Origin of the sequence: Herpetosiphon sp., from assembly GCF_003512625.1 — a bacterium.
GTDB classification, from domain to species: Bacteria; Chloroflexota; Chloroflexia; order Chloroflexales; family Herpetosiphonaceae; genus Herpetosiphon; species Herpetosiphon aurantiacus.
Map to the genome: position 1 here is coordinate 125,696 of NZ_DOPT01000081.1, position 40,522 is coordinate 166,217.

Here is a 40,522-nt window from a genome sequence, read left to right on the forward strand (position 1 = left end):
ATCAGTGTGGGCCCAGCCCCAGAAACGACCACGCACACTGCGCACAATCCCAACTTCGCGCAAGCGTTCGCCACGTGCGCCCTCGACTCCATCTGAGGCATGCATGTTCATTTCTTTGAGTTTGCCAGGGCGTAGGCGCTCGGTACCAGCAGCACGAGCCAACGATACAGGAGTAACAATCGGTGCCCCAACTTTAACTTTGCCCGATTGATAGAATGGGCGCATCGTGTTCGATTCATAGATGTGCTGGGTTACGGTATCGGTGATAGGGTAGGAAGCGCCACGGAACATAAAGGTTTCGTAGTGGTTGCTGCCATCTTCATGGTAGTTCAACAGTTCTTTCTCAATCACTAGATCGCTCATAAAGCTTGAGCTATTGGTACAAGCTAATACCCGACCAAGGATTGATGAAAACCATTGAGGTGAGAGCCGGGCCTGTACCCAACCCATGCCAGGAACATTCACATCGGCAAAGCCTGCAATTTGCAATGGCAAGGTTTGGTCGAAGGTGCGATCATTTTCATATTGAACTTCGTTGTAGACCATCGGATATTCTTGACCTGTTAATTCTTCGAGAAACAAGGTCGCCCAGTCACGGACTTCGCTATGGGGATCACTCAAGGCAGCAGTTAACGCTGGTACGGCTGCATCTTCGCCGACCTTAACCATCAACCAGAGCAAATTCCAGCGGACTGATGGGTCACTTTCAATGTTAAGGTGATTGCTCAAAACAGCTAAAGCAGCCTTTTGATTACGATGAGCATATTCCCAGAGTGCGCGTTCGCGCTCCAAGGCACTAGGATGATCAGCAGCAGCCTTCAGCAATTCAGCATCACTACGGGCATCAAAATTGGCCAGGTGGGAGACCGGAGGTGCACCAAAGCGGAAGCGTTCCGCAATATCTTGGAAGGATTGATTAACGATCAGGTTGTTCAAATCCGACGTGTTTGATCCGGTTGCCATTTGTTGTTTCAACATCTGAGAACTCCTTAAGTTAGCCATTGAGAACCTATAGGCGGTTGGAGAATTCCCGTATTGCTGCTTGCGCCTACCCTTAGTATGCGCTATCGGTATCTGCTTGTGTTCTTCGATCTTTCGATCTTTTAACGTTTTTTTACTTTAACCTTCAGCTTGAATTGCTACGAGTTCGGCAGCTGCTGGAGGAACTGTTCCATAGGTGATGCCGTGTTCAAGGTAAAATTTCAAAAGCGTGAGCGCCTCACCCCAGCCAGTAGCACAGCCTAAACATGCTTGAAGTGATGAGGTCGTTTGCTTGTAGCCTTGTTCGACCAAATGGACGAACGTTCCAGTGCCAAGCGGCTTTAATGTAAAGGCTACGGTTGTTGGCTCACCACTTGGCGACCACTGAAATACAAAGCGTTGGGCAGGTAAGGCCTCAAGTACCGGGCCGCCATCTTCGGCAGTCCAACGGCCAGCCCCAAAATTCTGCCAACGCAAGTGAATCTTGCCTCCAGGCCGAGGGTCGATTGTTGTTCCTTGGGTAAACCACGCGTCCCATCCTGCACCCGTTGTCAGGGTCTCATAGACGCGTGCGGGTACAACATTGATATAGGTCACAAGTTCAATTGGTGGTACCGACTGAGAATCAGCCATGATCAAATCCTCCCAAACCGCCCATGCAAGGCTTCATAGGCACAGACTTAGGCCACAACTTGAACGCTCTCGAGCGTATCAAAGCCGCGGAACATAAACTCAAGGTTATCTTGGTCAACTCCGGCGTATACTTGAACAAATTGCTTAATATTGCCGTTAAAATCAAGCTGGTACGCTCGTCCACGCAGCGTTTCAGCAACCCATAATGTATCGTCCTGAACTGAAATTCCCGAGCCAAGAAAGCCAGGCTGAGGATGCCAGATAATCCGATGCTGGCTGCTGCCGGCCTCCATATGAAAAACCATACATTTTTCTTGGGTGCCTTCGCTCATCGTGCCTGCGAATGAACCATCAGGTAGCCGTACAACTCCAACCAGCGAGGCATCAACCCCCGAGATTTCGCCAACGATCTCTTTTGTGCCAGTTCGGGTATTGATCCGAATAATCTGGCCGCCACTAGCTTTGCCATGCGGTTGACGGGTATTCGCAACCAACACATGATCTGGGCCATCAACACTTAGCGTCGAGGGCTGATCAAGCTCATCGGCAAGCACTGAAATCGTGCCAGTCTGAAGATTGATCGCGATGACCTTGCCATTGCCTTGCCAATTGTTAAAATCGCAGGCAAGCACTTGTGTATCATCAGGAGTGATCACTAAACCAGCCAAATCAAGCATCTGATCTTGGTAAGGCAGGCCTGAGACCTCATCATAGGCCGTAAAAGCTCGCAGCAAATTGCCGCTTTGAGCATCAATCTCAAGAACGGCGCTGGTTCCGGCAACCCCAACGTGTGAGGCCGTAGGGCCACGCATACCACTCATCGAAACATACACCCGACTGCGATCTGAATTGACCGCGACATCCCAAAGATGTGCCTGATAGGCGCTAGAAATATCTAAATATGGGCGGCTTTGGCCATCACGGAGCAGCGAAATCCGATTAGAACGTTGATCGACGGCCAATACATCGCCGCGCTTAAGGGTCGTCGGGGCATGGGCCGTTACAATAAACATGGTATCGACAACCTTATGCAACGCTGGGAGTTGGGTCAAACTATGCACATGGATCGCCGAAACAATTTGTTTTTGAATCGTGGTTAAAGCTTTTGAAGAGGCATCGGCAGTAAGGACGGAGATTGTGTACTGGTTTGTTTGGATATTCGGCAATCCTCGGATCACTGGAACATCGTCGGCTGGTTCTAACAAGGCTTTTTCAGTTGCACTTGAGGTCATGGACTAACTCCTTTGGACAAAAAGCTCAAGCTGTTGCTGAGCAAGTACCATAAAATAAAACAATGCGCTAAGAAGGGGCGGATCAGTTGGCTGCATTGGGCGCAGATTGAGATCAATATGGTTTTGATAGCGACCATTACGAACCCATAAGGGCCGATCACCCATGCCAACCAAAAGATCTTCTCGTTGCCAATCGAGTAATAAAAACGATCGAGGGTCTTGCGACCACTCGAATGCTGTTGCAAAAACGTAATAACGGCCATCGGCAACGGGTGGAAGCATATATAAGCGGGATGCAGGCGCAATCGTATAGGCAATCGGCTTGCCTTGAGGCATTGGTAAGGGATACAAGCCAATTAGGGTGGGTGTTGCTGGCCGCTTGGTTTTAATCGCAACGGGTGTTTGGGTTGCTTGAGGGGCATAAACCGAACCCATAGCGATTTGTTTGTGTGAATGAAATACGCTTGGTAATGCTCGTTTTTGGGCTTGGAGAAACGCCTGAAACAAGCGCCAATTGTCTTGATCGGCTAACTCGCGAAACCCTTGCGGTGAAATACCTACCAACTCGGTAAAACGTGAACTAAAGGTTCCGAGGCTGTTATAGCCAACCTCGTAGCAAATATCGATCACCCGCAGGGTCGTATCGATCAAAAGACGTTTGGCGGCATCTATCCGGAGTGCCGTCAAATAGCGGCTGGGCGGAATTCCCACAATCGAACGAAATACTTGGTTGAAATAACATGGACTGAAGTTAGCCATTTCAGCCATATCATTCAGCGACATAGGATTCCAGAAATTCTGCCGCATCGTTTCAACGACCTGCCGAACGGCCTGTTGTTGATGCGTAATGCTTGAATGATCAAAACTTGTGTGCGCTGGTGGGCCATACGTCATACGCTATAGTTCCTTCGCTAGGAGCCTGATCCCAAGACTTCTTGCTGAAGTGGAGTCTGCCAAGTTTGCCAAGCATTATCACCATCGAACCAGAGTTTGCGCTCGACCATGATATATGTTCCATCAGGCTGGGGCTCGTAAATATAAAAATCGGTGATCGGCGTAAGATAAATATGAACTGTTGCTGCCCAGGTATCAGTTGCGTTGACCATATCGTGGAGTTGGCTCGTTTCATCAGGTAAGATCGGGGTTACATAGGTGGCCTCTAATACGCTTGTTTCTTGCTTTTGGAGCCATGCACGCTGAGCTTCGGTGCGGAGAATCTGATATTTTGCTTCGATGGTATGTCCAGCTAAGGCAGCAACCGCCCCAACAGTTCCATTATGATCATGAATTGGGCTGGCACTTTGGGGTCCCCACAACACAACCACAATTTGAAAATCATCATCAAAGGAATTAAGCAAGATCCGCGTATACAATCCACAACTAGTATTCGTAAGATTAACTTGGCGATTGGCTGGCTCCGAGACAAAGGCAATCAAAGCTTGCCTTAGTTGGGCAAGTTGGGTCGATTGCGCAAGGGCTTGGCGTTTAATCATTCGAATGGCCTGAATGAGTTCGAGTGGCTTCATCATGCAACTCCTTTTGTTTAGAGCCACCAACGTTCAGCACCCTGAGGCCTGCATCAACCCACGCATGGATTAACGCTAGCCATTGGGTTTGTGAATTTGCCAAGTGTTTTTAGCAATATGGATTGATCAGAAAAGGTATGTACGTGGTTTGGATGAATGGAATGTGGAATGCGAGAAGGATTGGTAGGGTGATTGGATTGCTTGACGCTAGCATACGCAACGTTTGGGCTAATTACTTCTTCTAGATTGCGCATTTTTTGTCAAAGAAGGGGGGCACTCTTCCATGAGACCTCAAATGGAAGAGTGCATGCAGATTTTAGGTTGTCAGGGCTGAGGGTATCGTCAGCAGTGGGGGATCAGTTGGGCGGCGACGGCGTAGACTCATTACGCCACAGCTCGTAAACGTATCTGAACGGAGCATAATAACACTGGCGGTTCTAGCAAACCAAGCCGTCTGTTCACAAGGTAAGAGATAGGCCAAGGGGTCATTCGACCAAGGTATAGCTCCTGCAAATAGATGGTATCGGCCTGGCTTTTCAGCCTTGAGTTGAAAATCGCCAAGTGCATTAAGAAAAACACAACTAACAGGCTGGCCTAAAGGCGCTGCAATTGGGTAGAGACCGATAAAAATCGAGCCACTAAAGCTTTCTGGGGCAATGATGCTCCCATGCACCGTCAATGCTTGTTGATCAGGTTTGGTTTCATGAACATATTGGTGGTGTAAACGATCCAAGCGCGGAGTTTCAAATGTGGCCCTGAGCAAGCGCAAGCGTCGCGGTGAAACCCCAACAACCTGGGTGAACTGGGTCGTAAACGTGCCTAAACTACTATAGCCTGCCTCGAAACAAATTGTAGTAATACTTAAATCGGTGGTAAGCAATAAACGCTTGGCCCGATCAAGCCGCAGGGTTGATAAAAATTTACCAGGTGGCAGCCCAACCGTTTGGCGGAAGATACGATTAAAATGGAAAGGGCTAAGGTTTGCAATATCAGCTAATTGTTCCAGCCGTAATAATTCATGGGATTGGCCCCGCATTACGCCAATAACCCGCTCAACCGCCGCGCTATAATGGGTTGTTTGATCGTGATCATGCCACTGGTCTGGTCTTGATGGCTGGCGAATACTCGATAGCGTTCCTCGTTGATCAGCAAGCTTCCCCTTTACCTCGTTGATTAATCCCGATTCCAAGGACATCGCGACCTCCTCAAATGACGAGCAGCAGATTAGGCTTCTACTCTAGGAGCTAGGTTCGACGTTGCGATCTGGATAGAACTGCGTTTGGCAGCCCAAGCCTGATAATGGAGCCAGATTCCCCGCATAATACAGACAATCGAAAGCGCAAAGAATAGATCAAACACCACATTTGCCATCATTAATAAGCGATAAACCAGCGCTACCGCAACCCCAAAGAGGCACTGATGCCACGGTTTACTAGGGGTTGTCCCAGGATCGGTGATCATATAGAAGGTAAAGAGGGTAAAGGCGACACTCGTCATCGGGAGCAATGCCGGCCCAAATAAATGTCCACTGATGATCGTTCCTAAGGCTGCTTGCAGGACGAACCCGCCAATCCAGCCAAGAATCAGCGGCAAGCGTTTCGTAAAATGAATATTCAGGAATGAGCCAGAAATGACGATGATGACCGGTATTAGGAGATCGGCTATGCCATAGATATTTTCGGTAAAATGATATGGCGGGACAATACTTACCGCAGGAAACAAGACTAATGCCACTGAAATTCCAAAGTTAGATGGGTTGAGAAAGTGGCGTTCGCCGCGGGCATGCGGTGCCCGAAACAGGGTTTTAGAGCCAATTGCCACAGCTGAAGCAAAAACAATTGGCCAAATCCGCTGGTTGGCATAGACAAGCATACTAATTGCAAGCCCAGTAATATGCGCAGATAGCAGAAAATCGACTATACAACGCCAACCACCGCCATAACGAACAGGCCGTGATTCATCACGGGCAGCCAACCACTCAAGCAATAGTTCCATTCCATAGGTCGTGGCTAGTGCGGCCACAACATATGACCATGGCTGTTCAAAACCAAAGACAGTCCGGCCTAAAATGTTCAAAACGGTAATGGCAATCGCAAAGCGACGGAGTGCCATCACCCGCACATCTGGTTTTGGATCGATCATACTCACACACACCTATCTAACGAGCCTCTATTGTACGCAGGTTAGCGCTACCCTTGCTGATTCTGAGGCTTGGTAATCAGCAACGCTGCAAGAGCATCAATTCGTCGAGCCGAGCAATATCGTATAATTTCCAGGTTTGAGTAATTGGCGCGTTTTTACAATCTCCCCATCCCTTGTTCGCCAGGTAATTTCGACATTAATCTGACTATCACCCTTCAGCTCACCTAAACCGAAATGCAGATCATAGCTGCGTTTGCCGGAGTGTCCATTACCACCATCAACTTGGGCAACCAAGGTACGACCATCGGGAAGGGTGATCGTGGCGCTTGCGCCAATTGCCGCCAAACTTGGGGTCGGATCGCTCTGATACCCTGATAACACGGCCAAAGGCTGATTAACGTCGAGCGGTAGGCGTAGGCGAAGGCCCAACGCTTTGGTGTTAATCGGGCTTGTATTGTGATAGAACCACGATGATTCCCATTGATTGGCTAAGGCAAAATCTAAGCGTCCATCACCATCAACATCGGCAGTAGCAATGCCACGGGTTACATGAGGAGTATCCAAATTAAGCTCGGCGGCAAGATTGTGATAGCGGCCAGTGGCATCACGAACAAAAAAAGGATTAATTTGATGCCCAGCAATATCATCGCCAGCTTGAAAGCTGGGCCAACTAGCAGGATCAGCCAATAAGGCATCATTACCAGTTGCTAATTCTTGGAGTTCAGGCCAATTATTAACCGTTCCTTTAACAAATCCGGTTGCCTGCACTATCTCAAGACTGGTATCGTTATTAAAATCCGCCACCCGAATATCCCATCCCCAGCCGCTGCGAGCTAAACCCAAAGCCTCGCTATGATCGCGGTAAGGGGCAAGGCCTTGGGTAAAACCTGTTTGATCTCCAGTGCTGAGAAAGGCAAAGTTACTCTCATGCAATCCATAATTGGTCGTAATGTTGCTGACAAGAATATCTGGAATAGCATCGCCGTTGAGATCGCTGAATTCAACACCCATGCCCTTGAACGAGTCATGGCCGACCCTTTTTGAGCTTGGGATATTAAACCCCGCTTGGCCTTCCAGTAATGAAAACTTTAGCTTGCCAGGCGTTGATTGATTAAGCAGTAACCGATCAGGGCCGAAATCGTTAGCAATATAGAGTTCTGGTAACAGGTCGCCGTTGAGGTCAGCAGCACCGAGTGCAAATGTCCAGCCATGATTAAGTTCGCGTTCGAGCACCTGCTCAACCGGCATAAACTGCACCCCAAATGGTTGATCAGGACGAGCAGTCCAGCGCAAGAAGTGTTTGTTTCCTCCGTTGAACGCTCGCGACATTGAGGCCTGCATCGACTCAGCCTTGCTCGAGTTTTCATCTAAGATCTGCGCTCCATCGGGAAAATAATTTCCTAGAATTAAATCTTGATGGCCATCGCCATCGAAATCGGCAAGTAACCCTGCACTGGTATACCAACGTTCGGACTGGCTCATGAGTTCTTCGACAACGAATCGCTCAGCGGTAAGCGAACCATCGGTTGGTTGTTGGAAAAACAGCAGTGGTGTGCGTCCCCAGTAATAAACCAAGAGATCAAGCACACCATCTTCGTTGAAATCACCCGGTAAACATCCCATTGGGGCCATCGTGGTTGGGTTATAGGGCCGTGGGCTGGGATTAAGCGCAAATGGCAGGTAGCGCAAATTGGCCTGAGATACGGGAGTAACAATCACTTGATCAATGCGTGGGTCAACATAGCAAATATCATTGGATAACCCATCAGCATCAAGATCGTTGATGGCGATTGCCGCTCCAACCGATGAGATCCAAGCGCTAATATGGGCCAGGCTCGGATTGACCGTCCGAATAGTCGATTGGGGATAACCACTTAATGTTGGCAGGATTGCGGGGGTAAATTGAAACGATTTGGCTAATTCGCTGCGTTCTGCTGCCGATAACTGTGGTTCTCGGGCTAAGCCAAAGCAGATCAATAGGATAAGGCTAACGATCAAACGTCCGTGATATTTTTGCCACAAGCTCCTAATCATACGCACAGCACCTCCTATAAGGAAACTTTTAGATACGCAAACAGTCAAGATCTAAATCACCTTGAGATGAATCGAGATCTAAACAATGACTGATCGGACTAGCGGTTTCGACACCGAAACTGCCAGTCTTAGCGGCTATGGCTATCGTGAATCACACGTTGGATGCAACGAATTAAAAATTACCCTGATAGATGGAGCGGTATTGGGTGGTAACAGTGGGTAGCGAGGAGATCGAGATGTTATATGCCCAAAGCCAAGTTGTTGTTACCACAGTAGATTGTGTTCTTGATGGCGGAAATGTTCCAGCAATGGGTAAAAGGGTTGTGGATGGTATGTGAGGATTGTGGTTGAGTTAGGGTTTTGCTGGTTCATTTAAGCCATTATGCGCCTAAGTTGCTGTTAAAAATTATCCTCCTTGCTCTATTATGTTGCGAAATAATCCTGTACAAGGATCTTCAAGCCGAAGCTTAACATATTCGTAGCATAAGAACAACTAGGGATTGTACTTTAGATCGTTCGAGATTTGGTGGTGTTGTGGTGTCTCAATTAATCGTGCTGATCCGCGTTGCGGCGGCAATGGATGTACCTCTACCCAATAACCTGCATCATCAGCCTGCTGTCGCAATCAATGCCAGTGGGCTTTTTTGATCTGTCTAGATAGTTGATCAATCCTAGGCAATTATGGTACTCTAGCGCCATTCCAAACATTCTCATCCATCACTCAAGCCACAAGTATCGTCAATATCCTATAACCAAGCCTTGAGAATATCATTGCATCACAACGATTTAGCCCTTGGTAATACGCTATTGTTGTGCTCGCTAGTCGCAATACTCATCACCGGAATATAGCACAATAGTCCTATGACAGTATAGGCCTTATCTGACAGATTGTAGCTAAACACTCCCCCTTATAGCCATATCATCAACAACAGGGTAGACAATCTCAGTACAAGGAAGGCAGGCTCTATGTTGCTTAACCGTGTCTTGACGTACCCACTGCGTCTCTCTCCCCTCGAAGCGACATTTGCGCGGCGCGGGTTTCCCATCGGCGATCGGCAAAATCAAGCACGGCTTGAAACAATCGGCAAAACATTTTTACATGGCTATCACGCTGCACTCGATAACCAAGGCTTAGGTCAACTCAAACGGCAACTTGAGCAGATCGACCCCCAATTACAAGGTTTTGGCTTCGAAGGTACAGGTATGGGCTTGGCAATCCTTGATCAAATTACACCATGGAAAGGCCAACGCGTCCAAGCGTTTTTAGCCAACGAAGGCCAGCATCAACGCTATGTTATTCATGTTGGGGTTGGTTGGGCCGTTGCACGGATGCGCTGGACACTGCCAAAGGTGGTGCAAGCGCTTGACCCGATCTTGCGTTGGTTGGTACTCGATGGCTATGGCTTTCATCAAGGCTATTTCGCTTGGCACGAATCGTTCATCCAGCAGCACTACCCCCAAAAATTCGATGCCAAACAACTGGCGATTTTTGACCAAGGGCTGGGCCGTAGTTTGTGGTTTGTCACCAGCTCCAACCCACGCATGATTGCCAATGTGATCAGCCGTTTTGCCCAAGAGCGCCAGATTAACCTCTGGGCCGGAGTTGGCTTAGCTTGTACCTACGCTGGCAGCAACAACCCCGAAGCCTTGCATGCCATCGCCGAATTGGGTGCAACCTATAGCACCGCGATTACTCAGGGGGTAAGTTTTGCCGCCAAAACACGTCTTCATGCTGGGTACGTCCCTGAGCATAGCGAGTTGGCCTGCCAGATTTTATGCCAGCAAAGCGTGGCTGAAGCGGCGGCTATTACTGATCAACAACTTCTCAGGGTCAATCAAAATGGATCAATTGACTCATACCACCATTGGCAAGAGTTGATTCGGGCTTGTTACTTGAAGAAAGAGGCCATCGCCGTATGAAACAGACCTTGTTGAAATACCAAACCCAGTTGCTGGCGGTCGCGGTGCTAGTTGGCACGTTTATCGTGGCCCAACCACCAACGCTTTCACAGGCTGAGCAAGCCGATTTGAGCCAAAGTTTTGGCTTTGCGCAGCAGCCCCTTGCCGCATTGGCGGGCCATACCCAGCGCTTCATCCGCCCAGTTAATCCAAGTTTGGCCCATATCGATGCTTGGATCTCGTCGGTTGGGGCGGCGATTGCCCTCAACGATCTCGATAACGATGGCTTATCCAACGATATTTGTTACGTCGATACCCGAATTGATCAAGTGGTAGTACAACCAGCCCAAACCAGCAACGCGCGTTATCCAGCTTTTGCGCTTGATCCAAACAGCCTTAAATACGATGCCAGCACAATGGCTCCGATGGGTTGTTTGCCCAGCGATATCAACGAAGATGGCATGCTCGATTTGATTGTGTATTACTGGGGGCGCACGCCAATTATCTTTGTCCAACAATATCAGGGAGCAAATGTCGATCTCAGCAGCCAAAGCTATGTCGCCCAAGAGCTTGTAACCACAGGCGAGCGCTGGTTTACCAACACTGGCTTGGTCAGCGATTTCGACGGCGATGGCCATCAGGATTTGCTGTTTGCCAATTATTTTCCTGATGGTGCGGCGATTCTCGATGCCAAATCCAGCCGCAAGCAAACCATGCAAGCCTCGATGTCACGTGCATTCAACGGCGGCGATAAGCACTTTTTCCTTTGGCAGCAAACCAGCACCGAACAAGCGCCATTTGTGGCTGTGCCCGATGTGCTGAGCGGCGAGTTGAACCACGGCTGGACGTTAGCACTAGGAACCTACGATTTCAACAATGATCTGTTGCCAGAACTCTACATTGGCAACGACTTCGGCCCCGATCGTTTTTTAATCAACCGCTCAACGCCTGGCACGATCAAATTAGAACTGGCTGAGGGCAGCGGGGGCTTCACGATTCCCACATCCAAAGTGATTGGACACGATTCGTTCAAGGGCATGGGCGTTGATTTCAGCGATATTAATAGCGATCAGCACCCCGATATTTTTGTGAGTAACATCACCACACCGTTTGGTTTGCACGAAAGCAATTTTGCCTATGTCAGCGATCCCAGCGCCAAACTCGATCAAAGTGAATTGCCCAATTACACCGACCAAAGCGAGCAACTAGGCTTTGGGCGCAGTGGCTGGGCTTGGGATATTAAGCTAGCCGATTTCAATAACGACCAGCGCGACGAAATTTTGCAAGCAACCGGCTTTGTCAAAGGCACAATCAATCGTTGGCCCGAACTGCAAGAATTGGCAACAGGCAACGATCAATTGCTCGCCGACCCCGCCAGTTGGCCGCGCTTCAGTGCTGGCGATGATATCGCGGGCCATCAAATTAACCCATTTTTTAGCCAAGCCGCCGATGGCCGCTACTACGACCTTGCCAAAACCCTAGGCTTTGCGCCAACCGTCAGCCGTGGCATTGCAGTTGGCGATGTTGATGGCGATGGTAAGCTTGATTTTGCCTCAGCCAACCAATGGGAAGATTCGATCTTCTACCATAACACCAGCCAAAGCAGCAATCAAGCGCTTGGTTTACGCCTGCGGATCGCCAGCGATGGCAAGGCCAGCAATATTACAGGCTTTCAACCAACCAGCGCGGCGATTCCGGCAATTGGAGCGCATGTCACGGTCAAATTGCCCGATGGTCGCACGGTTAGCAGCCAAGTTGATGGCGGCAATGGACATTCAGGCAAACGCAGCTACGATTTGCACTTTGGCTTAGGGGCACTTGATCCACAAACCCAACTTGAAGTAACGGTGCGCTGGCGTGGCCGCGATGGCAGTGTTCAAACCAGCGTCGTCCAACTCACACCAGGCAACCATACCTTGATACTTGGCCAATAATTGCGCAAGGAGTTTTTGTATGCAAACTGCCGTTCCTGATATTCGAATTATGGCCTTGCGCCGTTTTGCCATCGCCATCAGCTTGCTGAATATTCTTGGTCGCACGATTTTTGGCTTTGAGCAGCCATGGTCGTATGTATTGGCGGCCTTAGCAACCACCTATAGCCTTGAAATTGTGTTTGAAGTGATGCTGGCTCGCCAGCAAAAGCAGCAGCCCAATTTCATGGGTGGTTTTGGCAAATTGGTTGATTTTCTGTTGCCAGCCCACATTTCGGGCTTGGCAATTAGTATGTTGCTGTATTCGAATCAGCGGGTTACTCCAATTATTTTTGCTGCTGCCGTGGCAATTTGCTCCAAAATTTTGTTGCGTGCGCCGCTAGGTAAGGGCTATCGCCACTTTCTCAACCCATCAAATTTTGGCATTACCGTGACCTTGCTGCTATTTACGTCGGTGGCGAGCGCTCCGGCTTACCACTTTACCGAAAATCTGTATGGCGTAGCCGATTTGTTGCTGCCTTTGGTGATTATCATCAGCGGCTCGTTTTTGAACATCAATTTCACCAAACGCCTACCATTAATTATCGGCTGGGTTGGCGGGTTTGTCTTGCAAGGGCTATTTGCCATGTTCGTGACTGGACATAGTTTGAATGCCTCGCTCTTGCCGATGAGCAGTTTAGCCTTTGCCCTCTTTACCTTCTATATGATCACCGATCCAGGTACAACGCCCAGCCGTGGTTGGATGCAATTCGCCTTTGGCGCGAGCGTCGCAGCAGTGTATCGCCTATTGATCATTTTGCACATTCCCTACACGCTGTTTATTGCCCTGACCTTGGTGTGTATTGTGCGTGGAGCCTATTTGCACTACCACGCTTGGAACACCAAACGCCTGGCAGCAACCCAAAATCAACCCAACCTAGCCTCAGGAGCAGAAGCATGAGCCACGCTATTGCCATCGTCGGGGTGGCATGTCGCTACCCCGATGCCGATTCACCCAAGGCTCTTTGGGAAATGGCCCTTGCCAAACGCCGCGCTTTTCGGCGCATGCCCGACCAACGCCTGAACAATCTCGATTATATTTCGTCCGATCCGGCAGCTCTCGACAGCACCTACGTTGAATATGCCGCCGTTTTGCGTGATTATGAATTTGATCGGGTGCGTTTTCGCGTGCCTGGCCATAGCTTTCGCTCCGCCGATATGGCTCATTGGTTAGCGCTCGATGTTGCCGACCAAGCCTTGCGTGATGCAGGTTTTGCCGATGGTCAAGGCTTGCCACGTGAAAGCACCGGAGTGTACCTTGGCAATACATTAACTGGCGAGTTTTCACGTGCCAATACCTTGCGCTTGCGCTGGCCGTTTGTACGGCGGGTGGTCGCGGCAGGCTTGGCCGCAGAAGGCTGGTCGAGCGAGCAACGTGGCCAATTTTTGCAGCAACTCGAACAAAACTACAAAGCACCATTCCCGATTGTCGATGCTGAAACCTTGGCGGGCGGTTTATCCAACACGATTGCAGGCCGAATTTGCAACCATTTTGATCTGATGGGCGGCGGCTATAGCGTTGATGGCGCATGTTCATCATCATTATTAGCCATAACCACCGCCTGCACTGCGCTCGCCAGTGGCGAAGTTGATGTAGCCTTGGCTGGCGGGGTCGATCTCAGCCTTGATCCATTTGAGTTGGTTGGGTTTGCCCGCGCCGGAGCCTTGGCAACCGATTTAATGCGCATTTACGATCAACGCTCAGCTGGATTTTGGCCAGGCGAGGGCTGTGGCTTTGTCACCTTGATGCGAGCCGAAGATGCCTACGCCGAGCAACGCCCGATCTACGCCGTGATTCGCGGCTGGGGCATTTCGTCGGATGGCAGCGGCGGGATCACTCGGCCCGAAGTTGCTGGCCAAGTGCTAATGCTCAAACGTGCTTATCGGCGCACTGGCTTCAATATTGACCAAGTGGGCTATTTTGAGGGCCATGGCACGGGCACGGCAGTTGGCGATGCAACTGAATTGCAAGCGATCGCCAAAGCCCGCCTTGACGTGCAAAATCCTAATTTACCAATCGCCGCCGTTGGTTCGATCAAAGCCAATATTGGTCATACCAAAGCAGCAGCGGGCATTGCAGGTTTCATCAAAGCCACGCTGGCAGTGCATAGCGCAATTTTGCCGCCAACCACTGGCTGCGAACAACCACACAGTGCCTTGGAAACCTTGCGTGTACTTGCTACGCCCGAAGCATGGCCTGAACAAACCCCGCGTCGTGCAGGTGTGAGCAGCATGGGCTTTGGCGGCATCAACGCCCATATCGTACTCGAACAAGCTGAGCAAGCCAAACCAGCGTACAATTGGCAGCCGTTTATTGGTCAAAACCACAGCCAAGATCTCGAATTAATTGTGGTTGCCAAAGCTGATCGTCAAGCCTTGCTGACTGAATTGCAGCAATTGCGCCAACGCGCCGAGCAACTTTCCTACGCCGAACTCGGCGATTTGGCGAGCCACTATGCCCAAACCAACTCCACAGGTTTGGCCCGCGCCGCCGTGATTGCCAACAATCCACGCCAACTGGCAGCCAAACTTGATCTGTTGATCGCTCAGCTTGAAGCGGGAGTCAATCAACAGCTTGATTTCAAACAACAGATTTTTATTGGAATTGGCAAAAAACAACCAACGCTGGGCTTGCTTTTTCCAGGCCAAGGTGCGCCCCAAGCCAACCCCAAAAGCGCCGTATTTCAGCGCTTTGCCGAGTTGAATCGATTTTTGAGCCAAGCCCAACTCAGCCAAGCCGAGCAAATTAACACCGCCAACGCCCAACCCAATATTGTGCGGGCAAGCTTGGCTGGTTTGCATCTGCTCAAGCAGTTTAAGCTCCACGCCAGCGCTGCTGTTGGCCATAGTTTGGGCGAATTAAGCGCCTTGCACTGGGCCGGAGCCTACGACCAAGCCAGCTTAATCGAGTTGGCGCAAGCACGAGGCCACGCTATGGCTAATTATGGTCAAGCTAATGGCGGCATGGCCAGCATCGGCGCAGATCCAAGCACGATCAAAAGCCTGATCAACGGCGATCAGGCGGTAATTGCTGGCTATAACGGGCCACAACAAACCGTAATTGCAGGCAGCCGCGAGGCCATGAACACCCTCGTTGAACGGGCGCAGCAGCAAGGTTTAGCCGCCACCAACTTGGCAGTTTCCCATGCCTTTCATTCACCCATGATGCAGCCAGCGATTCCAGTACTCCAAGCGCATGTCGCAAACCTCAGCGCTCAGCCATTGCAAAGTACCGTCTATTCCACCATCACTGGCACAAAACTCAGTGCTCAGGTTGAGCTTGGCAGCTTGCTCAGCCAACAATTGACTGATCCGGTGCGCTTTGTTGAGGCGATTGATGGGCTAAGCGAGTGCGATTTGCTGATCGAAGTTGGCCCAGGCACGATTTTGAGCCGCCTGGCTAGCGAATGCATCGGCGTGCCCGCAGTTTCCTTGGAGGTTGAAAGCAATTCGCTAGCTGGCTTATTCAAGAGCCTTGCGGCAGCCTTTGTGCTGGGCAGCCCGTTGGATTTGAGCTATCTAGCCCAAACCCGTTTCAGCCGCCCATTTGATCTGCGCCATGAACCAAGCTTTTTGACCAACCCTTGCGAAACGGCTCCAGCCCAACTTGATGATCATCAGCCAAGTTTGAGCCTCACCATCAGCCCTAGCGCCCAGCTTGCCAGCCCAACCACCAGCAATGCGACTGATCCCTTGCAAATTGTACGCGAGTTGGTGGCTGCTCGCAGCGAGTTACCACTAGCCTCGATCAACGACAGCGACCATGTGCTTGGCGATTTGCACCTTAATTCGTTGACTGTTGGCCAGATTGTTAGCGAGGCAGCCCGCCTTTTGGGCTTACAACCGCCGTTGGCTCCAACCAGCTATGCCAATGCCACAGTTGGCCAATTGGCCCAAGCCATCAGCGAATTGCAAAACAGTGCCAATACACCCAGCGTTACCCCAGGCTACCCAGGCATTGCGCCGTGGGTTGAAAGTTTCGTGATCACGTTAGTTGAGCAACCAGTGCCCGCGCCCAAAATTAGCCGCTTGGCTAGCCAATGGCAATTGTTCCACGAGCCAAATTATGCTTTAGCGCATGCGCTGAGCAGTGCCTTTCAACAGCAAGTTGGCCAAGGCGTGGTAGTTTGCGTTGGCGAAACCGTTGATGCGGCGACGATTGAGCGCTTGCTTGAGGCCGCCCGATTTGCCTTGAGCCAAAGCAACCCCCAGCATTTTGTATTGGTGCAGCATGGCGAGGGCTTGGCGGGTTTTGCTCGCACCTTGGCCTTGGAAAATCCACAATTAGCGGTCGCAGCGGTGCATGTGCCAATCGATGCCCCCCAGGCTTGCGATTGGATCGTGGCCGAAGCGCTGGCCAGCACTGGCTATCTCGAAGCTCACTATGAGCACAACGGGCGGCGCACTAGCCCAATCTTGCAATTACTGCACCTTGGCGAGGATAGCGAATTACCGCTCGGCCCCGATGACGTGATTTTGGCGACAGGTGGTGGCAAGGGCATCACCGCCGAAAGTGTTTATGCAATCGCCAAAGCTAGCGGAGCCAAGTTGGCTTTGTTGGGGCGTTCGCAGCCCAGCAACGACCAAGAATTAGCCCAAAACTTGGAGCGCATGCAAGCCGCAGGCATCACGGTTGGTTATTGGGCGGTCGATGTGGGCGATGCAGCCAGCGTACAGCAGGCAATGAATACCATTCAAGCTCAATTAGGCATCGTGACGATGGTCCTGCATGGCGCTGCCCGCAACGTGCCCAGTTTGATTCGTAACCTTGATCGCGCTAGTTTCGAGGCAACGTTAACGCCCAAAGTCCAAGGTCTAAACAACGTTTTAGCGGCGCTGGATCAGCAACAATTGCGCTTTGTGGTCGGCTTCGGCTCGATCATCGGGCGCATGGGCTTGGCTGGCGATGCTGATTATGCCGTGGCCAACGAGCAAATGCGCCGAATCATTGAGCAAGGCCAACACGATTATCCCAATTGTCGTTGGCTCAGCATCGAATGGTCGATTTGGTCGGATGTTGGCATGGGCGTGCGGCTTGGCGGAGTCGATCAATTGCTCCAAGCTGGCATCAGCCCAATTCCACCCGATACTGGGATCAATTTGTTGTTGCGTTTGCTGGCTAACCCAATCGCTAGCAGCCATGTGGTCGTCACTGGACGCTATGGCGAATTGCCAACCTTGCAAACGATTCAGCCCGAGCTGCCATTCCTGCGCTTCCTTGAGCGCCAATGTTTGTATTATCCGCAGATTGAATTGATTGTTGAAGCCCAACTCTCATCAGCCAACGATCCATATGTGGTTGATCATAGCTATCACGGCGAACAACTCTTCCCAACGGTGATTGGTCTTGAAGCCATGGCCCAAGTTGCCATGGCCTTAACTGGCTCACAGCAGATTCCAACATTTGAGCAGGTTGCGCTCCAACGGCCAATTGTTGTGCCTGCTAACGAGCTGCTGACAATTCGGATTTGTAGTTTACAAGTTGCCAAGGGCGTGGTCAAATTGGCGATTCGCAGCCAAGAAACCTTGTTCCAAGTCGATCACTTTAGCGCGATTGCGCGATTCGATCAGCCTGCCAACTTCGGTGCTGCACCTAACCAAATTGACTGGCCAGTACTCACGCTTGACCCTGTTGCTGATATTTATGAGCCATTGCTGTTCCATCAAGGCCGCTTCCAACGCTTGCAAAACTATCGCTATCTGACGGCGCGGCACTGCATTGCCAACTTGGCGACGCGCAACGAGCCATGGTTTGGGCGCTATCTGCCCCAACGCAGCGTTTTAGGCGATGCTGGCATGCGCGATGCCTTGATTCATGCCTTGCAAGTGTGTGTGCCTTATGCCCAAGTCTTGCCAGTCGCGGTCGAACGGATTAGCTGCCAAAGCCCCAGCCAGCCTAGCGATTGGACGATTTATGCCCAAGAACGCGCTTGGGATGGCAACATGTTCACCTACGATGTGATTGCTGTCGATCAACAGGGCAATGTCGTAGAAGAATGGCAGGGCTTGCGTTTGCAGCTCGTCGAGGGCAGCGGCTACAAAGACGCATGGCCCGCCAGCTTGCTTGGCGCATATCTGGAGCGTCAAGTGCGCCAAGTCTTGCCGCATACCAGTTTGACCATTGCCGTCGAAACAGATCCCGCACTCGAACGCCAACAACGCAGCGATTTGGCACTGCAACGGGCCATCGGCCAACGTCAGCCAATTCAACGGCGCAGCGATGGCAAACCTGAGGTAGCAGATTATGTGGTTTCGGCCAGCCATTATGGCCAATTGACGCTGGCGGTTGCCGCCAAAGAACCGATTAGCTGTGATCTTGAGCCGATTAGCCCACGCAGCGTTGAGCAATGGCTTGATCTGCTTGGCGCTGAGCGCATGCAACTGGCCAAGCTCATTCAACAGCAAACTGGCTGGACGCTTGACCAAGCGGCAACCCAGATTTGGACAGCCTTGGAATGTTTGAGCAAAGTTGGCGCAGCTTTTGATAGCCCATTGCGTTTGGAACCACAAGCCGCAAATAATTGGTTGGTATTGCAGACTGGTCAGTATCGAATTGTATCGCAGCAACTCAATGTGCGCGATACCGAGCTGCCAGTCGTGGTTAGTCTGTTGGTAGGAGCCTAAGCCATGCACGAGGCCTATGAATACCGGCATATCGTTGGATTTGAAGAAACCAATTTGGTTGGTAATGTTTATTACGCCAACTATGTGTTATGGCAAGGGCGTTGTCGCGAAATGTTTCTGCGCGATCATACGCCTGAACTTGTACAAGCCCTTGCCCATGATTTAGCCCTAGTTACGACTTCGGTCAGTTGCGAATATCACTCTGAGCTGTTTGCCTTTGATGATGTGGTGATCGAAATGCGACTCAAGGAGCTACTGCAAAATCGTGCCTTGATGAGCTTTCGTTATTTTCGCCAAAACGCTGATAGCCGCACGCTGGTGGCGCAAGGTGAACAGGGCATTGCCTGTATGCGACGGGCAGGCAATGAACTCCAGCCTGAGCCATTTCCAGCAGCCTTACGCGCGGCACTGCAACGATATTATCAATAAAAGGAGGAAGATCGCATGCATCAACCAACAACCATGACCAGCAATCGCGGGAATTTCAGTTTCAGCCGCCTGATGGAATTGCTCAACGGACGTTGGCATAAACGCGCTAGCTACGCTTTTTTGGTGATTGTGGCCGCTCACTGGGCCGAACATCTCAGCCAAGCCTTCCAAGTCTATTCGCTGAATTGGAAGCTTTCCGAAGCCAATGGCGTACTTGGAATGTTCTTTCCATGGCTAATTAGCTCGGAATGGCTGCATTACAGCTATGCGATTGTGATGCTGGTGGGCTTGATTGTGCTGCGGCCAGCCTTCCAAGGGCGCTCACGCATTTGGTGGAATATCGCCTTAGGATTGCAAGTTTGGCATCACTTTGAACATTTCCTATTGCTGTTGCAGGCCTTGCTAGGCACAACCTTCTTTGGCTCACCAACCCGCACCAGCATTTTGCAACTGTTCTATGCCCGCATGGAGCTACACCTGTTCTACAACATCGTGGTGTTTTTGCCGATGATGGTCGCCATGTTCTACCATGTGTTGCCACCAATTGGCGAAAAAACTACCCCAACCTGTAGCTGTGCTTGGCATCAAAAGCCAGCGGTTTAAGCAGCAGGCCAGCCCACCAAAACCACATGGTGGGCTGGACCAAACCGAATAACAGGACCAATGTATCAGCTAATTTTAATTGACGCTGCTTGGGGGGCATGCTACCATACGGCTGGCAAACGATGTAGATGAGAGTTTTGGAATTAACTATGCAGCGTTCTTTGATCCTTGGCTTATTAATAATGATGCTTGGCGGCGCAACGCTGCCCTTCGTGGTGCACGCCAGCCCGCAACAACCGCAACCCAGCCAACAGCCCACGCATGGGCTATCATCGCTTGATGGTGGGGTGCAAGGCTTTTTGCAACGCCAAAACAGCAGCCTTGCCAAGCTTGATATCGATGGTCAGCCAGCCAGCCAGATCATCGAGGGCATGGCGGCCTATTACAATATCGAGGCGCGAATTGTATTGGCCTTGTTGGAAACCACCTCGCAACTGATTAGCAACCCAACCTTGCCAACCACCGCCACCGAACAGCCATTTTTAGCTGGCCCCAAAGGCTTTTTGAGCCAAATCGATTGGGCCGCGAAGGAGATTCGGGTTGGGCTTGGCCCCTATGATAGTGCGTTGGTACTGAATTTCAGCGATGGCACGCAACAAAAACTCAATCCCAATGATGATCCGCATGCGCTGACGGTTAAGCGTTTTTTAGCGTTCGAGCGCGATCAAGCGACATGGCAGCAATTAGTCGCCCGCTATAGCAAGGTTTACCACGATCTATTTCAAAACGAGCCAGTTGTCGCTCCCAGCACGCCGCCAGTTAGCACAGGCTTTTTGAGCATTCCATGGGAGCAGGGTGCTCGTATGGTGCATTCATCACATTTTGATCATACCTATCCCATGGTCGATAGCGGCGGCGATGGCAACGACGTGATGATCAATTATCAAGGCAAAAGTGGGCTTTCCTACAATAGCCACGATGGCCATGATTATTATTTTCCTGATTTGCCCTATGGTACGCCGATTGTAGCCGCCGCGCCTGGCTGGGCCTATGCTCGCACAACCCGCGGCTTGGGCGTGCTGATTCAACATGCTGGCGAGGCCGCTGGCTATGAAACGGTCTATTGGCATCTTGATGATTTTGCCCCAAGCTTCAAGGGCTTTATCGATGCCGCTAAACCACGTTGGGTCGAGCGCGGCGAATTGCTCGGCTGGAGTGGGGCAACCGGTTTTACCACGGGCGCTCCTCACTTGCATTTCGAAGTTCGACACAATGGCAATCAAGTTGATCCCTATGGTTGGTATGGCCCTGGCGCTGATCCATGCACCAATTATGTCAAATGCGAAGCCAGTGTTTGGCTTTGGAATGATAGCGTGCCTTGGAGCCGACCTGATGGCCCAGCCCCGACCGATACCACGCCACCCAGCGCCTTGTTGACGATTAATCCAGCTGAAGATTTGGCCTTGGTCGCTCATTTCGAAAACAACCCCTTACCAGCGGTTGGCCCAATGGCCGCTAGCGATCAACTTAGCTATAGCAGTGGTAAGTTTGGTCAGGCAGTCAAGGTGGGCGATGGCGCATTGACCTATCCAGCTAGCCCAACGCTTACCCTCAATCAAGGTACGTTGGCATTATGGGTGAATGTACCCAAAACATGGCCTAGCTCACGTACAGGCCGCCATTATTTGCTGGCCGCCTCGCAAAACCCAGTTGATCCCGATAAAATCTATCGCAACACCTTGGCGCTACGCCACGAACAAACTGAGCAAGCGATCTGGACATTTTGGACGGTCGATCAAGCAGGTCAAGAGCATAGTTTGAGCGTGCCCGATACACTCAACGCAGGTTGGCATCACTTCGCAATTAGTTGGGATCAAACGACTGGCAATAAGCGTTTGTTGATCAATGGGATGTTGGTCAATGAGGCGAGCAAAGTCAGCTTGCCCAGCGAAGTTGGCGAAGATTTAAATGTAGGCCGCTGGACAATTGGCGCTGGCATCAGCAATGTGGCAATTGACGAATTGCTGAGCTACAAACGCCAATTAGCTGCTGATGAAATTTATCGGCTGGCCACCAGCGAACAAGCCCTCGCGGCCAGCAGCACCAGCACCGATCAACACGATCTACTGATCTTAACTCCAGCGCTCGATAATGGTGGTGGCGTAATCAAAGCTCAGCTTGGCATCAACGGCATTTACGCTGCACCGATGACCTATTATCGCGCCTATCGCTGGACGTTACCTAACGTTGAAGGTAGCTACACCATCAGCGTGCGGCTAACTGATCGCATGGGCAATACCACCACGCTCAGCCAAACAATCAGCATCGATCATCCGCCCCAAGCCAGCGTCAATATTCGCGATATTAATGATTTGGGTGCAACCTTGGTGCTTTCGGCAACCGATGCTAATCAACCGTTGGCAATGGCCTTGAGTGCCTACCCCAGCCCTAGCTTCAAGCAATGGGAGCAGTTCAGCATCGAACGTCAATGGCAGTGGAATCCAATCACCGCGCGGCGGGTCTACGTTTGGTTCCGCGATGCCAACGGCAACGAGCGCGGCCCGATTGTGGCTGGCCCAGACCTCTTCCGCGCCTATCTGCCCCGAATTGAACGCTAACACCGTTTTGATCCACGAAGAACACGAAGGGATTCAGGGATCAGAGGTCAGAAAGATGATATTTTCAAGCTGGCCCCTGACCTCTGATCCCTGAATCCTGACCCCTCAAATCCCTCTGCGTCAGCTTGCCATAGCCATCAGACATAATAAGAGCCTGCATAGATGCTATAGAATGCAATCAAGGTAATCAAAACCCGAAACCATGTAAGGGTTACATTTAGCCAATTGCTTGCCAAAGCTGGATAAAGATAGCTTTGAAAAGCAACTACGCTACAACTAACCACACTACTTGCTAGAACATAGCCAAAACGCACATTATACGCACCCAATTCATCAAAATCGAGTTCCCAAATAATCATGCCAACCCGAAGTGGGCTGCCTATCAAGGCTTTATGCGCAAGATAACCACCAATCAAGCTTGCTACGGTCAAACTAAACAGGAGTGCATGCTTTTGGGGCCGATGCAGGAGCAAGTAGCCAAGATAGATGAATAGTCCAGCAAAAAAGAGTTGGTGCAAAAGATCATAACGCCCACTAATAGAAATTTGGCGATTGGAAACGGCGTAAAGCCACTCATTTGTTGATTTTTTGCCACGCCACAATGGCCCACTCAGCCAGATCAATGCAAAGCTCGCGGGCAAATACCAGCCGAGAATGAAACGTTGCCACCACGACAGTGTGCTTGGGGTATCGGCAGCAGGCGCGAGATACATGGTAATCCTCCTACTCTATGAATCGCCCTCAGTCTAGCAGGTGGTGGGTGGCTAGTGTTGCAAAAAAGTAGCAAGTTTGGAGCAGGTTAAGTACAAATTATGCTTATTAAAAAGCCAAACCTCGTCAAAGCTGCTTGCATTGACGAGGTTTGGGGTGAAGTATATGGAGTTTAGGCCAGCTAAACAATCTTAAAAGCCTTGGATAATCACGCCAAACATAAGCGTATAAAGGGTTATACCACAAACGGTACTCGCTATCCATCCAAGGATAATACTCGGAATTTGTTTCCAACTAAAGCCTGTCACGGTTAAACGGACAGAGGTTAACACGCATCCAATTCCTATCCCTGCAAGGAGATGGCCTACCCGAATGCTATATTTATCAAGATCATTGATCGAGATAGCCCAGAATTGATAGTTTGCTCGGACAAGCATACACCCTTGATACACAATGTAGGTAATTCCAATCCCAATGAGTAACCCGACCATACCCTTTGACGACGGCTTGATGAACCGAAGATAGAGCAATGCATTGAATCCCATAAAAATCAAAAACACGATACGCAGCGGCGCAAAATCTTGAGTATGGAAACTTGGTAACTCAAAGAGCCGATTAAGGGCAACACTTCGGCTAGGAGTCATCCACAATGGGCCAGCCAACCATGGCAAGGCAATCAGTGCTGGAATAAACCACCCAAGAATTAGCCAATGCCAGCGTTGATGAGGTCGAAATGTCGCCTGCGGTGCGAGATACATGATGATCTTTCTCAATAAAACATAGAACTTATGGCTCCATACTTGATCATACATAGAGCCATCAAGGTTATCCATAATGCCCCATAGTCAAAAACCCAAAGGAAGATAGGACGACGGACAAACCATTGACTTAGCACAATTGGAATCATGAGGGCTAGTGCTACGATTCCCGTCAGGATTATGTGTTCGCTAAAAAGCCGATAGCGTTCAAGTTCGCCAAAGCTAACTGACCAGATTAATGGAGCAGATCCATTAATGATGATTATCTCAGCAATAAACCAGCTAATTCCAAGTAGTATGATGAATATCCCACCAAGCAGCCTTGAGCGTTCAAACAATCCACCACACCAACTAAGAATGCCAATCGCAAATGTCAGGATCAGGACATAGCGTAGCAGTGGAATATCAGCAAACCCCACACCATTTCGATTAAATGGCTGAATTGATTGATTAATGATTGACTGAAGCGGACTACCAATCACCCAGCGGGGCGATAAAAGCCAAATCAATGCAAGGCTTGCTGGCACATACCAATGCATGCAGCTTCGTAATAGCCAACCAAGCAAATTTTGATTCGTGAGTAAGTGATTGGTTCGTTTGATAGTTTGCGGTGCGAGATACATGGTAATACTCAATCCACTCAATGAATCGCCCTCAGTCTAGCAGGTGGTGGGTGGCTGGTGTTGCAAAAAAGCAGCAAGTTTGTGGCAGCTTACCTGCATTTTTAAGTTTTCCACCACGAAGAACTCGAAGGTCAATACGATGGTTCTTATACATCTATCGGCAATTCAGGCATTGGAACAATCTAAACTGGGCGTTCTTCGCGCTCTTCGCGGTTACATTTCAGGCCAACAACCGATCTCCGCTACCCATAGTGCTACAAGTTTAGCCTAATCATGGCGCTATGACTTATTCTAGTCATGTTATTAAGGAAATATTGACTTTTGCTGCGGGCTATGGCGTAATAGTTAGGAATATTAATTTATTCACTGGAATAAGTTTCAGCAAGGAGGCCAAGCGCAAAACCTAGGAATCTCAGCGGCGAGATTATCGAAGATTAGCCAGACTTGTAGTTACAGTTCATGGAGGAATTGTATGAAACCCTCACGGTTTATGTGGATTTTTGCGTTACTTGTTCTTTTTGGTAGTTCTCTTCCCTCAACCCAAGCTCAATCGCGCAAAGACGGCGCGGTTGAACAGGCTGACGATACCCTGCCCGTCAACGACCCCGAACGCGGCATGATCTACGATGGCTTGACTCCAGCGAAAACTGGTCCGTGTGCTGGCATGTATGAAGTTAAAGTTGGCGACCAAATCTTCTGTAGCCACGGCCCCGACCCAATCGCCAAAGGCAAATCGGTTAAAGACGAAACCTTGCCGCTCGAAAAGGCCGCAATCAACCCAATGATCGTCTGTAACGGCGATGGCCACGCTGGTAACCGCACCCAAGTGATGTATGTGCGGGCTTCCGACCGACCTGATCGTTTCAACCAATTTGTTGGTTCGATTCGCCAATGGTCATCGGATATGGATCGGATCTATCAAACTAGTGCCCAAGAAACTGGCGGCTTCCGCGCGGTCAACTTCGTCACCAACAATTGTGAAATTTACGTGATGAATGTGGTCGTGCCAGCCGATGGCGACGATTCAATCGACAAAACTGCCAATGCTTTGAAAGCCCTCGGCCACAATCGCGCCGACCGCAAATATTTGACCTTCGTCGATAACAACATTTTGTGTGGCGTAGCCTTCTACATGCTCGATGATCGCCCCGACCAAAATAACGCCAATAACTTCGGCCCTGGCTTTGCACGTATGGATAACGGCTGCTGGAACGGCGCAACCGCTGCTCACGAACATATGCACACGATGGGTGCAGTCCAACGCTCGGCTCCCAATAGCACCGCCTATGGTCACTGTATCGATGATGAAGATATTATGTGCTACGTTGACGGCCCAGGCACGCCACCAATGCAAAATCGCTGTGGTGCCAGCCAATATGGCCGCTTCGATTGTAACCACGACGATTATTTCCACACCAATCCGCCAGCAGGCAGCTACTTGGCAACCAAATGGAACTCGGCCAACAATAAGTTCTTGTTGAAGCAAGCACCTGGCGCAACCTACTATCGGGTGCGCAACCGAGCAACCAACAAGTGTATCGATGTTGCCGAGGGTGGCAACCCCGCTAATGGCACGGTCATTCTGCAATGGGATTGCCACAACGGCTACAATCAACAATGGCAATTGATTTCGACCGACAATGGTTTTGTGCGCTTCGTCTCACGCGCCACCGGCAAGGTAATGGATGTAAGTGCCGCCTCGACCAGCGATGGAGCCAAAATCCATCAATGGGAATGGGTCGGCGGTGCCAACCAACAATGGCGCATCAATAATCTTGGCAATGGCTATTCAACCATTACAGCTCGCCACAGTGGGTTAGCGGTTGATATTCCATGGTGCGATGCAGCCAGCGGCGTGCAATTGCAGCAAGTCAATCCAACCAACAACGATTGTCAATCATTTGTATTTGAGCCAATGCAATAAGTTCAGCGCTATCACTCCTTAGCACACATACCACAGCAGCAAGGCCACTGGAGTTTCCAGTGGCCTTGCTGTTTTTTAGAACATATCGCTCATCCATGGGCGTGGGCTAGCAAAAATTGCCGCCAACAGGCCTAATTGCTCAGCATCGGCCTGCAAACTGCCAGCCAAACGCAAATCGTGCGGCGCAAGGTAGCCACTATACAAGGCTGCCAGATCACGTACATGCAGCGAAACTGCGCCATTGCCGCCACGCTCTAATCTGCCAACCCCATCACGGAGTTGCAACACCCAACGGCCATGGTTCCAATCCAAGCGTGGGTCAATTAAATCGAGGGCAATTTCGCAATTCAGCCAGCGCGGGAAACCACGGCGTTGGATGGCAAGCGGCGCATTGATAATCCGCAGCATCCAATCTAAATGCCAGTTATATTCAATACCTTGTTCATGATAGCGAAACAGCAATGGGTCGATCGGCGCACCAGGCAAGACAATTTTGCTAACTAATGAGCGATGACCAGCCCAAAAATCCAGCAGTGCATCTAAGGCCGCGCCCGTGGTTGCCACCCAATCGATCACTTTTACATCTTCGAACTGACCAGCCTGCTCATAGACCACATAGCCCACCGCTTGGCCAGCTTGGTCGCTCAAAATGTAGCGCAAACGTTCAGCGCGAGGCGAAACCATCACCCGTTCCCACATCAATTGCGAGCGTTCGAGTACCCCAGCTTGGCTCGCCGCCCAAGGATCGTAAATCGCGGCAAACGGCGCATAATCAGTTTCGAGCACTTGCCGCAGTGTCACACCATGATCACGCTTGGGCTTGATCAAACTAGGGTTCAATTGATACAAGATGCGACTGCCAGCCCGCTCGTAGCCAAGCGTGCGATAAAATTGAGTTGTAGCTGGATAGAGCGTTGAAATCGCCACATCTTGCTCGTATTGCTCACGCAACATGGCTTCCATCATCAGGCCGCCAACTTTGCGCCCACGCCATTCGGGGCCAACCCCAACCACCGTAATCCCAGCGGTTGGCTGGGCTTTGCCACCAAACCACTGACCCATCGGCAAAATCCCCAAGCCTGCGGCGATTGTCCCATCAACTTTAAAGGCCCGATATAAGCCAACCCCACGCTTCTGCATCCACTCGACCAACGCTTCACGGGTCATATTGAAATGCAAAGCTTGGCCCAACAATGGCGCTAAAACTGGAATATCGTCCTCGACGGCGTTACCATACCAATAATTCACTCTAAGCCTCCTGTTGGAAAATGGCTTGGCCAAGCAACCAAACGCTTGGCCATCAGAATATCGGGCTTGCCCAAACCATTGGCATCGGGAATCATGCCAACGATGCTAAATCCACAGTGTTGGTAAAATTCAAAGGGGTGGCGGCGGCGATTCTGAATTGTGGCGAGGTGTTGCAGCGGGTTGGGGAAAACATCGATGCCGCTGGCTGAGGTCAAAAAGGCTTCATCATCAGTGCCCAACATCAAGGTCAGGCCACCACGGGCACTACATTCAGCCTCTAAGGCTTGAACCAAAGCGCGACCAATGCCATGGCCTTGGTAATCGGGGTGAACTGCCAAGGGGTGCAATTCCCAGACATTGCCATCGTAATTTGGTTGGCCGCCAATCCAACCAACCACTTGACCCTCGATCAGTGCCATAAAACCAACTCGTTCGGGCAATAGCGCCTCTTGCATTTCTTCACGCGCATCGTCAAGAGTCGGCCAAGCTTCGGGCCAATGCTCAGCAAAGGCTAGCACCAACAGCTCAGCGGCTTGGTCGAGCAAGCGCTCATCAGCAACTAAAGCACGAATTTCCATGACACACTCCTTTGGCAAATCACAGTTGCACTCATCGATTAATCAGCCATGGCATTCGCCACAATGCAGCAATATTAACAACAATGTCCATCACAAGGATCAGGCCTTGGAAGGAATAACAGCATGCAACGCGGCGTGTTATGATTGAGCTTGCATACATTTCAAGGAGGATTTCCATGCGCCGTTTCGCCACAGTCTTTGCGCTGTGTAGCATTTTAAGCTTTACTTTGCCCTCAATTGCTGCCGCTTGTGGAGCGTTGATTCCCGCCGACGATCAGATTCGCCAAGCTGGCCTCAACGTGATTTTTGCTGTCGATGGCCAAGCCAACCAAACCACCGCCTATATTCAAATTAACTATGTTGGCGATCCCGCTGAGTTTGCTTGGATCTTGCCAGTGCCCAGTAATCCCAAGGTCGATGTGATTGAAGCTAGCACGTTTGCTGAATTACATACTCTGACCGATCCACGGGTGACCTTCCCTTCGCCACCTGAATGTTTTCCGGCGATCGTTGGAGCAGCACCCGATGGCGCTGGTCAAGCACCAAATGTGTTGCAACAAGGTCAAGTCGGCCCCTACGACTACAGCGTAATTGAGGATCGTGATCCAGCGGCGCTTGAAACATGGCTCAAAACCAACGGCTATCAAACTCCAGCTGGTTTAGAAGCTGCCCTAAAACCCTATACCGAAGCTGGCATGCCGTTGATCGCCATGAAACTTAAGCCTGGCGCTGATACCAACGATATTCAACCGGTCGCGATCAGCTTCACGGGCACAACCCCAATGCTGCCGTTGCGCTTAGCAGCCTTGAGCAGCGAACCCAAAACTCCAATTACGGTCTGGATTTTTGGTGAAGCTCAGGCAATTCCAACCAATACTGAACGCTTTACCATGCGCGAAAACGATTTGGCGCTGACGGCCTACGATGGCTCGAATAATTATAAAGAATTGCGCAGCGGCGTGTTGGCAAGCGTAGCGGGCAAAGGCTTTTTGACCGAGTACGCCCAACAAAGCAAATTTCTCAACCCTCAAGATAGCCTGCTGAAGGAATTGACCAGCAAATATGCCTTCTTGACGCGGTTGTATGCTGAAATTTCACCTGAAGAGATGCTGTTTGATCCAACCTTTGGTTATAGCCCTGATCTGCCACCACTTTCCAACAACATCGATTTGACCTATCGCGCCGAGCCATACGATTGCGAAACTGCGACCTTGCACACGGTGCGTCGCCAGCAATACGATGCGGCCAAAGGCAATCGCTCATCCGAAGAAGAAGCGACTGCCAATTTGCGTCGTGGCCCCTTGCGCATCGGCACACTGTTGGTGATTGGCGTAACCATGGGTTCGATCTGGCTCTTGGCTCGTCGGCCCAAACGTCGCCCCAGCGCCTAGAACTACGCTCAACCCCGCTCTCACTGCGGCAGGAGTGGGGCATTCCAAACGTCGTGCTGGGATGCTTCCCCCTCGCTCGGCGGGAGAGGGGGTCAGGGGATGCTTACAAGGATAGGCTTTAAGATCCCTCACCCCCAACCCCTCTCCCACTGCGGCGGGCGAGGGGCGTTCCAGTGACTATGATCAAGGGTTTCCCCCTCGCCTCGCGGGCGGGAGAGGGGGCTAGGGGGTGAGGGCATGAACAGCGACGGTGCATCCTACCCAATGGTTGTTGAAAACCTACCCTTGAAAGGTCAGGGATGAGGGCATGCCAATCGACGATACATCGAACCCCAGCGCCTAGAACTACGCTCCTAGGCCGTAATTAGCGTATTGCAGTTCAACCAAAAACCCATTAAGATACCAGTAGCAGCTTGACCTCATCACTCGATTTATGATGCCCGATGAGGTCAACTGTTTTGTTTGGAGGATTATCTGTGCGTATTGTTTTGGATGCCAGCGGTGGCGACCACGCCCCTCAAGCGACAGTAGCAGGCGCAATTGCCGCTGCCCGCACTTGGGGCGACCAAATTATTCTCGTTGGCGATGAGGCTTCAATTCGGGCTGAACTCGCCAAACACGATACCAGCAACCTCGATTTACCAGTGGTTAATGCACCTGAAATGATCGAAATGACCGAGCATCCGGCCCAAGCGATTCGCCGCAAACGCAACTCTTCAGTTGCGATCGGCCTGCGTTTGGTGCGCGATGGCGAAGCCGATGCGTTTGTTTCGGCTGGCCATAGCGGCGCAACCATGGCTGGAGCGTTGTTCATTCTTGGACGCATTCGTGGGATTGAACGACCTTGTTTGGTCACTCATTTTCCAACTGTCCATGGCCATGCTTTATTGCTCGATTCGGGCGCAACCACCGATTGTAAGCCTGAATATTTGGTGCAATTTGCCCAAATGGGCAATGTATATGCTCAAAAAATCGTCAATATTGCCATGCCACGAATCGGCCTTTTGGCGAATGGCGAAGAGGCCAATAAGGGTGATAAACTGGTACAAGACACCCATGTACTGTTACAGCAACGCAGCGATTTGACCTTTATTGGTAACGTCGAACCCAAAGATATGTTAATCAATGGCAGCGCCGATGTGGTGGTGGCCGATGGTTTTGTTGGTAATTTGGTGCTCAAATTCGGCGAAGGGGTCTTTAAAATGATCACCACCGCCGCCAGCAATAACATCAAAGCCGAATGGCGCAAAAATCTGGTCCTAGGCTTGCTGCCAGCCTTAGTAGCATTGACTCTGCCAGGCAAAGGTCGTTGGCGAGCATTAATCGCTGGTCTAACTGGCTTGACATTGCCTGCGAGTATGGCCGTTGCACCACTTTTGGCCTTACGCAAACGCATGGATTATCGCAGCCATGGCGGCGCACCATTATTGGGCGTTAATGGAATTGCGATTGTTGCTCATGGCAAATCTGATGCGTTAGCAATTCAAAATGCAATCGGGCAAGCTCGCAATGCCGTTGAACAACGGGTAGTCGCAACCATTAGCCATGCCCTCGAAACCGTTGAATTAGTACCCTCGGCCTAACTTAGGAGGTAAACCGTATGGCGCTTCGTGAATGTCCTAATTGTCGGGCAAGTGTAGATGATGTAAATCCGTTTTGTTCTGAGTGTGGAACCCGGCTCAACGCTGCGCCAACGGCTGCCGAAGGGCCAACTCAAGCCTTGCCGCGCTACGATGGTCAGGGCGGCAGTTTTCCACCACCAGAACAAAATTATGGTCAAGCTGGTAGCTATCCACCGCCACCACAACAAAATTATGGTCAAGGCGGTAGCTATCCACCACAGCAAAATTATGGTCAAGCTGGCAGCTACCCACCACCACCGCAACAAAATTACGGTCAAGGCGGTAGTTATCCACCGCCACCACAACAAAATCATGGTCAAGCTGGTAGCTACCCACCACCACCGCAACAAAATTATGGCAATCAGCAACCGTACACGCCCGCCAACTATCAACAACCAAATTATGGCGCGGCCTATCCCAATGCCAGCGTACCGACCAAACGCAGCAATAACACCGGAATTGTAATCGGGATTGTCGTGGGGATTCTGGTGCTGATCGGGGCAGGCGTAGCCTTTTTGATGGATGGCGATAATGACGATCCAAATAATAAAGTCGTCGCAGGCAATGCGACCAGCGTCGCCACCGCCACTGCACGCCCAACCCGCACCCCAGCGGCAGAAGCAACCGAGGAGCCAATTCCACCAACTGAAGAGCCGAGCACTGGTGGCTTAGCCTTCTTGGAAGACGATTTTTCGACCACCGATGAAGCTTGGCCCGATCAAGAAACTGCCAGCAAATCGGGCAAATATGCCTATGTCGAAGATGCCTACCAAATTCATGTGTATGTCAATGAACGCATCATCTGGACATCGACCAACGAAACATATAGCGATGTTGATGCCCAAATTGATGTAAAAATGGTCAGCGGCGACCCAACCAATGCAGCCGGCCTTGTGCTACGTGAGCAAATCGATGGCGCTGCTTCAGGCAGTTTGTATGTCTACCAAATCGATGGTCAAGGCAATATTGCCTTCCGTCGCTACGACAAACAAACCGAAGAATGGACTAACCTCGTCGATTGGAAATTCAGCTCAGTTGCCAATGATGGGATTGGCGCAACCAATCGGCTGCGCGTGGTGGCGGTTGGCTCGAACTTTACCTTCTATTTGAATGGTGAAAAAGTTGCCACCTACAACGATGATACCTATGCCAACGGCGCGGTGGGCTTCGGCGCAAGCACCTTTGATAATGGTGATACCTTAACCGAATTTGATAATTTACGCATGGCTTATCCCTAGGCCAATGTCAATCTGGCCCAACAACGCGGTTGGGCCAGTCGGAGTAGTTTTGTGTCATATCAACTGATCAGCATCAGCCAGCAGGCCGCCGTTACCACGGTTAGTCTTAATCGGCCAGAATTGCACAATGCCTTTAATCCCGAACTGATTGGCGAATTACGCCAAGCGCTGACTGCGATCGCTACCGATAGCTCGACGCGGGTGGTCATTTTAACGGGCAACGGGCCTTCGTTCTCAGCCGGTGGCGATTTAAGCTGGATGCAAGCCAGCGCCAGTTACACGGCAGAGCAAAATATTGCCGATGCTGAAAATCTTGATGCCATGTTCGATTTGCTCAATAGCATGCCGCAACCAGTCATCGGGCGGATCAATGGTGCAGCCCTCGGCGGTGGCGCTGGCTTGGTGGCTTGTTGCGATTTAGCGGTAGCGGTCGAGCAAGCAAAATTTGGCTTTACCGAAGTCAAATTAGGCTTGATTCCAGCAGTAATTGCCCAATATGTCGTGCCCAAAATTGGAGTCAGCCAGAGCCGCGCCTTGTTCATTTCAGGCGAGCGTTTCAGTGCCGAACGCGCCTTCGAAATTGGCCTGATCCACGCAATTACCAGCGAAGATGAGCTTGATCAAACGGTTGGCTATTTGGTAGAACGGATGCTCAGCGGCGGCCCGCAAGCCATGGCTCAAGCCAAAAAGTTAGTTCAAGCGATCTGGGAAATGGAGCGCAGCGCCGCCAAACGCTACGCCATTGAGGCGATCGCCCAAGCTCGTACCAGCGCCGAGGGCCAAACTGGCCTAGCTGCATTTTTAAACAAGCGCAAACCGCAATGGTAAGACCTTCGACGAAAGGATAGCCGCTATGTACGATGGTGATCGCGCGGTGTCAACCATTTGGCATGAGCAACTTGAGTTGTTAACAAAAACCGCTCAAGAACATTTTTGCCTACACAATGCCGAATTGTTGATTCAACGCATTTGCGCACTGATCAGCCACTATTTGCAAACGCCGCGGGTCACCATCGCCCTCATTCAACACGATAGTTTTGTGGCAGTTGCCAGCGCCCTTGGCCCTTTAGAAGACCCAAGCTATCAGCAAGCACCACGTTTGGTCTACAGCGCTGGAGCGGCTTGGTCGGCGGTTTGGCAACAGCAACGCAGCATAATCACTCCTGCGCCAACCCCTGATGGAATGTGCCAACTCAGCGTGCCAATTCTGCGCAATGCTCAATTACTGGGATTAATCGATATTCAAAGCCCACAGCCTGAGCATAAACTAAGCCTTTTACAGCCAATTATCGAGATGATCGCCCAGCAATTGGCGCTAGCCTTGGGCACACTTCCTAGCCATCGTCAACATTATCGCGAAGATCAATGCACCCAAATCATCGAAAAAATCAATCTGCATATTTTGAAACATCTTGATGTATTAGCTGAGCCACAACAGATTATTGAATTAATTTGGCGTTTTTTGCCGTTGCAAGGCGCTGCATTGTATTTATACGATGAACAAGGTTTGGGCTTATTAACCCATATCAATGCAGCCCATGTGCCAACTCAGCGTGGAATTCAGCCGCTTAGCCCCAGCTATTACGAGCAAATCGGCCAGCAATCAAGCCATAACTCGGCCAAAATGTTGCTAGCAGGGCAGCATGGCATCGATATTCATGTACCGGGCAATCAAGCCAATCTTGGTTTGTTACACTTAATTCCTGCCACACCGTTTGAAGCTAATGATTTGCTGGCCTTGCAAGAGTTTGGCGCACGCTTAGGCTACATTTTAGAGCATAATCGGCTGTTTCGCTCGATGTATGTGGCCAATGAACGCAATGTGCTGTTTGCCCGCATCGTCAGCCATATTCGCCAAACCATGAATTTGCGCGAGGTCTGGCAGGATGTATTAGCAACCCTCGGTTTGGGTTTACGGGCCGATTTCTGCACCGTGGCTTTGTATGAGCAAGAGCAACGCTTGCGCTTCCATGGAACCTACACTACCTTGCTGCTACCCGATCATCTGACGGCTGCCGAGGCTTTGTTGCATAGCGAAATGCTGCAAGCTTTTCAGCAAAAGCGCTCGCTGACGATCGACGAATATCACGATAGCAATGACCCTGAATTGCGCGAACGGCTGCTGGCCTTGAATATTCATGCCTTGGCTTGGGTTCCCTTGGTCGCCAACGGCCAATGGCTGGGCTTTGTTTGCGTCTACAAAGTGCAGCGCCCCTTCCTCTGGACGCTTGACGATTTGCGCTTAATCAACGATGTAGCCGATCAATTGGCCTTAGCTTTGCGCCAAATGCAGCTCTACGAGGCCGAACGCCAACGCCGCCGCGAATTAGAAGCCTTACAAGAAATTATTCGAGCGATCAGCGGCGAACTCAATTTACATGCTTTATGTGGCAATGTGGTCGAAAAAGTAATCGATGTGTTTAAAGTTGCCGCCGCTGCGGTGCTGATGTGGCACAACGATGGCAGCGCCATGCAAGTCGTGGCCCACGCAGGTTTTTCCGAGCGCTATCTCGATTCGCTGGAGATGAACACCGATACAGTGAATTATTGGATTTCGCGCTTCAAGCCACCAACACCCTTGTATATTAGCGATATTCGGCGTGTTTCGCTGATTGGCGGCGATCCAGCTAGCGCCGAGGGTTTGTCATCACTCTTTGCTCAACCACTGATGGTTGATGGGCGGTTTAGTGGTTGGTTGCAAATGTACAGCCGTGGCAATGTGCGGGTTTGGAATCCTGAGGAAAGTCATCTAGCGGCCTCGATTGCCCAACAAATTTCTCAAGCAATTCATACAGCCCGGCGTTATGAGCAAGAGCATTTGCTACGCACCGATGCCGAGCAATCGTATTACCAGTTGCGCAGCGTGCTTGACGAGCTAGAAAACACTCGCGAAACCTTGATCAATTCGGAAAAGCTGCGGGCTTTGGGTCAACTTGCCAGTGGCGTTGCCCACGATTTCAACAATCTCTTAGCTTCAATTTTAGGTAATGCCCAATTTTTGCTGATTCACGAAGATGATGCCGATCGTCGCGATGCCCTGCAAGTAATCGAACGTGCCGCCAAAGATGGGGCGGTCACGGTGCGCCGGATTCAAGAGTTTGCGCGGGCCTCCGAAACAATCTACGACGATATTGTTGATTTGCGTGATGTGGTTAATATTGCGCTCGAATTTACCCGCCCTTCGTGGCGTGATAAAACCCAGCAACGTGGGATTAAGCTCGATATTAGCACCCATTTGGCTGCCGCCCATGTTCAGGGTAGCGCCGCCGAATTACGCGAAGTCTGCGTTAATTTAGTGGTCAATGCAATTGATGTCTTGCCCCAAGGCGGCACAATTACGATCAGCACTGGCACAACTGGCGAGTGGTCGTACTTTACGATTGCTGATAACGGCCCAGGCATCGCCCCCGAAGATCGCACCCGTATTTTCGAGCCATTTTTCTCGACCAAGCCAATTGGCGAGGGCACAGGCATGGGCTTGGCAGTGGCATTAAGCATTGTGCAACGCCATCGTGGCAAATTATTGACTGAAGATGTGTATCCGCATGGCGCTCGCTTCGTGGTGTTACTGCCAATTCATCATGCACCCCAACCAAAACCCCGCCCCGTTGCGATTGTGCCCAAAACTGCGGCCCAGCGTATTTTGGTGGTTGATGATGAGCCAGCAGTACGCAATATCGTGGCCAAAGTATTGCGCCACGATCAGCATGAAGTGACCTTGGCTGGCTCTGGTGAAGAAGCTTTGCGCTGGATCGACGAACAAGCCTTTGATCTAATTATTTCCGATTTGGGAATGCCTGGGATGAACGGCTGGGATGTGCTTGAACAAGCGCGACAACGCCGCCCAAATATCATCGCGATTTTAATTACTGGCTGGGGCTACCAACATGATGCTGATTACGCTGCGGCGCGAGGTGTTGATAGCGTGCTCGGCAAGCCCTTCGAGATGCAAACCCTACGCAGCACCGTCGCCGATTTGATTCAAGCTCGCAACACACAAGGCCCAAACCGTGTATCATAGGGAGCGGGTCAATTTCGCATCGTCGCACCACGCCCAACCGGCTGCAAGGATGTTTCCACGTAGACAAGGAGTGTACGCATGTCGTTAATGGATGTATTGCGCCAACAAGATCCCGATTTGGCGCAAGCTATCGACTCTGAAGCTGAACGCCAACGCCATGGGATTGAGTTGATCGCCTCTGAAAACTATGTCAGCAGTGCTGTATTAGCTGCCCAAGGTTCGGTGTTGACCAATAAATATGCTGAGGGTTATCCGCGCAAACGCTACTATGGCGGCTGCGAGTTTGTTGATGTCGCCGAAGATTTGGCGATCAAACGCGCCAAGCAACTCTTTGGTGCTGAACATGTCAACGTGCAACCCCACTCGGGAGCGCAAGCCAATATGGCGGTGCAACTGGCCACGCTTGAGCATGGCGATCGCGTCTTGGGCATGAGTTTGGCGCATGGCGGCCACTTAACCCATGGCCATCCACTCAACTTCTCGGGCAAATCGTATGAGATCCACGGCTATGGCGTTGATCGCGAAACCGAACAGATCGATTATGAAGAAGTTGCCGAGATTGCCCACAAAACCCAGCCTAAGATGATTATCTGTGGAGCCAGTGCCTATCCTCGCAACATCAATTTCGATTTGCTGCGCACGATCGCCGATAATGTTGGGGCGATTTTGATGGCCGATATTGCCCACATTGCAGGCCTTGTCGCCGCAGGTTTACACCCATCGCCGATCGGCGTAGCTCAATATGTCACCACCACCACCCACAAAACCCTGCGCGGCCCGCGTGGCGGCATGATTATGTGCAGTGCTGAGCATGGCAAAAATATCGATAAAACCGTATTTCCAGGCGTGCAAGGTGGGCCATTGATGCATGTAATCGCGGCGAAGGCCGTGGCATTTGGCGAAGCCTTGCAACCCGAATATCGCGACTATATGCGACGGGTCGTCGAAAATGCCAAGGTTTTGGCCGAAGCCTTGACCAACGAAGGCTTGCGAATCGTCAGCGGCGGCACCGATAATCACCTATTGCTGGTCGATTTGACTCCAGTGAATGCCACAGGCAAAGACGCAGAAAAAGCCCTTGACCACGCTGGTATCACCGTCAACAAAAACGCCATTCCCTTCGATCCCAAGCCACCAATGACAGCCAGCGGCTTGCGCTTTGGTACGCCTGCTGCGACGACTCGCGGCTTTGGGCCAAACGAAATGCGCCAAATTGCGGTTTGGGTCGGCCAAATCGTGCGTGAATTGGGCAACAAGAGCCTGCAAGCCAAAATTGCTGGCGAAGTTCGTGAATTGTGCGCGGCCTTCCCAGTACCAGGTCAACCAGAATACGTCTAAATCAACCTACTTAACCAGCTTAGGCGAGGCAGTCGAACTACGACTGTCTCGCTTGGCGTTTGACAAGCGGCCATGGCTGCGGTATCAATGAGATATATAATTTAGCATTTCAAGAATGTGGAGGACTTTCGCTCATGCGACGACACGCCCAGTGGTTGCTGCTCTGTTTGGTAATCGCAATCCTAGCAGGCTGTGGTAGTGAAATTACTACCAGCCAATCCAAAGTCTTGGTTGAGGTTGGTAATTCCTCGATCACCGAAGCAGAATTTACCACCTTTTTGGATTTAAATTCCAATATTATCAACCAAAATGCCAGTGGCCTTGATGCCAATACCACCCGCCAACAACTTTTAGATCAAATGATTTTACAAAAAGTGATTTTAGAAGAAAGCGCCAAGCTTGGGGCGGGCATCGATAGCGTTTCAGCTGAACAAACTACTATGATGATCGATCAGGCAGTTGGCAAGGAAAAACCAACCTATGCCGATTACGAAGCTTTTGCCAAAGAAAATCGCTTTGGTACGGTTGAAAGTATGCGAGCCTATGTGGCCCAAATTTTGACCTACGAAAGCTATGCCCAAAAGCTCGAAGTCCCCAGCGCAACCCCCCAATTCCACCTGTTCCATATTTTGCTTTCAAGCGATACGGTCAGCGAAAGTGTGGCACTTGAGCAAGCCAACCAGGTGCTAGCTCAACTAAAAACGGGCGAAGATTTCTCAATCCTCGCCCAACAATACTCGGCAGACCCTGGCAGCGGCAGCAACGGCGGCGACCTTGGCTGGTACACCCAAGAGCAATATGCCGGCTTTGTGCCCGAATTTGCGGCGGCGCTGAATACGCTCGAAATTGGTCAATTGAGCGAACCAGTGAAAACGCAATTCGGCTATCACATCATCAAAATTACCGAAAGCCGCAATGCGATTAGCTTTGGCACATTCCAAGAATTAATGGACTCACCCGAAGGCAATGCCTATATCCAAAGCAAAGTCGAAGAATATCGCAAAAATGATTTGATCAAAAATTACGTGCGCGCCGAGGAAGTGCCCTTCCCTGAATCAGTCACCGTTTTCCAAGATCAATAATCAGAGCAATGCCAATGGGCGTTACGACAGGATGCATCGCTCATCCTGTCGCTCTTTATTTAAGGAGCAATGATGTTAAGCCAACTTCTTACGCAATTGCCACTTGATTTGAGCCAAGGCTTTCAAGTTGTGCCCGCTCATAAATTACTAGCCCCAATTCCGGCTCCTGCCGAGGGCGCTGATCGGGCTTGGTGCGAATTACAAAATATTGCCGAATACCCAAGCTTCGTCAGCCCACTACCGTTTCAAGCCACTCAAGCCCTGATCATTACTGAAATCGATGTAAGCAAGCTAGCAACGGTTCGAGCCAGTTTATTGCGGCGCTACCCTGCCGAACATCCTGTGCATAACTTAAATGAAACTGGCCTGAGCCAACAAACCCTCGCCACTGCTAGTAGTGCTCAAGCTTGGTATCTGCCAGCACTCAGCATCGAAACCGATGTGGCAAGCCCAAGCACTTTAGAATGGATTATGGCGCGTTTGGCGGGGCCACACGGCTGCCCATGGGATCGCAAACAAACGCATGCGAGTTTACGTGAATTTTTGCTCGAAGAAACCCATGAAACGCTCGAAGCCCTTGATGCCGAAGATTGGCCTAATCTCAAAGAAGAATTGGGCGATTTATTATTGCAAATTGTCTTTCATGCCGAGTTTGGTCGCCAAGCAGGCCGCTTCAACCTTGATCAGGTCTATACAGCGATTAACAGCAAGCTCATTCGCCGCCATCCGCATATTTTTGGCACAACCGAGGTTAGCGATGCCGACGAAGTATTACGCAACTGGGATGCGATTAAGGCAACCGAGCATCAGGAAAAAGGCAGCCAACGTGAGAGTGCGCTCGATGGGATTGCCAAAACCCTGCCGCCGCTGGCAACCGCCCAACTCATTGGCAAAAAAGCCGCCAAAGTTGGCTTCGACTGGCCCGATGTTAGCGGAGTTTGGGCCAAAGTCCATGAAGAAATTGCTGAATTGCAAGCCGCCACTAGCCCTGAAGAACAAGCCGCTGAGTTTGGTGATGTGCTTTTTGCCCTAACCAATCTTGCTCGTTGGCTCAAAATTGATTCAGAAAGCGCCTTACGCGGCACGATCACCAAATTCCGCCGCCGTTTCGTGGCGGTGGAGCAGGCCGCCCAAGCCCAAGGCCGCCAACTTAGTCAACTCAGCCTAAGCGAAGCCGACACGCTCTGGGAAGCCGCCAAACGAGCTGAGAAACAATAAGCATTCCCTCACCCCAACCCCTCTCCCACCGCGGCGTTTAAGGGCGGACAGGTTGGGGAATGGGTATTCATCAGTGTTAGGGGATGGCCGTCCCGAGCCGACCACCCCGCGTCACCGTCGTGGCCCACCGTTCGTGCAG

At 50.8% G+C, this 40,522-nt stretch carries 30 protein-coding genes; 17 read left to right on the top strand and 13 right to left on the bottom strand.

Annotation, left to right across the window (positions count from 1 at the left end; translation table 11 throughout):
- The 8 genes from DEF47_RS17825 to DEF47_RS17860 form a co-directional block, all read right to left on the bottom strand.
- Window positions 1-978 (bottom strand): HEAT repeat domain-containing protein (locus DEF47_RS17825; protein WP_287045261.1); only part of this gene is annotated, 978 nt, incomplete at its 3' end.
- Between the two features lie 141 nt (window positions 979-1,119).
- Window positions 1,120-1,614, bottom strand: coding sequence for an SRPBCC family protein (locus DEF47_RS17830; protein WP_012188432.1), 495 nt, complete (start codon window positions 1,612-1,614; stop codon window positions 1,120-1,122).
- A 47-nt stretch (window positions 1,615-1,661) separates the two neighbouring features.
- Window positions 1,662-2,846, bottom strand: coding sequence for an NHL repeat-containing protein (locus tag DEF47_RS17835; RefSeq protein WP_012188431.1), 1,185 nt, complete (start codon window positions 2,844-2,846; stop codon window positions 1,662-1,664).
- A gap of 3 nt (window positions 2,847-2,849) precedes the next feature.
- On the bottom strand, window positions 2,850-3,740 hold the full coding sequence (locus DEF47_RS17840; protein ID WP_012188430.1) for a helix-turn-helix domain-containing protein: 891 nt from the start codon (window positions 3,738-3,740) through the stop codon (window positions 2,850-2,852).
- Window positions 3,741-3,757: 17 nt separating this feature from the next.
- On the bottom strand, window positions 3,758-4,375 hold the full coding sequence (locus tag DEF47_RS17845) for a cysteine dioxygenase (protein WP_012188429.1): 618 nt from the start codon (window positions 4,373-4,375) through the stop codon (window positions 3,758-3,760).
- A gap of 313 nt (window positions 4,376-4,688) precedes the next feature.
- Window positions 4,689-5,567 carry a helix-turn-helix domain-containing protein gene (locus DEF47_RS17850; protein ID WP_012188428.1) on the bottom strand — a complete coding sequence of 293 codons (879 nt, stop codon included), beginning with the start codon at window positions 5,565-5,567 and terminating at the stop codon, window positions 4,689-4,691.
- Window positions 5,568-5,596: 29 nt separating this feature from the next.
- The gene (locus tag DEF47_RS17855) at window positions 5,597-6,514 is read right to left on the bottom strand and encodes an RnfABCDGE type electron transport complex subunit D (RefSeq protein WP_012188427.1); all 918 of its coding nucleotides are present in this window, start codon (window positions 6,512-6,514) and stop codon (window positions 5,597-5,599) included.
- Window positions 6,515-6,610: 96 nt separating this feature from the next.
- Complete coding sequence (locus DEF47_RS17860) at window positions 6,611-8,548, bottom strand: CRTAC1 family protein (protein WP_012188426.1); 1,938 nt, start codon at window positions 8,546-8,548, stop codon at window positions 6,611-6,613.
- A gap of 85 nt (window positions 8,549-8,633) precedes the next feature.
- Here DEF47_RS17860 and DEF47_RS17865 point away from each other — a divergent pair, with 85 nt between their 5' ends.
- The 8 genes from DEF47_RS17865 (at window position 8,634) to DEF47_RS17900 (ending at window position 22,631) form a co-directional block, all read left to right on the top strand.
- On the top strand, window positions 8,634-8,771 hold the full coding sequence (locus DEF47_RS17865) for a hypothetical protein (RefSeq protein ID WP_287045262.1): 138 nt from the start codon (window positions 8,634-8,636) through the stop codon (window positions 8,769-8,771).
- A gap of 743 nt (window positions 8,772-9,514) precedes the next feature.
- Window positions 9,515-10,468 carry a DUF1702 family protein gene (locus tag DEF47_RS17870; RefSeq protein ID WP_012188425.1) on the top strand — a complete coding sequence of 318 codons (954 nt, stop codon included), beginning with the start codon at window positions 9,515-9,517 and terminating at the stop codon, window positions 10,466-10,468.
- Window positions 10,465-12,381 carry a CRTAC1 family protein gene (locus tag DEF47_RS17875; protein WP_012188424.1) on the top strand — a complete coding sequence of 639 codons (1,917 nt, stop codon included), beginning with the start codon at window positions 10,465-10,467 and terminating at the stop codon, window positions 12,379-12,381. Before DEF47_RS17870 ends, DEF47_RS17875 begins: the two co-directional genes overlap by 4 nt.
- Window positions 12,382-12,400: 19 nt before the next feature.
- Window positions 12,401-13,318: a hypothetical protein gene (locus DEF47_RS17880; RefSeq protein ID WP_012188423.1), complete on the top strand. Its 918-nt coding sequence runs from the start codon at window positions 12,401-12,403 to the stop codon at window positions 13,316-13,318.
- Window positions 13,315-19,041 (top strand): type I polyketide synthase, encoded by a 5,727-nt coding sequence (locus DEF47_RS17885; protein ID WP_012188422.1) that lies wholly within the window; start codon window positions 13,315-13,317, stop codon window positions 19,039-19,041. Before DEF47_RS17880 ends, DEF47_RS17885 begins: the two co-directional genes overlap by 4 nt.
- A gap of 3 nt (window positions 19,042-19,044) precedes the next feature.
- Window positions 19,045-19,470: an acyl-CoA thioesterase gene (locus DEF47_RS17890; RefSeq protein ID WP_012188421.1), complete on the top strand. Its 426-nt coding sequence runs from the start codon at window positions 19,045-19,047 to the stop codon at window positions 19,468-19,470.
- Window positions 19,471-19,485: 15 nt separating this feature from the next.
- Window positions 19,486-20,073 carry a hypothetical protein gene (locus tag DEF47_RS17895; RefSeq protein WP_012188420.1) on the top strand — a complete coding sequence of 196 codons (588 nt, stop codon included), beginning with the start codon at window positions 19,486-19,488 and terminating at the stop codon, window positions 20,071-20,073.
- A 149-nt stretch (window positions 20,074-20,222) separates the two neighbouring features.
- Window positions 20,223-22,631, top strand: a complete 2,409-nt coding sequence (locus DEF47_RS17900) for a LasA N-terminal domain-containing protein (RefSeq protein ID WP_287045265.1) — start codon at window positions 20,223-20,225, stop codon at window positions 22,629-22,631.
- Window positions 22,632-22,768: 137 nt separating this feature from the next.
- On the opposite strand, the gene DEF47_RS17905 is transcribed toward DEF47_RS17900, so the two are convergent.
- The 3 genes from DEF47_RS17905 to DEF47_RS17915 form a co-directional block, all read right to left on the bottom strand.
- Window positions 22,769-23,344 carry a hypothetical protein gene (locus tag DEF47_RS17905; protein WP_012188418.1) on the bottom strand — a complete coding sequence of 192 codons (576 nt, stop codon included), beginning with the start codon at window positions 23,342-23,344 and terminating at the stop codon, window positions 22,769-22,771.
- A gap of 189 nt (window positions 23,345-23,533) precedes the next feature.
- Window positions 23,534-24,175 carry a hypothetical protein gene (locus DEF47_RS17910; RefSeq protein ID WP_287045267.1) on the bottom strand — a complete coding sequence of 214 codons (642 nt, stop codon included), beginning with the start codon at window positions 24,173-24,175 and terminating at the stop codon, window positions 23,534-23,536.
- On the bottom strand, window positions 24,112-24,723 hold the full coding sequence (locus DEF47_RS17915; protein WP_041304032.1) for a hypothetical protein: 612 nt from the start codon (window positions 24,721-24,723) through the stop codon (window positions 24,112-24,114). Before DEF47_RS17915 ends, DEF47_RS17910 begins: the two co-directional genes overlap by 64 nt.
- Window positions 24,724-25,195: 472 nt before the next feature.
- Between DEF47_RS17915 and DEF47_RS17920 the strand changes: the two genes are divergently transcribed.
- A complete protein-coding gene (locus DEF47_RS17920) occupies window positions 25,196-26,647 on the top strand; it encodes an RICIN domain-containing protein (RefSeq protein WP_012188415.1) in 1,452 nt (483 codons plus the stop codon).
- Window positions 26,648-26,722: 75 nt separating this feature from the next.
- Here DEF47_RS17920 and DEF47_RS17925 read toward each other — a convergent pair whose 3' ends face one another.
- Both DEF47_RS17925 and DEF47_RS17930 read right to left on the bottom strand, forming a co-directional pair.
- Complete coding sequence (locus tag DEF47_RS17925; RefSeq protein WP_012188414.1) at window positions 26,723-27,895, bottom strand: GNAT family N-acetyltransferase; 1,173 nt, start codon at window positions 27,893-27,895, stop codon at window positions 26,723-26,725.
- A complete protein-coding gene (locus DEF47_RS17930; protein ID WP_012188413.1) occupies window positions 27,892-28,473 on the bottom strand; it encodes a GNAT family N-acetyltransferase in 582 nt (193 codons plus the stop codon). The genes DEF47_RS17925 and DEF47_RS17930 overlap by 4 nt, the downstream gene beginning before the upstream one ends.
- 176 nt (window positions 28,474-28,649) lie before the next feature.
- On the opposite strand from DEF47_RS17930, the gene DEF47_RS17935 reads away from it, so the two are divergent.
- The 8 genes from DEF47_RS17935 (at window position 28,650) to mazG (ending at window position 40,383) form a co-directional block, all read left to right on the top strand.
- Window positions 28,650-29,864 (top strand): DUF2330 domain-containing protein, encoded by a 1,215-nt coding sequence (locus DEF47_RS17935; protein WP_012188412.1) that lies wholly within the window; start codon window positions 28,650-28,652, stop codon window positions 29,862-29,864.
- 476 nt (window positions 29,865-30,340) lie between these two features.
- Complete coding sequence (gene plsX / locus DEF47_RS17940; protein WP_012188411.1) at window positions 30,341-31,447, top strand: phosphate acyltransferase PlsX; 1,107 nt, start codon at window positions 30,341-30,343, stop codon at window positions 31,445-31,447.
- Between the two features lie 17 nt (window positions 31,448-31,464).
- Window positions 31,465-32,724, top strand: coding sequence for a 3-keto-alpha-glucoside-1,2-lyase-like domain-containing protein (locus tag DEF47_RS17945; protein ID WP_012188410.1), 1,260 nt, complete (start codon window positions 31,465-31,467; stop codon window positions 32,722-32,724).
- A gap of 51 nt (window positions 32,725-32,775) precedes the next feature.
- Window positions 32,776-33,552, top strand: coding sequence for an enoyl-CoA hydratase-related protein (locus DEF47_RS17950; protein WP_012188409.1), 777 nt, complete (start codon window positions 32,776-32,778; stop codon window positions 33,550-33,552).
- A gap of 25 nt (window positions 33,553-33,577) precedes the next feature.
- Complete coding sequence (locus DEF47_RS17955) at window positions 33,578-36,745, top strand: GAF domain-containing protein (RefSeq protein WP_012188408.1); 3,168 nt, start codon at window positions 33,578-33,580, stop codon at window positions 36,743-36,745.
- A gap of 87 nt (window positions 36,746-36,832) precedes the next feature.
- Window positions 36,833-38,083, top strand: coding sequence for a serine hydroxymethyltransferase (gene glyA / locus DEF47_RS17960; RefSeq protein ID WP_353845090.1), 1,251 nt, complete (start codon window positions 36,833-36,835; stop codon window positions 38,081-38,083).
- Window positions 38,084-38,217: 134 nt separating this feature from the next.
- The gene (locus tag DEF47_RS17965; RefSeq protein WP_012188406.1) at window positions 38,218-39,165 is read left to right on the top strand and encodes a peptidylprolyl isomerase; all 948 of its coding nucleotides are present in this window, start codon (window positions 38,218-38,220) and stop codon (window positions 39,163-39,165) included.
- Window positions 39,166-39,237: 72 nt separating this feature from the next.
- Complete coding sequence (gene mazG / locus DEF47_RS17970; protein ID WP_012188405.1) at window positions 39,238-40,383, top strand: nucleoside triphosphate pyrophosphohydrolase; 1,146 nt, start codon at window positions 39,238-39,240, stop codon at window positions 40,381-40,383.
- Window positions 40,384-40,522: the final 139 nt, after the last annotated feature.

Excerpts from the sequence above, each read along its gene's own strand:
- DEF47_RS17830 (WP_012188432.1), bottom strand. The coding sequence starts at position 1,614 with ATGGCTGATTCTCAGTCGGTACCACCAATTGAACTTGTGACCTATATC.
- DEF47_RS17835 (WP_012188431.1), bottom strand. The coding sequence starts at position 2,846 with ATGACCTCAAGTGCAACTGAAAAAGCCTTGTTAGAACCAGCCGACGAT.
- DEF47_RS17840 (WP_012188430.1), bottom strand. The coding sequence starts at position 3,740 with ATGACGTATGGCCCACCAGCGCACACAAGTTTTGATCATTCAAGCATT.
- DEF47_RS17845 (WP_012188429.1), bottom strand. The coding sequence starts at position 4,375 with ATGATGAAGCCACTCGAACTCATTCAGGCCATTCGAATGATTAAACGC.
- DEF47_RS17850 (WP_012188428.1), bottom strand. The coding sequence starts at position 5,567 with ATGTCCTTGGAATCGGGATTAATCAACGAGGTAAAGGGGAAGCTTGCT.
- DEF47_RS17855 (WP_012188427.1), bottom strand. The coding sequence starts at position 6,514 with ATGATCGATCCAAAACCAGATGTGCGGGTGATGGCACTCCGTCGCTTT.
- DEF47_RS17860 (WP_012188426.1), bottom strand. The coding sequence starts at position 8,548 with ATGATTAGGAGCTTGTGGCAAAAATATCACGGACGTTTGATCGTTAGC.
- DEF47_RS17865 (WP_287045262.1), top strand. The coding sequence starts at position 8,634 with ATGACTGATCGGACTAGCGGTTTCGACACCGAAACTGCCAGTCTTAGC.
- DEF47_RS17870 (WP_012188425.1), top strand. The coding sequence starts at position 9,515 with ATGTTGCTTAACCGTGTCTTGACGTACCCACTGCGTCTCTCTCCCCTC.
- DEF47_RS17875 (WP_012188424.1), top strand. The coding sequence starts at position 10,465 with ATGAAACAGACCTTGTTGAAATACCAAACCCAGTTGCTGGCGGTCGCG.
- DEF47_RS17880 (WP_012188423.1), top strand. The coding sequence starts at position 12,401 with ATGCAAACTGCCGTTCCTGATATTCGAATTATGGCCTTGCGCCGTTTT.
- DEF47_RS17885 (WP_012188422.1), top strand. The coding sequence starts at position 13,315 with ATGAGCCACGCTATTGCCATCGTCGGGGTGGCATGTCGCTACCCCGAT.
- DEF47_RS17890 (WP_012188421.1), top strand. The coding sequence starts at position 19,045 with ATGCACGAGGCCTATGAATACCGGCATATCGTTGGATTTGAAGAAACC.
- DEF47_RS17895 (WP_012188420.1), top strand. The coding sequence starts at position 19,486 with ATGCATCAACCAACAACCATGACCAGCAATCGCGGGAATTTCAGTTTC.
- DEF47_RS17900 (WP_287045265.1), top strand. The coding sequence starts at position 20,223 with ATGCAGCGTTCTTTGATCCTTGGCTTATTAATAATGATGCTTGGCGGC.
- DEF47_RS17905 (WP_012188418.1), bottom strand. The coding sequence starts at position 23,344 with ATGTATCTCGCGCCTGCTGCCGATACCCCAAGCACACTGTCGTGGTGG.
- DEF47_RS17910 (WP_287045267.1), bottom strand. The coding sequence starts at position 24,175 with ATGGATAACCTTGATGGCTCTATGTATGATCAAGTATGGAGCCATAAG.
- DEF47_RS17915 (WP_041304032.1), bottom strand. The coding sequence starts at position 24,723 with ATGTATCTCGCACCGCAAACTATCAAACGAACCAATCACTTACTCACG.
- DEF47_RS17920 (WP_012188415.1), top strand. The coding sequence starts at position 25,196 with ATGAAACCCTCACGGTTTATGTGGATTTTTGCGTTACTTGTTCTTTTT.
- DEF47_RS17930 (WP_012188413.1), bottom strand. The coding sequence starts at position 28,473 with ATGGAAATTCGTGCTTTAGTTGCTGATGAGCGCTTGCTCGACCAAGCC.
- DEF47_RS17935 (WP_012188412.1), top strand. The coding sequence starts at position 28,650 with ATGCGCCGTTTCGCCACAGTCTTTGCGCTGTGTAGCATTTTAAGCTTT.
- DEF47_RS17945 (WP_012188410.1), top strand. The coding sequence starts at position 31,465 with ATGGCGCTTCGTGAATGTCCTAATTGTCGGGCAAGTGTAGATGATGTA.
- DEF47_RS17955 (WP_012188408.1), top strand. The coding sequence starts at position 33,578 with ATGTACGATGGTGATCGCGCGGTGTCAACCATTTGGCATGAGCAACTT.
- glyA (WP_353845090.1), top strand. The coding sequence starts at position 36,833 with ATGGATGTATTGCGCCAACAAGATCCCGATTTGGCGCAAGCTATCGAC.
- DEF47_RS17965 (WP_012188406.1), top strand. The coding sequence starts at position 38,218 with ATGCGACGACACGCCCAGTGGTTGCTGCTCTGTTTGGTAATCGCAATC.
- mazG (WP_012188405.1), top strand. The coding sequence starts at position 39,238 with ATGTTAAGCCAACTTCTTACGCAATTGCCACTTGATTTGAGCCAAGGC.